Origin of the sequence: Apibacter mensalis (genome assembly GCF_001418685.1) — a bacterium.
In the GTDB taxonomy this organism is placed as follows: domain Bacteria; phylum Bacteroidota; class Bacteroidia; order Flavobacteriales; family Weeksellaceae; genus Apibacter; species Apibacter mensalis.
Genome location: NZ_LIVM01000015.1, coordinates 1 through 57671, shown reverse-complemented (window position 1 = coordinate 57671; position 57671 = coordinate 1). Strand labels below are relative to the sequence as shown.

Sequence of the window (57671 nt, the reverse complement as noted above, 5' to 3'; positions counted from 1 at the left end):
TCAATGGTTTGCATAAATATACTAACCTTTTTAATCGTCTTATCCACTTGGGAGTGATTGTATCCCACATTTACCAAATCTGTAAAAAGCACCTCAAAATCGCCTTGCGATAAACCACACCATTCGGCTAGGTAATTCAATAGTTCTTCTTTTCCTGCACCTGATTTAGCATCTACGAAGTTTTTCATAATTCTAGCAAGTCTTACGATTTTATCCAACATGTAGGCCGGTGTAGTATACAACCCAATCCATCTCAAGGAATTAATTTCATTACCCAAATAAGTAATAACAAGCTCTGAAAGTTTTAATACCATCATAGCCAATTCATTAGTTTGATTTTTTCGATTTATTTTTTGGGCTATTTGTACAGCATACAATTCTAATTGACCCATAAATTTATCGATCTTAGTATGTATATCTACCAGATCTTTATGACTGTTTGGTGAGGTACATGGCGGAATATAACCGGGCTGTAAGTAAGTCTCTTCTTTACTGACAACTATTTTTCCGACCGTAAGTTGGTAGCCTATATTGGATGTTTGTTCTGAAATTTGCCCTTCTGGTACTAAATGTAATTTGTAGGTGGGTGTTAAAAACGGATATCGGGGCGGATTTTCCTCCGGATCTAATATGCCAAAAGGTGATTTTTTAAAGGGATTAACTATTATATTAGCCAGTAAAACGATTTCCTGGTTCTCTTTTAAATCATAAACAGCTTCAGGATAAGGCATCTGTATGTCCATTGAATTATTTAACGGTGTAATTTCTATTCGCGCACCGTTAGGTGTTACGGCATGACATTCGTCAATTTTTACCCGTAATAACTTATGATTATCAATAACAAGTGATATTTTTATTGATTCCATGGTGTTATAGACAGGCAGAAGACCGTAACTTACAGGGGTAACATGACTTCCTATAGCATCGCGCATCGTATCAACAAAATGGTCTTGCATGGCTATGAAATGGGATTTATTTACCTTCATCCCATCAACCCAATTGACCGGAAAATAAGTTAACTTTTCTAACATAGTAAAGGGTTTATTTTAAAAATTATCATTATTTATTCTTTTATATTTTCAAATTCATTATTTGGTGATTTTTCTAACTCGTATTTTAATTCTTCTTCTGAATTTAGTAAGGACGGGGTTCGTTGACATATAATGACACTATTTTCTTCTATTGAATTTACATACAGCGGATAATCCGGTTTTATAAATTTGGGTAATCCTAAATACTTAGATTTTAAGTAAAATACCCAATGTTGTTTTTCTCCATTTTCATCGAACAAGTTAATGGTTGAATCGGGATTCCTTAAGTTATAATCATTTACGAAGTGATAGAATAATCTTCCAAAATCCATACGTATAGGAGCTTTTGCTCTAAATTCAGTTCGTATATCGGAATTGGGCTCTCTATGAAAAATAAAAGTAATTACAACCATATCTCTATATTCACTTTCCGGTGGATCGGGGTAAGCATGCTCTTCAGGAAATTGCCAAGTTTTATATATTTTCGGCGGTATAGATATGGACGCATTATAGGTTATATATATTAGTGTCGGTATTATGAATACCAATGAGGATAACATCATGTTATACACATATGTATTACCTTTTATAAGAGTATAAATACATATAAAAGGCATAAGAATGTATATAATCATTATGAGACTAAAAAGGACTTCTATCCAAGGGGAATGATTATCAAATTTATCAAAATAGCTTCTGTATATGTAGCAATGTATTGTACCCAGTATAAAAAAAACTATTTGGTAAAAAATAAATATAACAAATAGTTGATTATTAAAAACTTCTGAGGATCCTATAAAAATCACTAGTGCGGTTACCAACACTAATATTATAGTGTAAGCAATAAATTTATTTTTATACGTTGATTTAAAACTTTCTATTTTAGAGCTAAAAAAAATAAAGGCAATTATAGATATTGCCAGAATAATTAATACTCCGGCAATAATTGAAGGATCTAATAAATCCTTAAAATACGTTTTGAATTTCATATTCGTGTTGTTATTCCTAAAATTGTATTCTGAATTAAATTAAAAACTTCTGTTTCTTTTTCTAATAATATGGTTGTTTTTACATCCACTTCCATTGGGAGAAAATATTCGTAGAAAAGTTCTACAAATTTTTTCAACTTCCCTTGATGAATATAATCTAAAAATGATGTTTTTTTTAACGGACCAATTTTAAATTCCAGATACAGTGAATAATCCATATAGGCGCTTCCTGAAATCATATCCAATCCCAGTCTGCAATTTCCAAGACTTATTTCATCCTCAGTATTGGATTGTTCTTTATACCCTTGCTCTGCAATTTCTACTTCTTCTTCTAATAAATAGCTTAAGCAATATACCGTCATTTCTAAGTTTCCAACAATTTTATGCAGGTAGGGTAAGATTCTGATTAATTTCGAAACCAGTATGGTGGGTAAGCTTCGGTCAATATGCCAAAAATCGTAAAAGAAATCCAATGGTTTAGAACCATTAAGTTTCAATAAAATTTCTTTTTCTATATTTTCTCTTTCTACAGCTTTAAGGAAAAATTCATTTTCAAAGGGAAAGAAAAATTTTCTTGCGTGTTCTTCTTCTTTTTTATGAATTTTATATTCTTCAGTCATATCAAAGACCAATTTTTTAGATTTATCCGTTTTGAATTCGTGAATCAAACCTTCCGGGAGGGTGTCATAAATTCCATCTCTAGATAAATTAACTTTTACATATTCTGTTGCATCATAGTTAAAACTTACAATCTCTGCTCCTAAAACATCTTTTCTAAAAGGTCTTCTAAATTGTCCTTGATGATCAACTAAAATATTTTGATCTTTTACATCTACTTGATTTAGTATTTCCGAAATAATAACTTCAGCTCTTAAATCATATTTTATAGTATTAATTCGTTTCTTTATTTCTTCCGATACGATATTTATTTCTTCAAATGTATCCATCGCTTATTCTGTTTCTTGATCTATAATTAGCCTTCCGGCACTGACATACCTGAGTTGGAAGTAATCCAGATTAAAATCACTTATCATTAACCCTTTACTTTTGGTGCTAACTAAAATCCTATTATTTCTTAAATATATACCTATATCTCCGACAGGCATATCTTTATGATATCTAAAAAAAAGTATATCTCCTTCTTTAAGAAAAGTGCGTCCCGTAAAGAGATTTATTTGTGGTGAGTTAAAAATTCCTAGTGGTGTGGCGGGTAATTTTTTTTTGTATGCAAATTGATATAAAGCGCTGGTAAAAGGACCTATATTTAAACTATCCATAGTAAATCCTTTAGAGGCATATGGAGTTCCAATCCATCTATCAATGAAATCGTAAAATTTATAATTAGTTAAATCTTCAGGTTTAATACCTAAGGTTATTGCATATTTTTCTTTAAGATAAAGTTGTCTGTCTGTTAAGTTTTTCTCGTATTCTTGATTTAAGGTATCTAATATGGGAATATAATTGATCATTCCCAATTTCGTTTTAATTTCATCCTCATTAAATTTAAATTTATAAGGAATCTCATTGTAATACTTATTTTGACATGCAAACAGCAAAAAAAGGGTTAACACGGATAATGCAAGAATATTTTTTTTCATTTTATTACTAGTCTATAGGGATAAATATTAGAGGAAGCTTTATCTAATTTATATAGCATATTGTCACATAAATATTGCCATTCAAAGTCTGAAATTTGGTATTCCGGACTTGAATTTCTTTCTAATATTATATCTATCGTACGTACAAAACCTTTATTAGTAGAAGAATCTATTTTAGTACCTTTCCTTATTTCTACTCCTGAAATGGTAAACTTAAAATGATTCTGACAAAAGGTTTTTATATCAGCAAACGTTACTATCCGCCCACGGGTTAACAAAGCTTCTCGGTAGGAATCAATTTTACCCTTGGTATCCATTCTTGATTTTCCTCCTACCGAAGTAGTAATAAGCATAATGGAATCTTGCTTAAAATCGCTGGTACCTATCCCATCCAAATGGGTTCCTACTTTCACATCATTTGCTTCTTCTCCGTTGGTTACCCAATAGCTGATGGTAAAGAAATCATTGTCGTTTTTCACAGCTGCTGATTTCGGACGTATAATGGCATAAGGAAAATTGGACTTGGTAAATTTTTTTTCTTTAATATGTTGCTCTAACGTTGCTATCGATTTATTGATTTCTTTAATCGTTCCGTTAATAAAATCGCCACCTATCACCGTAAAAGAGGCACTTTCATCTTTTAACAGCTCTATCAAATATTGTATTAATTCGGAAGCATTTCTTTCATCAAAACGTGTTACTCCTGTATGCCTTAGGGTAGCATCTCCAATATCTAAATTTCCCTCTGAAAATTCTTTAATATGATATTGATACCCTCGGGAATCATTTATACTATCAAGATCTAAAAAAATATCTTCTGAAGATAATGGAATGTAATTGATGAATGAACCTATGGTCTGAGTCTGTGATAAAAGCCTTTTATTGATAACCGGTATGGCATTTACGTAAAACATTACATTTTCTAAGGTATCATTGATAATGACTTCCGGAAACTGAACTTGAATCCAAATAACATTTTCAGTTTCTTTGATTTTGGTTATCTTATCTCCAAATATACCCGTTAACTCATCCGAGACTTGAAAAACTTCATCCTTAATAATAATGTCTTGAGTAAAATGCAAAAATTTATCAGCATAAAAATTATTAACATCTGTATACAAGTGATTTATTTTGTTATAGTTCTTATTAATAACCGCATCTATATCAATCGTATAATTTTCAACATTGAATCCTTCCTTATAAGAAATCTCCTGATTGTTAATATAAAACTTTGCTTGTTTAAGATAATTATAAAAAATATCTCTTTGAGATAAGTTTCTTACATCTGTAAAAAACATGAGCTTTTCAATTTTATCAATCCCTTCCGGACAGGTAATTCCCAGCCACAAGGATCCCGGCTTCATATATCGAGTTTCTTTTGCTATAGGATCTTTATGTATGGTTCTTTTTAAGGAATACAAAGTATTCCCGAATGCTATATATTCTAATTTTGCTTTTGTTAAAATAAAGGGTAAAGTAGTTCCAAAATAAATATCTTTAACTATGGGCTGCAAAGGATCATAAATATTTTGTATTATTTTTTTACATCTGAATTGGTGTTCCAGTGATATGGTAAAATTATTCTCCACCGGTTCTACATGGATGATAGACCTGGCGGGTATGACCCCCGCATTAACTTCAGGAGACATAATTTCTAATAACCTTTCAATAATTCGAGATCTTGAATTGTTTAGTTCCGCCGATATCTTTTCCAGTTCCGATGCACATGCCTCTAACAAGAGCGAGACTATAGGGTCAAATGATGTCTCCAACTCGCTGTCTGTGTACCCCCAAGTTTGAGCTGCTCTTCTTAGAATTCTATCTTTTATTTTTTCTTGAGTATCCATTTTAAATTTGTGAAAGAGGACCTATAAAAAAATACCCATAAAAATTAAACGGTCGATTCGTTTTTTTTATAAGTCCATTGATTTTCATCATCACTTTTTTCTTAAACCTTATTGAATTCCTATAAGAAGGGATTTGGCTTACACCAATGCTAACTTCTACCTCTAATAGATTTAATCTACTTTCATTCATCATAATAGTTTCTTTTATATCATTTTTGAATTTATCTCTAAGGCTATTAGTATCGGATAATAAATCAAAATCCATTTCCCATATGTTACAACCAAGCATATCATTGAATTTACATTCTCCGAAAGAAGAGGTTACCAGTATATTAATATATTTCGCTATAGATTGATCCAAATTGGTTTTTTCAACATCTTTTTTTTCTATAAGTTGTTTAAAATTTATTGGAGTATTATAATAAATTCCGTACATACTCTAATCTATTATTTTATAAATAAATTATCTTATTTACTTTTCCTAATTTGTTTAATTCGTATTCTTTAATCGTATTTTGACGTTTGATAAGGTGTATTTCAACTTTGGGAATAGTTTTTATAAATTTTTCTCTATAAGAAATATCCCCCAAAAATTTTTGTCCTTGATAGCGATCTTCTACATAAAAAAATTTTTCACAATTTGTTGTTTTTATAAAATTTTCTGGTAGTAATCCTGATACTAAAAATGCCTTTTCTGCGTTCCTATGAAGGGTATAAGATAAATAATTTTCTTTTTTTATACGATATTTAGTTACTTCAAATATCTCTTTTACTGATTTTAAGGGCTCAAAAGTAATTACAGGTAACATATATACAGTTTTTTTAAATAATTTCATACCTAAAAAATCAAATCTTCCTGTTTTATTAATTTTTAATTCATTTAGTAACAACGAATCACGTGTTACTTCGTAATAAGTCCTTTCTTTTGTTTTATCATCGGTTACCATCATTTTATATGTTGGTAACATCACTTTATGTAAGTTTTTGTCATTTATATTCAGTTCAATTTCATTTACTTTTTCATCTGAAATAATAATTGTAATAGTGTGCTGTTGTGTCGCAGAATCATAATCGGAAATTTTCTCTCTTTCTCCCTTTCCTGAATATATGGGAGATCCCGGATTATCTGTTATAGATAATGATAAACCTAGTTGGGGTAATGGCATTTATTTGAATTTAAAACGTTTATTTTTTAGACATTGAAGCTCATCTTTTATTCGTTCTGCTTCGCTTGTTTTCAAATGGAATTCGTAGTCTTTATCGAAAGTTAATATTTTTATACTGCTAATATCTCCTTGCGTTAGATTTTTATTTTCCCTCCTTCTAATTTTTCCCATTAAATATCCATCACAGTTTGGTTTATAATTATTTTTTAATCTATATCTATATCCCTCAGCTGTAATAAACTCCATAACCTCATCCTTTTTAATACAGGTATTAAATCTGAAAATCTTTACAAAAAGTAAAGGAGAAACGCCTTTTCTCTTTATTAGTTGAAATACTGCAAAATCTTTTTTACTATTATAAACTTTTTCATAGTAAGGCTCAGCATAGATATACGGTTTTTTATCTAAATAATCCACTTTCCTGTTGTTTAGGGTAAACAAAGCATTGCAATCGACTATTCTTGTCAGCAAAGTGTCTTCTGTTATTTTTTTCATGGGTAAACCCGGCTGTCCATATACATTAGTATTTACTAAGAGTATATACCCACTTATAAAAAATAACTTTAAGATTTTGCTTATATTTTTCATATGAGATTTTTTATAAAAGAGAGGAGAATAAATTTTCCTCTCTTGTTACTTAACAATTATTTTTGTTCGTATTCGGTATCCCATTCATTACCATCATCCCCTTTATGTCCATCCATTTTAATTAGAAAATTTTTAGCCGGAAAATACGGTTTTAAATGAATATCCAAATATATACGATCTTTCTGAACCGCATCTTGTTCAAATCTTCTTACTTCAAAGTTTTCAATTAATTTATCCGGTCCGGTAATACTATCTAAAAAGCGTACAATTTGATTCATAATTTCTTTTCGTGTTTTTGCTGTAAAATTCTCGAAAGCTCTTCGATTTAAAAAATCCATTAATACTTTGGTTACATAATCGAATACTCTAACCACCGAATAAGTTTGAAGTCCTAAATTATCTCCGTTAAATAGAGTTTTTCCTGAAAAAGCCATAACTTTTCCATATTCATTAACCATAGGTATTAATCCCATATTCTCAAGATTAGCTATTTCACTTTTTTTAAGATCGAATTTAACACCGTCTATCTCATTAATACTCCCGAATTTTTTACCTGCGGTAACTTGTGACATTAATGTACCATAAATTTTACCGGCTAAGGCTGCGGATGGAGGAACATATAAATCATTTTCTTCATCAATTTCATTAAACTTACCTCTCCCAACTAACCAATTACAAGTCATTAATACATTAGAACGATAAATTTCTCCACCGGTAAGGTACGCTTCGTCAAACATTTCCATAACATCATCCGGTTCATCTAAGTGTGCAAAATCCGTTACCAACATGACTTTATTTTCATGTGCTATTTTTGCCCATTTTTCAACAACTTTGTTGCTTCCCAAATACCCCGGAATAACTAATAATCCGTAGTTATTTTTTAAATCCAATCGATCGTAATTATCCACTAATTCCGAATGGATCGCATCTATAAAACGGGTATTATCCAAATCGGTTAATTGTTCTAATTCCGCATTAACTATGGATACATTTTTTATCTTATCTTGTTCGGTATTTTTATAAAATAAGGAAATGGTTCTATAGGCTTTTTCCAGTTCTTCGGTTTCTCTAACTGCAGAAGCTAAATTTTTTTGTAAAGTTTTATCGGCAAGTTTACTTTTATCTTCACTTTGTGCCACCATATCGGTCAGGCTGGTGTTGTTTTTCAATACATTAAGCCAAAGCTCAAGGGTTTTCTTGAGAGCATTACGCTCGTTCTTTTTGCTGGAATCTCCTAGGAAAATTTGACGTCTTGCCTTACGCTCAGGGTTCATATTTTGAACATTTTCTATAGATGATTCCAATAAATCAAATCCACCAAACTTAGCTAATTTATCCAAAGAACTTTGAACATCATATTGATTATTAGCTTGTTCTTTTACTGCATTTTCTATAGGTTGGATTTGTGGTTTTATGTTTTCTTTAGCCATGATTATTTTTGATTTAATTCAGTAATAAGCCCTTCGATACTTTCCATTAAGGCAGCTTTAGCTTCTGGATCCTCGAGTGCTGCTTTTAAAATTTTATTGGTTTTCAGCTGTTTTATAATTTTCTGATATTGGTCTTTTTCAACTTGTAAATCTGTTAAAAACTTACTTTGAGCTGTAATACCTTTAATTCCAAAATCTCCAAGATTTTTAAATTTCAGCTCTTCGAACTTTGTATTTCCATCTGCATCTTTAAAATTTACTTTTACTTCCGGGTTAAAGTGTTCGAAAACTTGCTCAACGGTAGACAACCCTTCTACTATTTCAGGTCTTATTGGGGTTTCGCCTGTTAGTTTTTGAGCTATTAAGGTGCGATTCTGTGCAATTTCCAATATTGCTTCATTTGCATCCAAAGGAACTTCGTTTCCTCCGATACCGAAATTTGATAACATATTATTTCAATTTTAATTAATACTTTATTTTAATTTATAATCCATTGTAAGTTATTATTCAATACATCCACAGTAACATTATCTCCTTCTTTGATTTCTCCTGAAATTATTTTTTTTGCCATGGGCCTTCGTAAGGTAGAGCGAATAATTCCTTTTAAAGGTCTTGCCCCGTACGTTGCATTAAACCCGCTATCTACTAAAAAGGATTTTGCATTTTGCGTCAAGATTAAATGAATATTTAAGTTTTTTACCAAGTCTACTAATTCTTTTTTCAAATGAATTTCAAATATTCCCTCCGCATTATCTTTGCTGATTGGACTGAAAGGAATAATTTCCGTAAGACGTCCTAAAAATTCCGGCCTAAAATTGCCGGACATGATTTCCATTAGTTGGTTGGAAGAGGGTAATCCTTTTCCATTATTAACAGAATCTACTATAAAATGAGAACCTATATTGGAAGTAAATAAAATCAAGGCGTTGGAAAAATCTCCCTCTTTACCCAGACGGTCATGAAGTTTACCTTCATCCATTATTTGGAGGAAAACGTCAAATACGGAAGAATGCGCTTTTTCAATCTCATCAAAAAGAACTATGGAATAGGGCTTTTGTCTGATCTTATTAACCAACAATCCTCCTTCTTCATAACCTACATATCCCGGAGGTGCCCCGTATAACAGAGCTGCTGAATGTTCTTCTTTAAATTCCGACATGTCAAAACGAATAATCGCTTGTTCATTTTGGAAAAGAAAATCTGCTAATGATTTAGCTAATTCCGTTTTCCCTGTACCAGTAGGACCTAAAAAAAAGAATGATCCGATCGGCTGACCTGCTTTACTTAATCCTGAGCGTGATTCTAAAACCGCCTCAGTTATTATTTCTATTGCATGATTTTGACCAACCACCCTCTTTTTCAGTATTTCTTCCATATTCTGTAATCGGTCTTTTTCATCGGAATGTAGTTTTCCTAATGGAATACCTGTTTTTTGAGCTACAACTACTGCTAAATCTATAGGACTAATATGCCCTTTTTTGGATTGCGCTACTTGCATGAGCTTATCCAACAAAGATTCTAAATATTCATATAAAGATTCTTCTGATAATAATTCTATATCATCCTTAATTATATTTTCTTGTACTAACAAATATTGAGCTTTCTTTTTTAAATCTTCATAAAACCACTTTAATTCTAATTTTCTATTACCGTTACCTTCTTTTATTTCTTTTAATTTTTCCTGTAGGGTATCTTTCTCTTTTAGAAAGCAGATACCCGCAGTTTTAATAACAGACATAGTTCTATCCAATAAATTCAGCGCCGATTCAGGCAAACTTTTTTCCTTTAAATATCGTTGAGACAACCTTATTGATTCGGTAACCGCTTCATCAGTTACTTGAATATGGTGGTGTGATAAATAAGAAGGTAATGCCGATTTTATTATTCTAAATGCTTGTTCTTCATTAGGCTCCTCCACTTTTATAATTTCAAACATTCCAGATAGTCCTTCATCTTTTTCAATTTTTTTTGTATACTCATCAACTGTCGTGGTTACAATAAGGGTCAGACCGTTATTATTGGATAATTCACTTTTTAATATGCTGGAAATTCCTGAATTATCACTATTTTTATCTAAGAGAACATGGATTCCATCTATAATTAGTATTGATTGGGAATATGATTTTAATTCTTGTAATATCTTCTTTAAGCGATCTTCTATTTCCCCTTTATAGGAAGCCCCTGCTATTAAGGTTCCTAAATCCAATTCATAAATCTTTGTCTTCTGAATCTTATCCGGTACTTGTTTTTGAACAACTAAATTGACAAACCCTTCTATCAATACAGATTTACCTACTCCCGGATAACCTTGTAACAGCACATTGGGTTTTGAAAAACGACATATAATTTCTACTATTTCCTTAATTTCTTTTTCTCTGGATACTATACACTTGGGATTTTTTTGGGATTTAGCTAACAGGTCTTTAGTATACTTGTATAAATACTTGATGGGAGTTTTTATGGTATTATTTTTTTCCGAAATTCCTATCTCCCTTTCATGGTCAATGTTAACTAATAATTCTTCTCTAATGATGGGAAAACTTTTCATTTGATCAAAACTGAAACCTACTCCCGGTGTTGCCAATGCCGCCATTATACAATAAAGGTCAATTTCTTCTCTGCCTAATATATCTCTTATTTCATCGGCTTCTTTTATTATTCTATCAATACTGTCGTCGGCTTCGGGCTGTATATTTTTACTGGCTCGTGGAAAATCATCAATCCTTACTTCAGCCCATTCCTCAATAAAAAATACATCTTTTTTCATAGCTTCCAATTCTTTCAGTAGAGATAGATCTCTATGAAGGATTGCTTTTAAAAAATGAGGGGCTCCATATTGTACATTCTTCTTTTCTATGGCGTATTTTTTAGCTATTTCTAATGCCGAATATATTTCCTCGGTAAATATTGCTTCCATTCTATTGATTATATAAATAGGTATTTTATTTTAGTTAATCATAAACCCATATAAAAGGACCTTTTTTAATTTTGTATTTAATGATTATACTTTCTATACAATTTTTATTATTTTTGGTAATTCGTAATGATTTGATTTTAATACTTTTATTTTGAATGGTTTCACAGAATTCAGAAAATGGTATAATAACGTTGTCATTTTTAACTACCGGGAAATCATACTTATTACAAGTATATTTACCAAAATCTTCTTTTGCTTTATTCTGTTTCGCTACTTCTAGTAATAATAATTTGAATTGGTTTTCAGATATAGAGGGTGCCAGATTTTCTACAACTTTGTTTATTTTTTCTTCTACGGGGGTTTCTATGGGTACAGCCGGAATATGTCGTAAAAATTCTTCCATAGGGTCTTTCTGAGGATTACCGGGCGGTAAAAGGTATTCCACCGGATCTTTAGCCATAATGTAGGCTTTCATGGAATCTAAAACAGATGTGGTCAGTTTTCTGGGTTTTACATAAATATCTTTACTGGCTATATGAGTGACATCCCCATTGATCACTAAGGTTATTCTCCTCTTTCCCGGTGTACTGTAACTATAAACCGGATATTCGGAAGTATTGTCCATTTGTCCCGATTCTCCAAAGCTCCATTCCCATGAAAAAGGCACACCAAGATATTTATAATAGACTTCCACGGGTTGACCAACAGTTACTACCATAGGGGCAATTATTTTTGGAATTTTCATGGAATCTATTATTTTACCCATATTCCTTATTTCCAACGTTTTTTTTAATGTACACGAACCGTTAACTTGTAAAGTCACTACATACATTCCCGATTTGGTATATTTATGGAAAGGTGAGCGATCAAATTTTTTTTCAGAATTATCTCCAAAATCCCATGCCCAATTTTTGGCACCGGGTGTTAAGTCTTTAAATCCGATTATTTCGCCAACCTGCTTTTTTTCAGCTTCTATAGCAAAATCTATTTGCCCACAGTCTATATATCTTGAATATTTATAGAGTAAAATAAATAATCCAAACAAAATAAACAGTATGAATACCAAAAATATTCTTATATCTACCTTGCTAAAAAAATGATCAATTATTCCTTTTAATTTATAAAACATAGTGCCGAATAATTTCATTAAGCCACTGCTAACTTAGGTAAAATATTTATATATACGAAATATATAAGGAAATTTTTTATGAAATAAAAGTATATAAACTACTTATTTTATGACAAAAAAATTAATAAAACGTTTATAAATATATTCATATAATTCGCATATTTTATTTTATCTAATTTATTTTATATCATTTAGCTTTTTTTTTTGCGTTTTATATAAAAAAATTGTTAATTTATTTTTTTAGTACGAAATTATATTTCTTAAGTTATAAGATGATTAAAATCATTCCTTTTAAATCAAATAATGAGAAGCTATAAAAGGTTAAAAATTATATTTAACTTAAAAGAGTTAAAATTTTTTAATTACTAAAAACTAAAAAATCATTTGATATATTTATGTATAATTCAATAGAAAGTTAAAAACCTTTATCCTTGGTAGTTTTATCTAGAAAGTTATAAAAATTCTATATCAAAGGTAAAAGGTTTATTCAAATGTTAACTATCACGCTTAGCAATTTGTTTATCAATTCATTCGTCAATTTCACTTTCTACCCAACCAACTGCCTAAGATGTTAACTTAATATCTTTAGAAAATCTTTTTTCAGCCATTTCTTTGTAAATTGATGCTCGGCAGATTCCTGTTTTATGAATTACTTCTGCTAATCTAATTAATCTTCTGTTCATATTTTTTACCATAATTATAGTTTTTTAATTTGCTATGTATTATGTGAAAGAAAATGTATAAATAAGTTCAAAAATTTAGTGAATAAGAAAAATTACTAATGTTATTAAACGGCGAATTGAACATTGAAGGTGTAATTTTTATTGCTTTTTCTTTATGAAATTGTAGAATTTTACTCTTTAGCATAACGTATAAATTCCGACCAAAAATTTAACATTTCTGTTCGCTATTCTAAGTACAACGCTCTATTATACGTCTTATGAACAGAATTTTTATCAACGTGTGAAAGAGACATTTCAATAACATCTCTGTCAAAATTATCTTCATTAAAAAAAGGTTGAAACGATTGGTCTTAATTCGTGTGGAACTAATTTTCCCTTAAATCCCATTCGTTTTATGACTACATTAGCAGTTTGAGAATTCATATGTTTTTCCAAATGATTTTTGGCTCTTGATACAAAAACGTATTTTCCTGTACCGTTAATTTTTTCATTTCCAAAAGTATATCAATTGCTCTTTGAGTTAATGGTACAAGGTATTCATGATTTTTTTTATCTTTTCCGCCGGAACCTTCCAAATTCTTTTAATAATATCGATGTCAGACCCATTCAATTTGAAGCACCTATATTGGGCGAGTTAACATTAATAATTGAAATTCAATTAATAAATTAATTTCAGTACGAATTTTAGCCTTAGAAAGAGCTTCCATAAATTATGGTAATTCTTCTGGACGAATAATTAGCGTATGTTCCACAGTTGGTTTTTCAAAAACTTAATGAAATTTAGTTAAGATATTTGTATTTATATATCCCAAATTTAATCCATAATCTCATTTAGACGTGTATAATGCTCGATAGGGTTTCAAGTTTATTAACAGTCTCAAGGAGTTTTAATAACTCAATGAGTATGCGAGGTGTAGTTTCTGAAATAGGTACATTACCAACATATGGTACGATGTGTTTTTCCAATGAATTACTTATTCTTCAACAACGTTTTAATTTCAATTTTTGGCAACAACTACTGTTATACCACTCATTCATTACACTTTTAAAAGTTATACCTTACTCTTCTAGTTTTATGTATTATTATACTTATTCTATAATCCTATTTGTGTATTGTTGTACCATTAATTCTGTTCTGCTGTTTATTCCCATTTAGTAAAATAAATGCAAAAATCGGATAAGTCACTTAACGATTTATTTAAACAAAAAATTAATCTACGTTTTCGTCTTCGTTATTAAAGTAATTTTCATCTACGATATAATATCGAAAAGTCTTCCTTTTAATTCCTATTTCGTACTGTAGAAGTAAATCTATTAATTTTTCTCCATTTATGAGTGTTATGGGAGCTGCTCCTTTTTCAAAAGCTGCTTCTTTTGCCCCCTTTGCAAAATCAGAAAGAGTAATTATAGTTCCCTGAAAAGCGTCAAACCGATGTAAAGAACCTCGTAAACTATCTAACACCGTACGATTAACATTGGAAGTAAGCATCCTTTTAACTTGAATAACTTCTTTTACTGTTGTTATCCCATTTTGACTGATACCTGTCACATCTACTCCTTTATCATTAGTAGAAGAAGTAACTTCCACTTCATCATATCCCATAGAAGTCAATAAATCTCTAATAATGTGTTCAAACTGATACGGAGTAGTTTCTTTTAAATAATTTTTAAGGATTTGCCTTTGCTCAACAGTAAATTGATCAATTAATTTGTTAAGCTCAGTTTCCTTATTTAATATAGGTTTAGGGTTATTTTTATTTACTTTTTCTAAATATGAGATCCCCTTATCAGTAATAGAATATATATTTCCTTCTCTTTTTACATATTTTCGGTCTATTAAATTAACTAATCTTCGTCGTAAGTAATCTTTAATTACGGAATCTTGTTTTAAGTTGGAATTATTTCGGGTATATTCCTCCCAATCTTCTAATAAATCTGATCGTTTTCCTTTATTTAATAAAGACAATTGAACCAATATTTGTATAAGTCCTTCTTCTAAATCAATTTGTTTTATTACCTCATTTTGAATACTACTAACAAAAATTTTTCCGATTTCTGTGAGCAAATATACTCCTTTAACTTCTTCTATTAATTTATATCCTGACATTAAAAACTGATCCCCCCTTGTCCAACGCGGATTTACCTTTTTATTGCTTTCCAACCATATTTTAAGGGCAATTTCTTTATCTTTACCATCTAACCGTTCGTAAATCCAGCTATCAGGATCTTTCCAATCCACCGTATTTTGTGGCGTTCCTCTCAACCCCCAAACTGTATTCCACATATTTTTAAAATCTTGCGTATTGATTCCTTCAATTATTTTTAATAATTCAATAGTTCGACTGTATTCCGGATATAAGGGAATTTTTATCATAATAGTTATGGTTTTAATTATTTATTATCATAAAAATATTTTTTATCTTTTTTTGCTTTTTAGCATCTTCGAAAGGCTTTATGAAAAACTGTTTCTTTTGGGAACTTAATTCTTTTTTTAATGCAAATAAATTATTGCGTTATCTTTTTCGCTCACTTGGGTGAAATCTTTAACAATTCATTATTGAATTACAAATCTATATCAATAAATCTTGTAATCAAATGGAATTCAAATTTTAGCTAAAAAAAACAATTACAAATTAAAATATTATTTAATATTCTAACTAAAAAACTTTATAAAAATTACCATTCTCATTCATACAATATAATACTTTTTTTATAAAATTTTTATCCTGTTTACTTCGGGTTTATTATGGTATTAACAAAAATCATTTTGCTGTTTTGGGTATAATAATGCCTCTAACCAATCAAAAATACAGTACCAATAATAGAAAAAAAAAGACACAAATGATAAGTATTATCAGTAACATTTATTATTTTTATTGTTTTTTTTAAATAATTTTAAAAAAATTATATGTATTATTAGGTAAAATGATTGATATGAATGCTTATAACCTAAAAAAAAGAATATTCATAAATTAAAATGAGAGGATCAAATATTTAGTTTCTTTAAATTTTATAGATAGAAAAATTACGAGTGTTAATGTTTAATTAATATTAAATTTCACTAATTAGTCATTGTGTTTATTTTTATCTAATAAACTAAAATTTTATCCCTAAATTTTTATATATTATTTAAAATATTAATATTATTTTTGTAGGTAATACAAAAACAATAACACAACACTAAAAAGTTTTATTATGTTTGAAAAGATTCTTATTGCAGAGAATTTCTCTAACGATAATTTTGCTGTTAAAAAAATAGTTGAAGAATTAAATGTATCTCATATTGACCAAGCAAATTATTGCGATGATGCCATTTCTAAAATTCGAAAGTCCTTTTCCGATAACTTACCTTATGAACTATTAATTACAGATTTATCATTTGACAGTATTCAAGAACATATTATTACATCCGGGGAAGAACTTATTAAAGTTGTTAAAGAAGAATTTCCTGATCTTAAAATTATTGTTTTTTCCATTGAGAATAGACAACCTGTTATTAATTCTTTCTTTGAAAAATATAATATAGATGCTTTTATAACGAGAGGTGCGGACTGTTCACAAGAATTAAAGAAAGCAATAGAAAATGTCTATGAAAATAAAATATACCTATATACAAATAAATCTCAAAAAGGCGGATTATTTGAGTTCACAAATAACGACCTGGAATTAGTGCGCCTATTATCTGTAGGTATGAATGTCCCGGAAATATCAGTCAAATTTAAGACCGATAAAGTATACCCAAACAGTGAAAGTTATTTAAATAAAAGATTAGTATCTATTCGGCAACATGCCGGAGCAGCAACTACTTTACATTTACTTACTTTATTTTCAGACTGGAATTTAATATAAATTTTATAAATAAAATTCATTAAAAATATTTTAAACTATAATTGACTGATTTAAAATAAAATATAAAAGCATCATGCATTTATTACGAAATCCATCAATTAAACAGTAAACATCCGATCCCTATATTCTTTCGGTATATAAATGATTACTTAAATAGTGAACACCTCATAAATATTCCTCTATTTTATTATGGAAATATCATTTATATTATCTAAATATCAATCAAATTACTATTTTATCGCTTCTTTTTAAACATAATTCATAATAAATTTGCATTTATGAAGCGAAAAGATAATTTATCTTTATGGTTTGCAGGAGACATCAAAGCCGGATTTCCTTCGGCAGCAGATGATTTCTATTTGGAACGAATTAACTTAAACGATGAATTAATAAGGGATCCCGAAACCACTTTTCTAGCACGGGTAAATGGAGATTCTATGAAAGATATGAGAATATATAACGGAGACCTTATTATCGTTGATAAAGCATTGGAGCCTAAAAACGGCCATATTGCCGTGTGCTATATAGATGGGGAATTTACATTAAAAAGACTAAAGGTAGTAAAGGAAAAAGGCATAGTAAAAGAAATTATTCTCCTTCCTGAAAATAAGGAATACGAATCTATACGGGTTACTCCTGACCAAGATTTTATTATTTGGGGAATACTTACCCATACTATTATAAAATTTTCATAGCATGTACGCTTTATTAGATTGTAATAATTTTTATGCTTCTTGTGAAAGAGTCAGTAATCCCTCTTTAACGGGTAAGCCTGTTTGTGTACTTTCGAATAATGACGGATGTGTAATTGCTCGTTCCAATGAGGCAAAATCCCTTGGAATCCCTATGGGGGCTCCTGCATTTAAATATGAAAAAATATTTGAAGAAAATAAAATATTCCTCTATTCCGCCAATTTTCCTCTATATGGAGATTTAAGCAACAGAGTGATGAATATTATTGGGCGTTATTGCAAGGAAGTTGAAATATATTCTATTGATGAAGCATTTATGAACTTTAACGGCTATATGAATTTGAATTTGCGGGAATATTGTCTAGACCTAAGAAAATATATACTCAAGGGAGTAGGCATTCCTACCAGCATAGGAATTGCCCCTACCAAAACACTTGCCAAAGCAGCTAATAGGATAGCTAAAAAATATCCTGAGAAAACTGATAATGTATATGTAATAGATTCTCCCGAAAAAATTGAAAAAGCACTTAATTGGTTGCATATTGAAGATATTTGGGGAATCGGAAAAAGATTAAACAAACGATTACGGACAAAAGGTATTCGTAAAGCTTATGAATTGGTAAACCTTCCGGAAACATTTATACGTCAGGAAATGGGAATTGTAGGAATCCGCATAATCAATGAATTAAAAGGAATTCCCCAGTTCGATATAGATTTACCTGCTCGTAAAAAGTCCATTGCTACTACCCGCACCTTCGATTACATGACTGACAAAATAGAAGATCTAAAAGAAAGAGTGGCTACCTTTGCGATCAAATGCTCGGAAAAATTACGCGCACAACAAAGTTGCTGTAACTACGTGACCGTTTTCCTGCATACAAACTTCTTTAGGGGCGATTTAATTCAATATCATCCCACTGTTACTTTAACGCTTTCCAATCCCCACAACTCAGCTATTGAGTTAAGTAAATGTGCTCAAAAAGCACTGGAAGCAATATATAAAAAAGGCTATCAATATAAAAAAGCAGGAGTTATTGTCTCAGGCTTAATCCCTGAATCGGAAAGACAAATTTCTTTGTTTGACGAGGATTATTACCTGAAGCATCAGCCTATTATGAAGATTATAGATAAGTTGAATCATAAATACCACGAAGATAAACTTAAACTGGGATGTCAAGATATAAAAAGTACGTGGAAGATGAAGCAGACCCGACTTTCAAAACGTTTTTCTACCGATATACGGGAAATTATACAAGTAAAAGTATAAGAAGGATTTAGCCAAGTATAATCCTATAATAATTTTATAAAAATAGAATGAATATGCGTGAGGATTTAAAAAATATTGTTACCGATTTACCTACCATCCCGGGAGTATATTATATTTATACTGATGAGGAACGGTTGATTTATATAGGAAAAAGCAATAATATCAAAAAAAGACTGAGCCAACACTTTACCTGTACTGACCGTAAATCAGTAAAAATTCAAAACTTTGCTTCTAAAGTGAGGTATGAGCCTACAGGAAGTGAATTAATTGCGCTTCTTATGGAATCTGAGGAAATAAAATACCATAAACCCATTTATAACAGAGCGCAAAGACATAGTATTTTTTATTATGGTTTATATCCCGAAATTACTGAAGAGGGATATATATCTTTACAATTGAAAAAAATAGATAATCGATCACAGGAAATTAATTCTTATTTAAGTTTAAAGCAAGGAAAAGAAGATTTATTCCGAATTACGGAAACTTATAAACTTTGTCAGAAAATAAACGGATTGTATAAAACGAAGGCTCAATGTTTCCAGTATACTATACACGAATGTTTAGGTGCTTGTATCAATAAGGAGCCCATACAAGATTATAACAAACGTGTACAACAATATTTAAAGAAAAATTCTTTTCCACAAGAAACCTTATTATTAAAACTTCCGGGACGAACTAAGGATGAAAAAGGATTAGTTTTAATAGAAAATGGAATTTATAAAGGTTTTGGATTCTGTCCAAAAAGATCCCGAAAAGATCCTCTGACGTTTATTACGCCTAAATCAGATAATAAAGATGCAAGACGAATTTTAAGAAGTTATTTAAAAAACAATAAAATAGTTTCCTTAAAAATTCAATAATTTTATTTTGAATTTATTCTTACTTATATAATATTTAATGTACTATATTTTTAACTTATATAAGTAATTATTTAATACTTATTTTTTTGCATCATTTTATCTAATATCAATTTTATGTAAAAATTTTTGTATGAATTTTTTATAAATTTTTTATAAATTTTCACATAAAAAATTAATAAAAAAATTAAACTCATACTAGATAAAAAAACAATCCATAAAGGAGAAAAAATTATAACCCAAGCCCACTTTATAATTTTTAAAACTTTCAAAATAATAAAAGTAATAGTGAGTAATCCTGGTATAGAGGAAATAAAAATCAGTAATTTCATTTATGTAGAAGTTAGTTTGTTTGTTTGTTTGTTAGTTCATCTTTTCCATTTATATTGTGAAAAAATTAATTTAGTGTACCACAAAGGTACTAATTTCTAAAAAAAAACCCTAATTGTATTAAAATATTAAAAAAAATAAAATATAATTTTAATAATTCTTAATTGATCGAATTTGATCATATCCCAATTGTAAAACACATTGTCCCATTTTGTTAACTTCATCTTGATCATGAGAAACTAATAATGTAGTAGAACCAAAATCAGCATGTGTCTTTAGAATTTCGTTTTGAAGTTTTATCCTCATAGTCGAATCTACAGAAGACAAAGGTTCATCTAAGAGTAATATGTCTGCTTTCTTGGCTAAGGTCCTCGCAAGAGCAGTCCTTTGTTTTTGTCCTCCTGAAAGTTTATTAGGTTTCTGTTTTCGTAAAGCTTCTAAACCATAAGATTTAATAAGAGTATCAACCCATGCTTTATCTTTAACTTTATTCTGTGCAAAAGATATATTTTCTTCCACAGTCATATGGGGAAATAAAGCATAATCCTGAAACATAAAACCTATATTTCTTTTTTGCGGACTTATATTGATGTTATTCAAGGAATCGAAAAAAATACAATCTCCCATTTGAATTATTCCCCAATCGGGTTTTATTAAACCGGCGATCATTTTAAGGAGTGTTGTTTTTCCTATACCTGATGGCCCAGAAATGCATATAAATTTGTTGTCCGGCAGTTCTGTTTTGACAGATAAAATACGACTTCCTTCAGAAGTCAAAATTTTATGTTCAATATCAATATATATCATTAAAAAAATTATATAGTTTTAATTTTAAAACTTTTATTAATGCTATAAATAAGAGTTAGCAATATAAATGAAGTTAAAAATAAAATAAATGAATATTGATTCGCGGTTTTATAGTCTAATGCCTGTACCTGATCGTAAATTGCAATAGAAGCAATACGAGTTTCTCCCGGGATATTTCCTCCAACCATCAACACAATTCCGAATTCTCCTATACAATGAGCAAATGTTAATGCTATACCGGTTATAAGAGAAGGCTTTATATTGGGTAATAAAACTTTGAAAAAGGTAGTGGTTTTGGATTTTCCTAAAGTATAGGAAACTTCTCTGTAGCTTGCCGGAAGAGACGAAAATCCAGTTTGAAGAGATTGTATCATAAAGGGTAAACCTGCAATAATACTTGCTATAATAATTCCTTCAAAAGTAAATGCCAATCTAATATTAAAATGTTTTTCTAAAAAAGAACCCCATATATTTTGCGGACTAAAAGCTATTAACAAATAGTATCCTAATACCGTAGGAGGAAGGACTAAAGGCATACATATCAAAGCTTCAACCAGAGGTTTAATTTTAAAATGTGTATAAGCCAACAGGTAGGATACCGGCAACCCTATAACCAATAAGATGCAAGTTGATAAAGTTGCCAGCTTACCTGTAAGCCAAAGGGTGTTTATAAAATCTTCGCTCAATTATTTAATCTTTTTTTGCTAGACCGTATCCGTACTTTTTCCAAATATGGTCACATTGGGAGCTGATGATATAATCTAAGAAACGAGAGGCTTCTCCGTTTTTTTCCCATCCGTTAATAAGAACAGCTGCCTGTGCTATGGGCGGACATATATTTTCCGGTAAGACATAATAGTGACCTTTATTTTTCATTTCCGGAGCCAATGCCAGTGATAAAGCAATAAATCCTATTTCTGCATTACCTGAAAATGTATATTGTGCCGTCTGATTGATATTTTCCCCCCAAACTATACGTTTACTTACTTTATCGTATAAATTCAGTCTTTTAAGTGTATTAATTGAATTTAAACCATAGGGAGCATTATCCGGATTAGCAATAGCTATTTTTTTAACCTCCGGTAAAAGTATGGCTGATAAACCTTGCGATAGATCGAGTGTTGAGCTCCACATGGCCACTCTTCCATAACAATAGTTAATTGCTGATGCGGAAGTCATTCCCCTATCTTCTAGTTTGCTGGGAAATTTGGTATCTGCAGACATAAACAGATCAAAAGGAGCTCCATTGATGATTTGTTGCGTCAGAGTTCCCGAAGATCCGTAAATTATTTGAAGATCAGCGCCCGGATAATCTTTAAGATATTGTTCTTTTATCTCTTCCAACACATATCTTAAATTAGCGGCAGCGGCGATGGTAGCTTTTCGTTCTTTTGTACAGGATATTATGACGAATAAAAATAATAATATCGGTATAAAAACTAGCTTACGTTTCATGATTATATAAAATTTTTAGTGTTGTGCTCCTTCAATTATTTTAAAAATATGCAGAATCGAAGGGAAAACTGCATCCATAGATTCTTCTGCTCCTTGGGTTGAACCCGGCATAGTAATTACTAAAGTATTTCCGATTAAACCGGCTATACTTCTGGATAACATAGCTAAAGGTGTTCTATTTTGCCCATAGCTTCTTATAGCTTCCGCTATTCCCGGAATTTCTCTTTCCAGTAAGGGGTGGATCGCCTCAGGGGTAATATCCCTCTTAGATAATCCGGTTCCCCCGGTTACCAAAATTAAATTTACTCCCTTTTGCAGGTATTCTTTAACTTTAGCTTGTATATCCTCTTTCTCATCCGGAATAATTTCATAATCAGAAACCTTGATCCCTTCATTTTGAATTTTTTCCATAATTACTTTACCTGCTCGGTCCTTTTTTTCCCCCTTAGAAATGCTGTCAGAACAAACCAACACGGATGCAGTCAATGGTAAATCAAATGAATCTTTTTTGTCTGATTTACCTCCTCTTTTTTCTAATAATTTAATATTTTGAATTTCGATATTCTTATCGATAGGTTTAAGCATATCATACATCGTTAAGGCAACTACCGATGCAGCATGCATAGCTTCCACTTCAACTCCTGTCTTATAAATGGTATGTATTTCAGCATAAATATAAATCTGTAACTCTCTAATTTCATAGGTTATGGAAGTATATTCTATGGGAAGCGGATGACAATCCGGAATCATATCGCTAGTTTTTTTTACAGCAAATAAACCGGCAACCTTTGCCATTTCAAAAATATTTCCTTTGGGAACTTTGTTGTCCTTGATTATTTGTATAGTTTGTTGAGATCCAACCTGAACCACCGCTTGGGCAATGGCTTTTCGTAAAGAATTACTTTTATGCGTTATATTTACCACTTTTTTATTTTTATAAATTAATTTTCTGCTTTGGTTGAAAAGAATACCGGTTTAAAAGTAATCATTATATATGCCCATTGCGGGAATTTGGTATCTATACCAATTTGATCTTTTAATATTCTTGTTCCTTTGTTTTTCATATAAGTACTCCAACCTGCTTGTAAAGATAACGATTGAGAAAATTTATAATCTGCCAATAAATCTATTTCGGATCCTATACCCTTGTTATTTCTGTTTTCCATTTTTTCAGCAGTTGAAAAAGTATGAAACCCACCATCAAAGCTTAATTTAGAATTAGCTTTGACGGATACACCGCCGTATAAGTCAAGTAACCCTTGCTTAGGTAAGGTAGCCCAATACTCCATAGAACCATTAAAAAAATGGTTAGCTCCATAAAGTTTATTAAAAGTGTGATCTTTAGTTTTTGATAACGTTGATTTGGATCCTGAGAAATAATCAACGCCTACATTTGCAGAAATAAAATCTGAAAATCTATAGTTAGTTTTTAACGCTAATAAGCAAGCATCTAATTTACTGTCTGATCTATCATATCCAAACTGGTAGTACCCGGTTGCATAAAATGAAAAAGGGATGCTACGATCATCTAAACCGAAGTTTGCTCCTACAGTATTTCTAAAGATGGATGTTTTTACTTCTTCAGGAGCTTCACCTTTTTGGAAACCTTCATTTACCCATATGGCAGAAGCTGTAAATTTTCCTATAGGTTTATATATCCAGGTATAAAATAATGACTTATAACTTTTGTCATATACAGACTCATAAAGGACATCTGCTGCATTATTCCATCCTCCTCCTACATGTGCTTTAAATTTAGCTGTTTCGTATTTTAATTTTAAAAGATCATGCGCATTAGGGGTATTGCTCCAATTACCGGAAGAAAATAAACGCTTGTCGTCATATTCCAATATCTGACGTCCTAAAACTCCTGAAAATTCAGGTGTAAAAAAATACTCCGCCCAAGCTTCGTATACTCCCAAATTATTTCCGGTTTTATTAATTCCGTTTGATCCATACGTTTCCGTATCTTGTAAAGTAATTTTAACCTTATAATCTTTTTCAGAATAAGTAGCACCTAAACGTACTCTTAAATTATTCACATAAGCAGCATCTAAAGAATCTGCCAAAGGTTTACGAAAACCACTTCTTAATTCTCCTCTGGTTCTCAGTTCTCCGTCAATTTTAATTTTCTGTGCAGTTAAGAGACTTAAACTCCCTAAACTAAAAAACAACAAATACCAAATTTTTTTGTGTTTCATAAATTTAATTTTAAATTAATAATTAATTTTCTCTATTTAAATAATCGTTTATCCCAATTTTCAATTTTTCCATTTTCCAAACGATTACTAAATATTTTTTTCCAACTTAGTGCTAATGATTTTATCTTTATTAAATTGCTTAAAATTTCATTATCTAAACAATTTTCTTTTTCATATAAAATTTTTAATAAATATGTTAAACTGTACTCGGGATGCGGTCGATCGATTAATTCAATGGTATCTCCTTGTTGTATACTTCCTTCCTCCAAAACTCGATAATACCATCCTGTTCGTAAACTTTCTTGGACCCGAAGCGACATGTTACTGCATTGAAAATAATAATTTAATTTCCAACACGGTTGTCTGGCTTGGCTGACTTCTAAAATGCAACTACCAACTTGGTAAATATCTCCGATCATAACTGTATCCTCCTTCATTCCGAGTGAGCAAATATTTTCACCAAAGGCTCCTGAATAACATAATTTAGAAATACCGGGTAAAGACGTTTTCCAATATTCATAATTCTCAAAGGCATATTGATGTATAGCTTTTTCTTCTCCTCCGTGGTTTATCTTATCACTCTGCTCATCATTTATCAGTCCTAGTTTGGACACCTTTTGCGGATCGGTAACTCTTTGCTTATTAATAGCGCTTAAATACTCTGTATTGGCCAACCGTTGAATTTTACCAACATGTAAAGAGCTGATTAAAGGTCTTTTCATGATTTTACTGTTTATTTTCTTTCCATTGATAGCTGCTATCACTAAATATTTCCTTACCCCATATAGGAAGTTCTTTTTTTATTCTCTCAACCAGCTCATCACAAGCAAGTATGGCAGGTTTTCTATGTTTTGAAGAAGTAAAAACAAATAAACAAACTCCACCTTTTTTTACCAAGCCTAAGCTATGGTGTACATGCATACATAATAAATCGTATTTAGTAAATATTTCTTTCCTTATCTGAATTAGTTTTTCAATAGCCATTTCTTGATAGGAGGTAAATTCAATCCCTTCTACTTCCTTTTCTTCTATTATATCTGCTCTAACCTGACCTAAAAAAATGCTATGTCCTCCAATATTATTGTCATGGGTATGGCTTTGAATAATTTCGGAAATAAATTCAATGGGAATAGCTCCCTCTAAAAATGGATATTTTTTTTTCATATAATTCTATTAAAAAATCGTTTCAATTCCGTTTCGAATATGCCATATTTCTTTTTCTGGAAATTTTCCTTCGGCTATCTCGACAGCGCGGCTACTGCGTAATCCTGTTTTACAAACAAATACAATTGAGTCATACTCCTCAAGAATATGTATATTTTCTTTAAACACAGACAACGGAATCTGTTTATAATCGAAACCTGAAATTTTGGGTAGCTCATTTTCATTTCTTACATCTACCAGTATCGATTTTTTTTGAGATAGAACTTCTTTCAACCGGGAAAGATTTTCAATTTCATTTACGGATGTAAAGACTCCGCAAATGTGTTCATAATCGATAGCTTTAATTTCATCTTCATTCTTCGGAGTGAAGTTTTTTTCCGACTTGGTAAAATTAATAATTCGTGTAGTATAATCCAAGATGTTAAATATCATTAATTTATGTACCAATGGTTCCCCAATACCTGTAATTATTTTTATAACTTCTTGGGCTTGAATGGTACCGATAATACCGGTTAGCGTACCTAGAACCCCTGTTTGATTGCAGGTGGGAACTTCTGAAGGTGAAGGGGGATTAGGAAACAAATCTCTGTAATTGGTCCTCATTTCCTCTTTCTCAACATTAAATACAGAAATCTGTCCTTCGTATTGATAAATGGCTCCATAGATCAAGGGTAAATTTTTTATAGTACATATATCATTGAGAAGATACCTTATTTGAAAATTATCTGTACAATCAACTATAATTTCATACGAATCTATAATTTTAGATACATTATCTGCAGTAATCTTTTCCGTAAAGGAGACTATTTTAACTTCTGAGTTCATTTCTTCAAGCCTTTCTTTTGCAGCTATGGACTTAAACTTACCCACATCTCCTTCTTTGAATAAAATTTGTCTATGCAAATTGGTCACTTCAACTTGGTCAAAATCTACAATTCCCACTTGTCCAATCCCGGCAGAAGTTAAATATTGAAGTACAGGACAGCCCAATCCCCCTGCTCCTACCACTAAAACGCGAGAATTAAAAAGCTTATCCTGGGCTTCAACGCCAAATCCGGATAAAATTATTTGTCTACTATATCTTTTAACATCCATCGATTAACTAAATTTTATTTTTTATCCTCCCGAGTAGGGCGGTAATAAGGCTATTTCTGCTTCTTCCGGTATAGGATCTGATTCTTTTGCGTTTTGGTTATTAATGATGATCAAATAATTTAAGGATTTTAAATCCGGAAAATAATTTTCCAAGGTTTCCTTTAAATCCAAAACAGTACTTACTTTTTTATTTAACTGATATTTTTCATTTAGAAAAATATCAGTTAACTTTCCAAAAATTTTAATATTCATATGGTTTTTAGATTTTTTCGATTTTCTTAAATTCTTCTTGAGTATTTATATTAGAAAATATTTCTGTGTCTATAATTTCCGACATTTCAATAATTTTTGATGGGGTCTTGAGAATAAAATCCATCATTTTTAATTGATTACCTGCCATTTTTTCTTCTATAAGTTGTAGCGCATCATAGGTATAAATCCCAAATAAGGGTTGAATCCTTCCTTTACAACTTGCCACCGTTGCCAAACTATTATCATGTTTATCAAGCAAATAATTAACTGCTTCTACTGTAATAAAGGGCATATCACAACTTACTATAAATACATCTTTTTTAGAGTGATCTAATGCGGCGTGAATTCCTCCTAATGGACCTTTGTTTTTGATCTTATCCGGAACTAATTCCCAACCAAACTGTTTATATTCCTCTTTATCCGTATTTATTTTAATAATTGGAAAACAATAAGATAAAGTGTCAATACTGTATTGAATTATAGGAATGTCGTTTAGTTTTTTTAACCCTTTATCCTCTCCCATGCGTATACTTTTTCCTCCGGCAAGGATATAAGCTTCCATTATCATAAAGTATTGCTTTTGAACAAAATAAACTGTCCGTTAATTTTTTTATATTTTTCGACGATTTTTTTTCCTTCTTTAGTCAAGAAAGCACCTCCTCCATTTTTACCTCCTAAATTTTTAAAAACCAGAGCAGTATTGGAAAATTCGTTCATTTCTTTTACCATTCCCCATGCTTTTCTATAAGGTATACCAATTTCTCTGGCTGCAGCAGCTATAGAACCGGTTTTATCAATACAATTTAAAAGTTTGGCCCGTCCTCTGCCTATTTTTAAGCCGTTAGTTGTTTCCAACCAAATGTACCCTTCAATTTTTAAATTCTCCATACCGTAACTTTTTCACCTTGATGGATCATTCTTTCCTCTCCCGATATTTCCACTATACAGTTAGCTGTACTGAAAGAATTCATCTTATAGGATTCTTGAGACGATAATAGGATAACCTCACCATTTTTTAAATAACCTTTTAAAAAATGGGTGAGTTTGTTTTTTTTATTAAAGTTGGTTAACAACCTAGCTTCTTCATAGAAATCAAAAATATTGTTTTCTCCTTTCAACCCTCTTATAAAAGGGTGTACATATTGATAAAAACATGTTAAGGCAGATGCCGGGTTACCGGGTAAGGCAAATACATAATGTTGTTTTTTTTTACCAAAATATAAAGGTTTACCGGGTTTTTGCTGTATTTTATAAAAAAGTTGATTTACTTCAGCTTTTTCTAAACTTTCTTTAACATAGTCATAATCTCCCACAGAAATGCCCCCCGTTAGTAATAATATATCTACTTCCGGTATTCTTGTTTGGATTTCTTGAAAAGTTTTTTCTTTATCATCAGAAACTTTCAACATAAATTCAACTTGTATATCCATTTCTTTCAAAGCTGATTGTAGTGTAATTGAATTACTCTCATATATTTGTCCTTTTTTTAAAGGAATACCGGCCGTAACCAATTCATTTCCTGTAACGATAATACCAATTTTAGGGGAGGAAAAAACGTTAACCTTTTCAATTCCATACCCTGCTAACATACCAATTATGCTCGGTGTAATCAAAGTATTTTCAGCAGCCAATAAATCTCCTATTTTTGATTGCGAACCTTGTTGACGTATATTATCACCTTTATTATACTTTTCTTCTTGAAAACTTAAAATGTTTTTTTCGACTTTTACTTTTTCCTGTACAACCACCATATCTGCTCCGGTTGGTATCATAGCTCCGGTAAATATCCGAGCTGCTTCACCTCTATTTAATGTTGGCAATTCTGTTTGCCCGGCTTGAATGACATACTTAACAGTAAGCTCATTTTTGTCAACCATATCTTGATAACTAAATGCATATCCATCCATAGCTGAATTAGTAAAATTCGGTACATCTATAGGGGCATAAACTGGCTTTGCTAAATAAGAATGAAGAGAATCACTCAAATAAATTTCATGGATAGGACACTTCTTATTTATTTCTTTAGAAATAATAGTTCTTGATTCATTAACTGTTATAAATTCATTCATGACTCAATAGGTTTTTTTTAGCATATCGCAAAGAAAAAGTTAACCGCCAATTTTAATCATACTCCTATTTTTAAGATATTCGGGATTTAATTTTATAAAATTTTCAAACTGACCTCCCATCTTTTTATGTTTGTTTTTTAAAAAGGATTGTATGATGGGCTCAATGTCTTCTCCTTTTCGTAAGGTTGTTAAAATATCAAACTCATCTTTTCCAAAGAGACAGTTTTTCATTTTCCCATCAGCGGTAATTCTCATTCTATTACATCCCTGACAAAAAGGTTGACTCATAGTTGTTATGAAAGCAAATGTTCCTTCATACCCTTTAACTTTAAACTTTTTAGTAGTATCGTGGTTATTATCTTGGATTTTCTCATAAATAAAATGAGAATCTATAATATTCAACATTTCGCTCATAGTTATAACCTTATTTTTTTCCCATTGGTTTCCACTAAAGGGCATAAATTCTATAAAACGAACTTGTATTGGATAATTCTCAGTTAATGAGATGAAATCGTTAATTTCATCATCATTTATATTTTTCATGATTACCGTATTAATTTTTACATGAAAACCTCGGTTAATATAAAGTAAAATATTATCCCAAACTTGAGCCAATACATTACGTTTAGTAAGAAATTTAAATTTTTCTTCTTGTAAACTGTCAATGCTGATATTGATCGTATGTAATCCTGTATCTTTTAATAAATCCACATACTTATGTAAAAGTACTCCGTTGGTTGTTAAATTCAGTTCTACCGGTAAATTAGACAACTTCTTAACTATTTCAGCAAAATCGCGTCTTACCAGAGGTTCTCCTCCGGTAAGACGTATTTTATCTATTTGATATTTTGTAAAAATTTCAGATATGCTGAAAATTTCTTCCGGATTCATTAATTCACCGTATGGCAAACACTGCATTTTTTCATTGGGCATGCAGTAAATGCAACGAAAATTACAACTGTCTGTAAGAGAAATTCTCAAATAATTATGAACTCTATTATAACTATCAATGAGATTATTCATATTGATTATTCGGATCTTTTTTTAGATTTTTTGGGCGTTCCGGTAAATATTTTAATAAAAATACTGCTGAAAAGAAAAGAAAAACCGAACCTCCAAATGTTGCCCATGCAAACGCCTGGTTATCTTCTAATGCGTTGTTCAATGCTCCATACATCATCCATACCTGCAAAGTTAAAATCAATATTAATATAACAATTATTGCAGACATTAATGTATTAATTTTATTAGAATTAACTGAATTTTGAACTTCTCTGAAATTATTCATACACTTAAGCTTTATCTTTATCTGTTACGTAAACTTTTCCATCTCTTATTACCACAGACAGTTGTGGTAAGGGCCTGGGTGGCGGACCTTGTAACACATCTCCGGTTTCGGGATTAAAAAAACCTTTATGACATGGACAAATGATCTTATTTTGTTCATGATCATATAACACCGCACAAGATAAATGAGTACATTTTTGCTCAAAACATCTCCATTTATCTTCGCCTAAATGAATAAGTATATAGGGCACTTTATGATTATCATTGATCACGAAGGCTTTCATTTTCCCTATGGGAACCTCTGTAGAATCACAAACAAAATATTCTTCATTTAGCCTTTTTTTAGGAAATAATAAAGATTTAGCAGCTATAGCACCGTTTCCTACAGCTAATCCTCCGGATAATAGGCACAAAAACTTTGCAAAGTCTCTTCTAGAAACATACGTTGCCTCATCCTGCTTTATAGGAAAATCTGATTTCCAAATGGGTTTATCTTTATCTTTTTTTGACATTTTTCTTGTATATTATTAGTGAACTTTTAATTCGGTACTTCCTTTTGGCATCATAATATTGACTTTAGTAACCACTTCTTGCTTTCCAAAAATAAATTTATTTACCGGTGTACTATTCGGACGTTTCGCTTCTATTTCTTCTAATGTTCCATAGAATAGTGCTCCACTAGGACAAACGGTTGCACACATAGGTTTAAGCCCTGCACTTGTTCGGTCGTAACACATATTACATTTCATCATGAGCTCTGCATCTTCCATTTTTTTAGGAACTCCGAACGGACAAGCCATAACACAGTTGGAACAACCGATACATCGGGAAGTATTCGCTGAATGCACCACACCAAAACTATCTTTAGTTATGGCATCAGCCGGACAAACATTTGCGCAAACCGGATCATCGCAATGCATACAAACCTGTACTGTGGTCTGTACTGTGTGCTTACGGTCTACATAATGGATATTGATCATACTATCTTGCCCGTTAGTTTCACATTCAGCACAAGCCATTTCACATGCATGACATCCTATACATCTTTGCATGTCTACAAAAAAGCCTACATTTTTATTATATTCTATACTTACCATATTTTCTAATTTAACCAATTGAGCTTTGGTATGCTCTGGATTCTTCCTCTTTTGATAATTTTTTACCTGTATTAATTAATTTACATGCACACACTTTAAATTCGGGCATTTTAGAAACAGCGTCTAACGTTGATATGGTTAATTGATTTACCGAATGTTTTCCCCCCCAGTGATACGGTATAAATACAGTATCTTCTCTGATGGTTTCAACAACATTGGCAGGTACTACCATTTCTCCACGACGGGTCACCACACGAATTAAATCTCCCTCTTGTATACCGTATTTTTGCGCGAGTTTAGGGTGTATTTCTAATAAAGGTTCAGGATATTGGTCAACCAATTTACCAATCCTCCTTGTTTGCGTACCGCTTAAATATTGAGAAACTACACGACCTGTAGTCAAAATAATCGGATATTCTTCATCAGTCATTTCTGATGATAAGCGATATGGAGCTGGATTAAAGTGTGCTTTCTTATCAGGAGTCATAAATTTATAATCTTCCCAAAGTCTAGGAGTACCCGGGTGACCAATTTCAGGACAAGGCCAAAAAACTCCCATTTCTTTTTCAATCCGATCGTAAGTTATTCCATAGTAATCTGCCCTACTGTTTCTCGATGCCTTTCTTAATTCATTAAAAATTTCTTCACTGTTTTTATAAGGAAAATAAGATTCTACACCTAATCTTCTTGCCAATTCCAAGATAATACTCGTATCGGTTCTGGCATTTCCCGGAGGCGTTACACATTGACGCACTCGTACTACTCTTCCTTCAGCCGTGGTAACCGTACCTTCTTCTTCTTCTTGTAATGATCCTGCTAAAACTAAATCAGCATAACGTGCTGTTTCACTTAAAAAGAAGTCTATAGCTACATAGAATTCCAATTTTTCCAATGCTGAACGTACATAATTATTATTAGGTAAAGAAACTAAGGGATTAAAACAAATGGAAATAAGACCTTTAATTTCTCCTCTGTGTATAGCCTCTATAATTTCCCAAGCGCTATAACCTTTACGAGGTAAATCTTTTTCGTCTATTCCCCATATTTCTGAAACTGCTTTTCTATCTTCCGGATTTTCTATATCTCTGTTTCCCGGAAGTTGATCGCATTTATGCCCGTGTTCCCTTCCTCCTTGTCCATTACCTTGTCCTGTTATAGTACCATAACCACAATAAGGCTTGCCAATTCTTCCTGTTGCTAAAACCAAATTGATGCAACCGACTACATTATCAACTCCTTTGGAATGCTGTTCTATTCCTCTGGCATGTAATAAGAAGCTGGTCTTTGCTCTACCCCATATTTCAGCTGCCATACGAATTTTTTCTGCAGAAACACCGGTTACCTCCTCAGCCCATTCTAATGTATGATCTTGAATAGCACTTAAGGTTTCTTCTATTCCTGAGGTGTATTTTTCAATAAACTCATGGTCTACCCAATCATTATCAAACAAAATTTTAAGAATTGCTCCATATAAAGCAGAATCCGTACCCGGTCGTAAATCTAAATGTAAGTCTGCAGTTCTGGCAAATGGAGTCACTCTTGGATCAATTACAACTAATTTAGCTCCATGGTCTCTGGCTTCCCAAAGTCGATAGGTTAGTGTCGGGAATGTTTCACTAACATTAGCACCCGCTACCATGATAACTTCTGCATGTTTTAAATCTGCCCAACTATTGGAAGATCTGTCCATGCCGAATGCTTTTTTATTACCTGCACCCGCACTAACCATACAAAGCCTTCCATTGTAATCCAAATTAGCAGTTTTTAAAGCTACACGAGCAAATTTACCGATCATGTAACTTTTTTCATTGGTAAGGGAAACTCCTGAAAGCATTGCAAAAGCATTATTTCCATATTGCCCTTGTATTCTATGAATCTCTGAAATTATTTTATCAAACGCACCCTCCCAATCTATAGGCTTAAAACCTTCATTTTCAATTCTTTGCATTGGATGAAGTAACCTATCCGGATGGTTATCTTGTAAATAACGCTGAACCCCCTTGGGACAAAGTCTTCCTTCATTAAAAGGAAATTCTTTCCATGGTTCGAATCCGATTACTTTATTATCTTTAACTTTTAGCTGAATACCACATTGCATTCCGCAAAAACAACAATGTGTTTTTACAAGTTTATCTGGATCTGAATTTCCTTTGAAACCTTCTTTAGGTGTATAATTTTTATGAGGTCCAAATTGCTCTATAATTTTATCTCCATCTACCGGTAATTTAGCCATATAATTAATTTTATTTTATCTTTATAATTAATAAAGTTTGTATTTATTTTTTATCCGAAGAAACTTCCGGATTGTTCTCTAGCTTTAAAGTGGGCGATTGCAAGTGCAGATCGCTTTCCTTCTGGACTATAGTCTAAATGACTGCTACCGTCTTCTAAGGTAAAGTCAAATCCCAATTCATGGGTAATGGTCTTAAGATCATTAACATGCATTTGGGTAGCAAATTCTTCTTTGGTATGAGGACAAACCGCCATACCTCGTCTTATTCCTTCTGTTTTATATATATTGGCTCCTAATTGTGCAGGACGTTGAAATATGTGAAAAAATTTTCCGAACGGCATCCATACTAAAAACAATATAACTGTAACAGCATGAGAAACCGACATAAATTGATTGGTCTTTCCATCCAAATAGGTATAGTCGAAAACTATACCGATTCCTGTTAAAGATATCGCTATCAATAAAAGTAAAGGCAACCAATCTCCATTAAAGGTTTGTGTAGCAATTAATCCTCCATTGGTAAGTCTTCTTTTCATCATCATGATTGAACCAATAATTACTAAAATAGAACACCAAACCAATGCATGAAAAATAATAAATGCCAGGAAGGAACCTAATTGAAAATCCATTATTTTAAAACCAAACATATGGGCTTCATAAGTAGTCATTGAGCCTGATTCTAAGGTAAAATGTATCCAACCGAAGGTAAGAGGAAAGGTTATACAAAATGCTATCATACAACCGGTAGCCAACATAAAGTGTCCTATCCATCTAGTTCGGCCTCTCGGGTATATAAATTTTTGAAAAAGTATATTTTGACAAAATAATTTTAGTCCTCTTATCGCATAAGCAATAAAATGCTTACTGAAAAAAAACTGCCAAGATCGTTTCCAATACATTTTTGTGGGTGGACGTTGTAGCCAAATGGAATAACGATAAGTGACTCCAAATACACAAAATACCGCTCCAAATAAATAGGCGATTAATGCTGCATCAAAATTCTGAAGATTGCGCGAGCCTACAAAAACCAATGCAATAATTAAAAGTGTGGTAATAATTGCTTTTAATAATGCTGGTTTATTAAGAGTATTAAATAATTTAAACATAATTTTTATGATTTATTTAGCTTGGTCTTTCAGCTCCTTTCCTTTGATAATAATACCAATTGATAACAGTTGCTAAAAGTGAAAATAATAATATTCCCCAGAAAAAAGTGTTTACACTTTTCATTCCTGAAGCCTTAGTTGATTCTAGCTCCGCTCCTATAATCATTGAAAAAATAAATGGTCCATATGCCGCAATAGCTGCTGTCCAACCTATTACTCCGGCAGAATGTACTGAGTTATCTTTAAAAATTATAGGAAATTGTCTGAATGTACCTGCATTTCCCATTCCTGAGAAAAAGAATATAGTTAACATCATTGCCAAAAAGAAAGGAAATTGATCTATAGATGTAGGTGAAACTAGTCCCATAGTAATCATAACCGCAATACAACCTGCAAATCCTAATCCAGTTATCGTTGTTAAAACTGCTCCTCCTACTTTATCAGCTACAAATCCAAAGGCAACCCTGCTTGCAGAACCGATCAGCGGCCCATAAAAGGCATATTTTAGCGGATCCGGAGCTCCAGGAAAGTCTCCGTATAATGATTTAATCATTAATGGAAATGCTGCAGCAAGTCCTGAAAATGTACCGAATGTCATAAAATAAGTAATAGTACAAAACCAAGTATGTTTAATTTTGAAAATTTCTAATTGTTCTTTAAACGATGTTTTCAGAGGTATGCTTCGTAAACCGAACCAGCAAACTAAAGTCATTATAACAAGTATAGGTGCATAAATTAAAGCCGGGCTTTGTAAATAAATTGGTTTTGTAGTTACTTCATGAGTTATCGAATCAGTAGTTTTTAAAATTTCCGGAGCACCAATAATTGCTACTCCTAATAAAGCCGGAGTTAAAAATTGTACGATACTTACTCCAAAATTACCGATTCCAGCTTGAATTCCTAAAGCTGTACCTTTCAAGCGAGCCGGAAAAAACATATTAGTTGAAGGCATAAAAGATGAAAAGTCTCCACCTCCGAATCCCATGGTAAATGCTAATACCGCAAATACCCAAAATGGAGTCTGCGGATTCATTACTGCTAAAGCAATGCCTATTACAGGTATTAATTTTATTAAGGTAGAGAATGTAATTGTATGTCTTGTCCCGTAAATTGGAATTAAGAAAGTGTGGACTATACGTAAAGTTCCTGCAGCCAATCCTGGTAAAGAAGCTAGCCAGAATAGTTCTTTTTCTGTAAAGTTAAAACCTATACCCGTAAGTTTTGTTACTATACCGCTCATTAAATACCATACAATAAATGATAGTGTTAAGGATATTGTAGTTATTATTAGTGTTCTCCAAGCAACTTTCTTACCTGTAGATTCCCAAAAATTATTATCTTCAGGCTTCCATTCTTTTAGCCATGTATTCATGTTTTATTTATTTTAAGTTATAATTTTAATTTTTTATTTTTTTTCTATATCATTATAAATTTCAGGCATTTTTTCACGGTTCATCTTTAAAATGACTCTATGCATACAAATTAGACATGTTACTGAAATGATAAATATTAATATCCAAGAACTGGTCCATAATCCTGTATAATTAAGAAAATATCCAAAAATGATTGGACCAATGAAACCTCCTAATCCTCCTATTAGACCAACCATACCGCCTACAACTCCAACTTCATTAGGAAAATATTCGGGTATATGTTTATAAACGGCAGCTTTTCCTATCCCCCAAGAAATTCCTATGCAAATTACTAATACTAAATAAACCGACATATTTGCATCAAAACTGATCTTAGTAATTCCTTTTGCTAACAAATCCTTTTTATTAACATGCTGATTTTCCTTCACTACAATTTCCTGCCAAGTTTCTTTAGTTGGAAATATTCCTTTTTTCTTATCTACTCTATTTTCTTTTTCTTTAATTACATAGTCTTTATTGTCTACGGTTACGCTATTAGATGTTACTTTAGAAACAATCCCTTTTTTGTTTGATGAAATTCCTTGTCCGTCGGTATAAATATCCATTTTGGGAAACATTAATAAGAAGCTTAAGGCTACAGAGGAACCTAACACCCAATACATAACTTTTCTTGCTCCAAATTTATCCGAAAGGTATCCTCCAAATGCTCGAATTACACCTGAAGGAAGACTAAAATAAGAAGCAAACATTCCTGCCACTACTAAAGTAGTACCATATACATTCATGAAATTGGGAACTAACCATTGTGAGTAGGCTACAAAAAAACCAAAAACCAGCAAATAATATAAACCAAATCGCCAAACTCTTCCTTTTTTTAAAGGAGATAACATTTGCTTCATATTCTTGGCACTTCCTTGCGGTTTTTTATTTTTCGCAAATAATAAAAATAATATTCCTATAACCACCAAAACAGTAGCGTAGGTTATTGGAAGCATTTTCCATCCGTTATCCGGATCATTTTTAGAAAAATAATTTAAAAGAGTCGGTGCAAAAAATGTAGTTAAAGCAGCACCGGCATTTCCCATTCCAAAAATCCCCAAAGCTCTGCCTTGCCATTCTTTTGGGTACCAAACTGATGTATACCCAACCCCTATAGAAAAGCTTGTTCCCACAAATCCAAATAGGAAGCTTAGTAAGGCAAACACCCAGAATGATTTTGCCATAGGCAACAAGAATAATGGTATGGAACAAAATAAGAGTAAACCAGCAAAAACATATTTACCTCCAAATTTATCGGTCAAAATTCCAATAGGAAGCCGTAATAGTGAACCCGTTAAAACTGGAATTCCTAATAGCCAACCGCTTTCTACCACAGAAAAATTAAATATACCTTTATCGACTAAGTAAGTAACCAACACACCGTTGAGTGTCCAACAGGCAAAGCAAACAGTAAATGCTAACGTATTTAAAAAAAGTATTTTGTGAGATTGAAGTAATTTAGCGCTCATCTAATTAAGTAGTTTAATAATAGTTAATTGTTATATAAAATAGTTAATTGTTAGACTTCTAAAGTTGAATCCAAAACATATTTTTTAAAATCGTCTTTAATCCTATAAAATTTATGATGTAATGGACAAGGGTTTTCTGAAGAACAATCTTTTAAACCTAATAAGCAACGATTTATTGATTTTTCTCCATCAACTGCTATTACTATGTCTGAAATCTTTATATCTCTCAACTCCCTACTTAAAGTAAATCCACCATATTTCCCTTTCATTGATAATAATAAACCTGCTTTTACTAATTGCTGTAAAATTTTGGCTGTAAATGGGCCGGGAGTATTTAATGCTTCACTAACCTCTTTAACTTGACGTAAATTATCCACAGTACTGTTTGCACTCAGATAAATCATAATTTTAATAGCGTATTCACTTGTTTTTGAAAACATTATTTATAAACAGCAGAAATTAAACATAGTTTTATTTCTACAAATATACAATTTTAAAATTATTAAAAGACTTTTGTATCTTATTATCTTCAATATTTAAAAAGAGTATAAATAAGTAACTCATTTACAATTTTTTAACTTAATTGATTTTTTTGATTTTATTATATTTTTTTTAATATGTATATTAATTTATTTATATTTATTTTTAATTTAAAACAAAATATTTACTTTAATTTAATTTATAATTCAATAAATAACTTATTTTTATCCCATTAATATATTGACAATTTTCTATATTGTAATAAAAGATAATTTTGTCCTTTATTAAAAATTTCATACTTTTGACAATAAGTAAAAATCAAAAAATTGTTTTCAAAAAGCTGCGAATATGCTATTAGAGCTACCATATTTATTGGTTCTCAATCTTTCAAGGGTAATAAGCCGGGATTAAAAGATATATCCGGAGAAATTAATTCTCCGGAGGCATTTACCGCTAAAATATTACAATTACTGGTTAAACACCGTATAATTAATTCGCATAAAGGACCTACTGGAGGTTTCAGTATACATACTGACACTTTTTCAAAGATAAAATTATACGATATAGTGTTGGCTATTGATGGTGATTCTATTTTTAAGGGATGTGCATTGGGATTACCTGAATGCTCGGAAAATCATCCTTGCCCTGCACATTATAAATTTAGGGCTATTCGAAATCAATTTCAGGATACGCTTAGATCTATTAGTATTGAAGATATGATTAAGGATGTGATTTCCGGATTAACTTTTTTAAAAATATAAATTAATATAGATATGAATAATAATTGGAATGTAACTATCGGCGAGATTGTAGCTGATAATTATAGAACTGCTTCAGTTTTTTCTAAATATGGTATCGATTTTTGTTGTAAGGGGGATAGAACTCTAGAACAAGCTTGTGATAAAAAATCAATTAATATACAGGAATTGACCAATAAATTAAATGAAGCTGTTACTGTTCAAGATGAAAACATAAATTTTAAATCTTGGCCGCTTGATTTATTGGCTGATTATATTGAAAAAATTCATCACAGCTATATCCGTGAAAAAAGTCCTTCTCTTTTAAAATTTTTAAATAAAGTGCAAAAAGTACATGGATTTAGACATCCCGAATTAGTAGAGGTTTATAATTTATTTTCTGAGTCTGTTACCATGTTGGAAGCTCATCTACTAAAGGAAGAAAGGATTTTATTTCCATTTATTCGTCAAATGAACGCAGCAAAAAATAATAATTTACCCTTTGAAACCTCACATTTTGGCACCGTCGAAAATCCCATTGAGATGATGAAACACGATCATGATATTGAAGGAGAAAGATTTAAAAGAATATCCGAATTAACACAAAACTATACTCCTCCGATGGAAGCTTGTAATACTTATCGTGTATCATTTGCTATGTTGGATGAATTTGAGCAAAATTTACATAAACATATTCATTTGGAAAATAATATTTTATTTCCGAGAGCTATAAAAATGGAATCCTCCATGAAATAAGGCAATAGAATGATTAAAAAGTGGACAGCTGTAAGCTTTTTAAATTTATTTATTGCAGGAACTCTGGGATTTATACTTAGGATATTTCAATATTATTCTATAAGTTTTCCGTATGGCAATTTTTTGCATACTCATTCTCATATTGCCATACTAGGATGGTTATATCAAATATTTTATATCTTAATTTATCTGTATTTTATTCCTAAAAATAAAAAAAATAAATCCTCTTATTCTATCTTATTTTGGATTACTCAATTGACTATTGTAGGCATGTTTTTAAGTTTTCCAGTTCAGGGTTATGGTTTATTTTCAATTTTATTTTCAAGCTTACATATTCTTTGTTCCTATTACTTTTGTTATATAACTTTCAAAAATTTAGTTAATCTTAAAGATATAAGCAACATTTTTCTTAAATCCGCTTTAATTTGTATGCTTATATCTTCCTTGGGGATTTGGGGATTAGGCATAATTATGGGAACATTAGGTAAAAGTTCTGTATTATATTCAATATGCATACAATTCTATCTTCACTTCCAAATCAACGGTTGGTTTTTATTGGGATCTTTGGCTTTATTACTACGATTAATTTATTTAAATTCATACCTTATTCCGCCCAAAATTGCTAACTGTTTTTATGTTTCGGTGTTAGCAGGGATACTATTACTATTCGGTTTACCTCTTAGCTGGTTTATTCATTCCTTTTATATCTATTTTTCTTATTGTATAGGAATTCTCTGTAATATAACAGCATTAATTGTATTTTTAAAATTTATTCAACCCTATTTACTAAAAAGTATAAAATCAAATTATTTTATCTTATATATTTTATACATTTGTTTTATTCTATCCTTTATATTAAAAAATTTTTTTCAATTATTTCTTTTCGATCCGAAAATAGCTCAATTATCTCACGAGATAAAAAACTTACGTTTAGGATTTATTCATTTAGAAGTTTTAGGCATGTATACTACTTTATCATTTGCTTTGCTTATGTTACAAAATCAATGGATCGATAGCAAAAATAAACTAATAGAGATAGGAACTCTTCTTTTTTTAATTTTCTATTTTATTTCAGAAACTTTATTATTTTTACAAGGCTTTTTCATTTATTTAGGAAAAGAATTAATCCCTAATTATTTCTGTATTTTATCTTGGAGTAGTCTGTTGTTTCCTCTGAGTTCTTCCATGTATTTGCTTTATCTATACCAACGCTTACTATGTAAAAAATAAAAAGAGCCTTAAGTTAATTTTAAATCTCACAAAGGGATAAAAAAGAATGGAGAAAATACAAAAAGTATGTTTAGCTTAAAATGGTAGCTACCATTTTTCTATTTCCTCCCCTATTTCTAAATTCACATAGATATATGCCCTGCCATATTCCTAAATTAAGCTTTCCATTAGTTATAGGTATGGATAAATTCATTCCTGCAATTATGGATTTAGCATGAGACGGCATATCGTCTTCACCTTCATAAATATGAGTATAATAGGGTTCTCCTTCTTGAACTACATGATTAAAAATGTTTTCTAAATCGAATCTAACCTCCGGATCGGTATTTTCATTAATAGTTAATCCTGCCGAGGTATGCTTAATGAAAAGATGCAGTATTCCGGTTGAAGGTAAAGAGGGTAACTTACTGATAATTTCATCAGTAATTAAATGAAAACCTCTATTTCGTTCTTTAAGAACAAATTCTATCTGAGATACCATTTTTTTAATGTATTTATAAATTAACCTATTTAATGTTCAATATATTTTTCATATTTATCAAATATAATCTTAAACCATTCTGTATAATGATTAGGATATAGGTCCATATCTTTTTTTAAATCAATAAGATTTATCCATTTTATAGATTCCACTTCTAATGGATTTATAACTATTTCCCCATCGTATTGCCCTATGAAAACATGATCATATTCGTGTTCAACCAGTCCGTCCCCAACCTCTGCTTTATAAATAAAATCGAACTTTTTATACAATTCACAATCAAAACCTAATTCCTCATTAAGTCTTCGATGGGCTCCTTCTAAATAACTCTCACCAACTCTTGGATGGCTGCAACAGGCATTAGTCCATTTCAATGATGAATGATATTTTATTTTAGCCCTTTGTTGTATTAAAAGTTCCTTTTTTTTGTTAAAAATAAAAATTGAAAATGCTCGATGCAATAAACCTTTTTCATGAGCTTCTTGCTTTTCCATTTCTCCTAATACCTCATCATTCTCATTTACTAAAATTACATATTCTGTCATCTTTTTAAAAAATTCTTCTATCTATAACGAAATCCTTGTGGATTTATAAAGTTTTCTAAATTATATCCTAAACCTACTAACAATCCATCTCCTCCTTTCTTGAAAACATCTGTTATTCCAAAATTATATCCGAAAGTAAAATTTAGTCTACCCAAATCTGCTTGCAAAAAAGGAGTAACAGAAAGACCTCCGCTAACATGCGAATCTTTTGCGGTCCTATAGCTCACACCTAATGCAAAAGCATTAAGATCATCCTTATATGTTGCTTTCAAATTTAAATCTATCATCCTTTCCGAATTTGTATTTAAACTCATCATAAGTGAGGGATCTAAAAAAAAAGAATCAGCTAATTCCCAATTGTAGCCTAAATTCAGGTAATACCAAGAGGGCGATGGCTCTATTGAATTTACAACCGGTTTGTTTTCCCCCAGAGGTATATCTTGCACAGACACACCTGCAAAAAAGCCTTCATAAGCAACTGACATTCCTAAATTCAAATAGGGCAAAAATACGGATTTATCTCCATATAAAATAGGATCATTAGCATCCTCCGGTCTCAATTTGGAATATTCAAAAGATTGAGAAAAAAAACTGAATGACGTACCGAATGAAAACTGACTTTCCGATCTATTTTCTTCATCTGTTAAGGGAATATGATAAGCTCCCGATATATTTACCCCCGTAAGGGTTATAGGTCCATTTTCATCCCTGAAAAAGTAAGCTCCTAATCCTACCCTGTCAAAAGCATTAAAATGAGTGCTTATAGTTTGCGTATTTGGACTTTCATTAAAATTACTAAATTGATGATGATACGTTGCTTTTAAAACAATATCATCGGTAGATCCTGTATAGGACGGATTAATCAATACTTTATCCGATAATAGGTATTGCTGATCAAATGGAATACTTTGTTGCCCGTATAATTTTGCATGGGTCAGAAAAAAAATTAGTATTAAAAATGAAAAAAGTCGAGATGATCTCATTAGGATTTATTAAATTAGAATCTAAATACATTAATATATATGGTACAAACTTAATAAAAAGAAATATTTTAAGTATTACTAATGTTTTTAATTTTTTATTATCAATTTTTATCAATTTTTATCATTTACTTATCTAATAATATTTTTTCTAATGCTTTATTTACTTTTTTAGGTAATTCTAAAACTAAAAGATGAGATCCTTTTTCTACTATTTCAAGACCTTGATTTTTAGTATTCAAATAGCTATTATGAATCTTTTTAAATGGAAAAACAATATCTTTAGTACCATGTACTTGGTAAATTTTCTCACATTCCTTTTCAGGCAACCAATTTATGATTTGCTCAATAGACCATTTAAAGTAATCTGAATCTAAATCAACCATAAACTCATCTAATTTGATTTGATTCCTTTTTTGATTATTGGAAGGTTTTATATTGAAATAAACAGACCTTATAAATGCATAAGACAGCATTTTTTTACCGGTAAAAAATTTCATGGGAAACCATGTTGCAAATTTCATTTTCTTTAAAATTTTAAACAATCCGGGTATTTGAATACTATCTTTCATACTAGCGATAAGTATGGTTTTTTCAGGTTTCATAAATTTATTCATTTCTTGAGCTATCACACCTCCAAATGAATAGCCAACTAATATAAAAGGTTCAGATTGATCTATGTTTTCGGCCATCTTTTGTACATAAGTACATAAGGAATCATTTTTTTCAGGAAGATGCCATTCTATATAAACTTTTTCAAATCCTTTAGGGAGCACAATAAATTTGAAGCAATTACATTTTGCTCCTAATCCCGGAATAAAATATACTTTCATTGTTCTATTTATTTTGTTGTTAAGTAATTATAAATGTAAACTTTATTATTTTTAACATTTGCTTAAATATACTTACATGTTATAATTTACCTATATATTTGTAAATATTTTCATACGAATGAATTCAAAGATAAAGTTACATAGAAATTTAATTATAGGCTTACATAAAGCTTTAGAAGAAAGTTTTTTTGAACCAAATAAATATGCAGATAAAGTTCTGGAAAGAACTTTAAAATTCAATAAAAAATGGGGCAGTAAAGACCGAGGCTTTGTTTCTGAATCATTTTATGAAATTATTCGCTGGAAAAACCAGTTGGAATTTTTTGCGAATCGGAAGCTTTCTCCCGAATCAATTAATGTATTAATTGCAACTTATTTACTTCGTAATAAAATTGAGCTTCAACCTTTTCCCGAATTTGAAAAAGTATATATAAAAAAAATTAAGGATCGTTTTAAACTTCCTTTTCCTACCCTTGCCATTAAATATTCTATTCCTGAATGGATGCAAATGGTATTGGAATCTGAACTGGGCGACGAGTGGAGTCATGAAATGAAAGCTTTAAATACCCCGGCGCAGACCATTATTCGGGCTAATTCTCTTAAGATAACTGCTGAAGAACTTAAAGAAGTTTTAATGGTAGAAAATATAATCGTTAATTTTATTAAAGGCTATAAAAATGCTCTTATTATGGAAGAGAAGAAAAATATTTTCAAAACTCAAGCTTTTAAAGACGGTTTATTTGAAATACAAGATGCTTCTTCGCAAAGAGTGGGAGAATTTGCAGATGTAAAGCCGGGAATGAGAGTTATTGATTCTTGTGCCGGAGCCGGTGGAAAAACTTTACATCTTGCTGCTTTAATGGAAAACAAGGGACTAATCATTGCTATGGACATTCATGAATGGAAACTGCAGACACTTAAGCAAAGAGCTCGAAGAAATGGGGCTTATAATATACAGACTAAAGTGATTGAAGATTCTAAAACTTTAAAAAGGCTGGAAAACAGCGCAGATAGAGTATTAATAGATGCACCCTGTTCCGGTTTAGGTGTGCTAAGACGTAATCCCGATGCTAAATGGAAATTAAATGAAGAATTTATTAACCGCGTTAAGGAAGAACAAAGACAAATATTGCAAAATCACTCTAAGCTTGTAAGGAAAGATGGAATCTTAGTTTATGCTACCTGTTCTATTTTACCTTCTGAAAATACTTTACAAGTTGAAAAATTTTTGAATGAAAACTCCAATTATCAACTGATTGAGGAGAAAAAATTAATGCCTTCAGTATGTGGTTTTGATGGATTTTATATGGCTAAACTTTTACGAACGAACTAAAATATTAAATTTTAGTTTTTAAGATGTTTATGATATGAATGACTTGAATCTTTAAATTTTCATAATCAGAATCATTATTAATAAGAAATGTGGATAGTTCAACAATTTTTTTCTGAGGCCATTGATGTTGAAGTCGTTCTTTAATTTCAGATTCGGATAAATGATCTCTGGATATGATTCTTTGCATTCGTACGGAATCAGGAGAAGTAACTGCTATAGTATAATCGCAATCTTGGTAAGCCCCACTTTCAAATAAAATGGCAGCTTCTTTGATACCCAAAACAGTATTTTGTTTACTTTTCCATAATTCAAAGTCTTTTCGTAAAGCTGTATGCACTAAAAAATTTTGCTTTTTTAAAAGATCTTTATTAGAAAAGATCTTTTTTGCTACAAATTTTCTATTTAAAGTTTCTCCCTCATAGGCTTCCTTTCCTAATAGTGAAATTATCTTCATTTTGAGGTCATTATTTTCAACCATTAACTCCTTAGCTCTAGTATCGGAATTATATACCGGAAACCCGAAGTTTTCAAATAACTTCGCTACCGTTGATTTTCCTACACCCATCCCTCCTGTTAATCCAACTATTTTCATTACGTTTTCAAATAATATAATACACCATGACATAATGAGAAATGCTTCCACCTAATACAAATAAATGCCATATAAAATGAGCATAAGGTATTTTATTCTTTGCATAAAATATAGTTCCTAAAGTATAAAATATTCCTCCCAGAACTAAAAACAATAAAGATTCAGAAGTCATTGTATTAGCTATATTCTTTAGGTCGAACACCAAAAGCCAACCCATAACCAAATATAGGAGTAAAGATAATTTATCAACCTTACCGGTCAAAAAAATTTTCATAAAAATACCTAAGGCCGCTATAATCCAAACAATAGTGAAAAGAGTCCACCCCGAACTTTTTTCCAAGACAATCAGGCAAATCGGCGTATACGTACCTGCAATCAGCAAAAAAATACTCATGTGATCTAAAACACGCGCCTTTTTCTTCAAGTTTTCATCTACAAAAAAATGATAAACGGTTGAAGAGGTATATAATATAATAAGTGAAATTCCAAAAGTCCAAATACTTATGGTGCTGTATATACTACTATTCCTATTTTTGATTAATAAAAGTATAAGTCCGACGACCCCAAACACGATTCCCATTCCATGGGATATAGTATTTAGTAATTCCTGTTTGTCTCTTACTGTTTTAGCCATTCCCTATTCCTTTTAGCAAATTTACTAATTATATTTATCTGAAATTTATTTTTTTCATTTTTGAAATTTTTTTATATCTAAAAGCTTCATTTATAAATAAGATTATTAGATTTTTTATAAGTATTTTTGCAATCACTAAAAAACTATATTATAACATGTCATCAAAAGAGAAAAGAGTTTTAATTATTTATTCTTCTACCGATGGGCATACCATTAAAATTTCTAAATACATAGCAAATATTTTAAAAGCTTCGGTAGATATAGTATCAATTAATGATCCGATTCCATCTCTTTCTAACTATGATGGTGTAATTATCGGGGCCAGTATTCGTTATGGATTCCATAGAAATAAAGTAAAAAAATATATTAATACTCATTATAAAGAATTGAATTCAATCCCTAATGCTTTTTTTTCAATAAGCTTAATAGCCAGAAATGAGGAAAGAAGATATGTAGATAATAACCCCTATGCTAAAAAATTTTTAGATAAAATTCAATGGGAACCCAAAAATATAGGTCTTTTTGGGGGCTTATTAAATTATCCTGCCTATTCCATTTTTGATAAGCTCATGATTAAGCTAATTATGACGATTACCAAAGGACCTACAAACACTAAAACTATAATTGAATATACAGACTGGAAACAGGTTAAAACTTTTGCTGCTGAGTTCAATTCACAAATTGATAGTAGGGGAAGATCATAATTTATAAAATATAACTTATTTTTGTAAGTGAAAAACCTTGAAAATACAATTTTAAATAATGGCAAAAGTAAAAATCGGATTGGTACAATCCAGCTGTTCCCACCATATTGAGCATAATATAGAAAAAGCAATTGAGGGGATTAAAAAAGCAGCTTCTAATGGTGCTCAAATAGTTTGTCTACAAGAATTGTTTACATCCTTATATTTTTGTGATGTAGAAAATTACGATAATTTTAAAATAGCAGAAACCATACCTGGACCAACAACTGACAGATTAGGGAAAATAGCTGCTGAACTTAATGTAGTTATTGTCGCTTCTCTTTTTGAGAAAAGAGCAAAAGGATTATATCATAATACTACCGCTATTATTGATGCAGATGGTCAATATCTTGGAAAATACCGTAAAATGCATATTCCTGATGATCCGGCATACTATGAAAAATTTTATTTTACTCCGGGCGATTTAGGTTATAAGGTTTTTCAAACCAAGTATGCTAAAATTGGAGTTTTGATTTGTTGGGATCAATGGTATCCGGAAGCTTCTCGTATTACGGCTTTATTGGGTGCTGAAATATTATTTTATCCAACAGCTATCGGTTGGGCTTCAACTCAGGATGAAGACACTAATAGTGAGCAATACAATGCTTGGCAAACCATACAAAGAAGCCATGCCATTGCCAATGGAGTTCATACAGTAAGTGTAAATCGAGTGGGGTACGAACAGGACGGTAAGATGAAATTTTGGGGAGGTTCTTTTGTATCTAATCCGTTTGGCACTGTATTACAACAAGCCTCTCATGAAAATGAGGAAGTGCTGGTAGTGGAAATTGAAACCGATAAATCAGACAGTTACCGAGTACATTGGCCTTTTTTAAGAGATCGCCGCATAGATTCCTACTCTCCCATTACTAAACGTTTTATTGATGAAGATTAATTTATAGAATAAATAGTCTGAATTTTGGAAATAACAAAAATACCTTTAGGAGACGATCTGGTAAATTTTATACTCTTAGGAGCTTTATTATTATTGATTATTTCAAGATTTTTATTAATTCCTAAAGATGAACCCATTTTCCGTTTTAATTCCGTACCTACAGAAAATGAAAATTTTACTCTGTATGTAGCCATATGCAGTTTTGTTTACACTATTATCTTGTCATTAACGCTTCTTCCATTTTTTACGGTAATAATTCCCTTTTACAATACGGAAATATTTAAATTGATCTCGCTATTTATTATCTTAACCATATATCAAGTATCTTCATATACCTTAGGAAATGGCTTTCTTTTGATATTGGGAAAAAACAAAGAATATCAGATTAATTATAATAATCGATTTATCTTTTTGTTTATTAAATTATTTACAACAATAGCACTTTGTTTTACCATATATTATACCAATATATCGACTCAATATGCACCTTATATCGTTGTGGGAACTCTATCACTTTTGCTCATTGCAGAGTGGATTTGGCTGATGTTCTTCATTAAAAATCAAATAAAGCTTCCTGGTTATTATGAATTTTTGTACCTTTGCGCTTTCGAAATCTTACCGGCACTATATGTATTAAAATTAGTGTTTTTAGGAGATAAATTTTAATTTATTATGAAAATAAAATCCGTTTTAATCTCTCTATCTAGGCCTGCTGGCGATAGTTCACCATATTTTGACATTGAAAAGAAACATAAAATAAAAATTGACTTTTGTCCTTTTATTCATGTACAAGGCGCTGATGCAAAAGATGTAAGATTACAAAAAATTGATTTTTCTAATTTTACCGCAATCATATTTACAAGTCGTAATGCTATCGATCATTTTTTTAGATTAGCAGATGAAATGCGTTTTACCGTTCCCGATTCAATGAAATATGTTTGTCAATCAGAAGCTATTGCATTATATCTTCAAAGATATATTGTTTATAGAAAGAGAAAAATCTATTTTGGAGAGAAAGGAGCGGAAGACATGATTCCTCTTTTAAAGAAGAACCAGAATGAAAAGTACCTTTTACCTAGTTCTGATGTTCTTAACCAAGACATTCCTGATGCATTAGATAAGTCAGGTGTAGACTATACCAGAGCTATACTTTTCCGCACTGTTAGTAGTGACGTGGCTTCTCAAATTAAAGACATTAAAGAATACGATGTTTTAGTATTTTTCAGCCCTTCAGGTATCAAATCCTTATTTGATAATTATAAAGATTTTAAGCAAGATTCCATTAGTATCGGAATATTTGGTCATTCTACCAAACAAGCTGCTGAAGAAGCCGGATTAACCGTTAACTTTTTTGCACCGACTAAAGAAAGCCCATCTATGGCAAAAGCTTTAGATGATTTTTTACAATAAATTTTTTAAAAATATGTTAAGCTCAAATTTGAAATTAAATTTGAGCTTCTTTTTATAAAAAATTTATTAAACATTTGAGTTCTTCTTTATATTTAAACGTTACTTTTATTTTGCCCTCAAATTAAAATATTTCTAATACAGATTTTCTACCGTGATTTACCTAATAAAATTGATTTTCAACATTGCTTATTCTCCTACCTTTTTACCATTTGATTTTTTAAGTTGATTCTATCCTAACTTATAATTTATTATTATTATCATCACCCGTGAACAAAAGCTAGTATTTATAAATCCTCGTTAAATTAAGTAAAATAGTTCAACATTTATTCGGGTTATAATATCTTTGCAATGATTTCAATATGTCAGGACTTTATATCCATATTCCTTTTTGCGTAAAAAAATGCAATTATTGTAATTTTCATTTTTCAACTCAATTCAACTATAAACCACAGTTAGTACATGCTATAGGTAAAGAATTAATTTTGAGAAAAAATGAATTACTTACTCCAATTAAGACTATATATTTTGGAGGGGGTACACCCTCAATACTAAACTTTAAAGAATTAGAATACTTATTTCATATTATTAATGAACATTATGATACTTCTGAAACTTCAGAAGTTACCTTTGAGGCAAATCCAGACGATTTATCAATAGAGTATCTTCAATTCCTTAAAAATCAAACACCTGTTAACCGACTTAGCATAGGCGTTCAATCATTTATAGACGACGATATAAAATTTATGAACCGAAAACACAATGCTGATGAAGCAATACAATGCATTAAATCAGCTAAAGATATCGGTTTTGATAACATTACGATTGATTTGATTTATGGAGCACAAACTACGACTTATGAAAGATGGTTATACACTCTTGAAAAGGCTATATCTTTAGATATACCGCATATCTCATCGTATGCTCTAACCGTTGAACCTAAAACAGTTTTCGAAGCTCAGATAAGAAAAAAAATAATATCTCCCATCGATGAGGAAAAGCAAGCGAATCAATTTGAAATGCTTAGAAAAAAATTAATCGAGCATGACTATATCCAATATGAGTTTTCTAATTTTGGTAAAGTAAACTTTTTTTCACAACACAATACTTCTTACTGGAAAAATAAACCTTATTTGGGCATTGGCCCTTCCGCCCATTCCTATAATGGAAAAGATAAAAGAAGTTGGAATATTTCCCATAATATAAAATATTTAAAAGCATTAGAGAAGAATATGAGAAATTACGAAGAAGAAGTAATTAGTGAAAAAGATCGTTTCAATGAAAAAATCATGCTGGGACTTCGCACCATTTGGGGTATCAACATAGAAGAATTAAGGAATGAATTTTCATACTCTTTAATGAAACATTTTTATAATGAATTAAAATTGTTAGAGGAAACCAATAAGGTACGGGTATCTCATCAAATGGTAACGATTCATCCAGATTCTTTATTTTTTACAGACGGAATAATTGCTCAATTTTTTTTCATTGATTAATTATTAATAAACACTTATTTTTGCATCAATGAAAAAAGAAGATCGTCCAATTGGTATTTTTGACTCCGGAATGGGAGGGCTTACTATAGCTAAGGAAATAAAACGATTATTACCTTATGAAAGTATAATTTATTTTGGAGACTCAAAACATTTGCCTTATGGAGATAAATCTAAAGAAGTGATAACCGAATATTCGGTAAAAATTACCAATTTCTTACTTGAAAATAACTGCAAAGCTATTGTAATTGCATGCAACACTGCTACAGCCAATTCTTTAAAAGAAGTGATCGCTTTAGCCAATAAATATAATGTTCCTGTATATGATGTCATTTCACCGGTGGCAGAAAAAGTGGCTTTTACTTTCAATCAAAATGTTGGAGTTTTAGCTACTAAGTCTACCATATCTTCACATATTTACAAAAAAAGAATTCAAAAGCTAAACCCACATATAAATGTTCACGAATTAGCGACGCCCCTACTTGTTCCCGTTATTGAGGAAGGTTTTAATAATCATGAAATTTCATCCCTTGTTCTTAAAACTTACTTAACGAACAAAAAACTTCAAAATATTGATTCTTTAATCTTAGGATGTACTCATTATCCCTTAATCATCAACGAAGTAAAAAATTTCTATTTAAATAAAATACAGGTTATTGATTCTCCTCTTATAGTTGCCAATTATATAAAACAAGACTTTGAGAATAAAAAATTGAATTCATCGTCTGAAAGTCCATTTTATGAATTTTACGTATCCGATTTAACCCCTACTTTTTCCAAAATGGCAAAAAAATTTTTTGGAACTTGTATATATCTAAAAGTGGTAGATATTTTTAACACAATTTGAAATTGATGCATTTTAAAAATGAATCATTATAATCCATATATAAAATAGCTTCTTTTACTCTAAAAATAAATACATAACAGAAAAATCTAAAAAAAATTCGTAAATTGCATTATAATTTTTAAACATACTATGTTTTCATTGAGTAATATTTAATTTATGGATTTAATACGACTGCATATTAGGGGTATTTCTTATAGCCAAACTCAAACCAGTGCTTATGCTCTTATCTTAGAAGAGGACTTTGGTAAAAGGAAAATTCCTGTAATTATAGGGAGTTTTGAAGCTCAATCCATTGCTTTAGCTTTAGAAAAAGATATTACTCCTCCGAGACCTATTACTCATGATTTATTTACTACCTTTGCAAAAAGTTTTCATATTACAGTTAAAGCTGTTTTTATATATAAATTAAAAGACGGAGTTTTTTATTCCAATATTTTGTTTCAGAATAAGGATACTGATGAAGAAATAGAGATAGATTCTCGTACTTCAGACGCCATTGCTTTAGCTGTGCGTTTTGAAGCTCCTGTATATGCTACTAGAGAAATTATGGAGAAAGCCGGAATTTATATGGAAATGAAAGAAGATGAATTACCCAATGAATCAATATTCGAAAGAGCGTTGGATACCATTGAAAATCAATTGAATATTAATGATATTGAAGATTCCTTTTCCCATCTAACCGATTCAGAGATTAATGATTTAATTTCAAAAGCATTAGAAAATGAAGATTATGAAACTGCAGCGAAATTAAGAGATGAATTAGTAAAACGAAAATAAACTATCTTACTACTTTTAAAGTTATTTTTAACATTTTATATAATTTACAATCATTTAATTGATTATCATTTATAAATTTAGACTTTTTAAACTAAATTTATAATCCTCTTTAACATGTAAAGAAACATTAATTTTTTAATGTAATGAATTTTGGAACGCAAGTTTCCAATGATAGCTAATGCCTAAACTTATTTTTATTATATACTATAATGTAACTTTTTGAATAAAGAAAGCTTGCCGTCAATATACATTTATTATAGTACAACTATATTTTTAATATATGAAATTTCAAGTAGTTTCTCAATTTAAGCCTACGGGCGATCAGCCCCAAGCTATAGAATCACTTTCCGAAGGAATTTTAAAAAATGAAAAGTATCAAACCTTATTAGGTGTAACCGGTTCCGGTAAAACTTTTACTATTGCCAATGTTGTAGAAAAAATTCAACGTCCAACTATTATCCTGGCACACAATAAAACATTGGCTGCTCAACTATATATGGAGTTTAAAGAATTTTTCCCTAATAATGCGGTGGAATATTTTGTTTCTTATTATGATTACTATCAGCCCGAGGCATTTATGCCTACAACCAATACATATATAGAGAAAGATTTGTCAATTAATGAAAATCTTGAAAAATTACGTTTAAGCGCAACTTCTGCTCTGCTTTCCGGAAGAAGAGACGTGTTGGTGGTTTCATCTGTTTCTTGTTTATATGGTATTGGAAATCCGGTAGAATTTAAAAGTAACATGATATCGTTAAAAGTGGGACAGACTATTTCTAAAACCAAATTATTGCAATCTTTGGTAAATGCCTTATATTCACGCTCTGAAATCAATTTTGGTCGAGGAAATTTTAGAGTAAAAGGTGATGTGGTTGATATTTTTCCTGCTTATTCGGATACAGGAATACGGATTCAATTTTTCGGTAATGAGATTGAACGTATTGAAAATGTAGATTACGTTTCCAATAATGTTATCGATTCCATTGAAAGTATAAATATATATCCGGCCAACTTATTTGTGACTTCTCCGGATACGTTGAATAATGCTATACGCAACATTCAGATAGATTTGGGTAAGCAAGTCGATTATTACAATGAAATAGGTAAAAATCTGGAAGCCCACCGTTTAAAAGAACGAACCGAATTTGATCTTGAAATGATTAAAGAATTGGGGTATTGCTCCGGAATAGAGAATTATTCTCGATATCTCGACGGTCGTCTTCCCGGAACCAGACCTTTCTGTTTATTGGACTATTTTCCGGAAGATTACTTAATGGTAATCGATGAAAGTCACGTTACATTACCTCAGGTTCATGCCATGTACGGAGGAGATCGAAGCAGAAAGGAAACGCTAGTGGAGCACGGATTCAGACTTCCTGCCGCATTAGACAATCGTCCGCTTAAATTTGAGGAATTTGAAAAGATGCAAAACCAGGTAATTTATGTAAGTGCAACACCTGCTGATTATGAATTACAAAAAAGTGAGGGGGTATACATAGAACAAATTATTCGGCCGACCGGATTGCTGGATCCTACAATTGAAGTAAGACCTTCCTTGAATCAGATAGATGACCTGATGGCTGAAATACAAAAAAGAATTGAAGATGATGAAAGAGTGCTGGTAACTACATTAACCAAACGCATGGCCGAAGAGTTAACCAAATATCTTACCAAATTCGGAATAAGAACCCGATTTATCCATTCGGATATTGATACGCTGGAACGTGTAGAAATTATGCAGGATTTGCGAATTGGCAAATTTGATGTTTTGGTGGGGGTTAATTTATTGCGTGAAGGATTAGACCTACCTGAAGTTTCTTTAGTGGCAGTTTTAGATGCCGATAAAGAAGGCTTTTTACGTTCGCACCGCTCATTGACCCAGACAGCAGGTAGAGCAGCCCGAAATATTCATGGTAAAGTTATTATGTATGCGGATAAAATGACGGATAGTATGAAAAAAACTATTGATGAAACTGCCAGAAGAAGGGAAATTCAGAATCAATATAATTTAGAACATCATATTTCTCCTCAACCATTAAAGAAAAAAATTACTAATATTTCTATCAATAATTTGGAAACTGAAGCTAAATCTTATGTTCCCCAACATGAAATTAAAAAGGTTGCTGAAGATGATCCACAGTATAAATCTAAAGATTTAGAAAAAATCATTTCTAAAAAGCAAAAAGAAATGGAAAAAGCTGCTAAAAACTTAGATTTTCTAACGGCTGCTAAGATTCGTGACGACATACAAGCCTTAAAGGATCAAATGAAAATATCCAAATAATTATTTTACTATATAAATCACAAAAATTTAATTAGTAAAGAAACTCATCAACAATAGATTATATACTTACATTCCTATCTTTTATAAATTGAAATACTTGTAAATTACTAATGTACTTACAATAAATAAAAGCCCAAACCCCGCAAGTAGCGGGGTTTAATATCTATAATTAAACTTTATTGTAATTTATTATTTCCCCTGTAAACACTTAGCTATCTTCTCCTCACGATTTCCTTCATCATCCATTGAGCAATTATATTTATTCTTAATTGATGCCAAAGTTGTTTTCTCGTATATATTTCCATTTTTAATATAGTACACTAGTCTTTGTGGATGACTATCTCCAGGGAATTTTGGTGACATATCTATAGCTTGAATTTTAGCTGATGCGTATAATTTTTCAGGTACAATTTCCTTACATATCTGAACATCATTTTCTATTAGAACAGGTCTATAAACTACCGTTTGAATTTTTTTTGAAAACATTTTTTTTCTAATTTCAAATTCTATTTTTTCTATCTCATCTATACTTATTTTTTCACTTTTTTTTCTTTTAGAATTATTAGGCACAAACAAAATCTCCTTCATATAATTTTTATTTTTAATACCAAATCCTACCCCATTTAAGCCTAGTCTAGCCCTATCATCATTGATTGTAGCTTTACCTTCCTTAACTTCACCATTTTTTAAATACACTTTTGCCGGACTGTAAACTTTATTATATTGTCCATAAGAAAGTATACTTAACGTTACTGTTAATACTAATAAAATCTTTTTCATAATGTTTTGTTTTTTATTTATAAATTTTATATTGAAATCACCTTACAAGGATATGAATTTAAATGAATTTATATTTTACTTATCGTGAAACTATTAATGTATTTTGTTGTGTCTTGATAATATATAAGTTAGCATAGAATAAGATAAGCTACCTTAAAAAAAATTAAATCACTTTTTTTTAAATTTATCCTTTTTAATTATTTCAGATTTATCTATACTCTTTAATTTGTAAAATTGTTTAGAAAAAATTTAAATTGTTTCGGGAGTAAATGAAAGTAGAAGTATATTTAAATTTATACATTATTTTATTACATGGAGAATTATAGTTCATACAGCAAATTTTTTAAGTTAAAGTACAAATATACAATTTTCCTAGATAAAATTTATATTGATTAGAAAAAAATTAACTCATAAATTATTAATACCTTTAATAATTTAATGTTATTTATTTAATTTAAATACTAGTAATATAATTCCTCTCGCGAGACAGCCCGCCTTGTTCGATAATAAACTTCGCATGCTTTTTCTCTCGCTCCGAAATCCAATTGGTCATAATGATAAAAGTACTTTTTTTTGATATAAAATATTTTTTTATCTTTTTGTTTAAAGATTTTTTCTTTTTTTTAGGAAATTAATTTCTAGTAAAAACCCCGCTAGTTGCGGGGTTTTGTTTTATTTAGGTTTTGCCCATTCGGGGCGTTCTTTCCAACCGCCCGGGGGGGCTTGCTTTATGCTATCCGGTACAGGGATATCTTGAAATATATCTGATACATTATTATCCTCCAATGAAAATTGAACTAAATACCGATGTCCTTTTTTAGGTCTTTTGTCACTATTATAAATACTACTTTTAGAGTATTCTTTACCATTTACGGTATATTCATAGCTTACTTTTTTATGGTTTACTATAGGCCAGTAGATCCGATCTATATATCCGATCGTGTAATTGCCATATTTAAGTGGGCTAACTTTAATATGATTATATATTAAAACTCCAATAAAAGGTATTATAATAAATAAATAATTCCATTTTGATTCCTTTTCAACTAAATAATAGCGTAAAGTTTTTAAAAACTTATTCATTAGTGTATCTTTCTTAATCCAATTTATTTTGTATTACATTTACTCCATAATCTGGGGCATTCATAAGTACTGTTGCGGCTTTGCTTCCTGTTGTTTGGCCAAAGCGGACGCTGGTTTGCATATAAGTGCCGATTACGGTTCCTTTAAAAAATCGTGAACCACTGATTCCTGTAGCTGCCGCTCCCCCTATTACGCCTAAGGTTGCCTGAGTCACAAAATCTCCTTCACTCATTGTTCCATTGAATATTGTTTTAATAGGGTTTCCAACAGTTATTTGTGTTGTTGCAGATAGCAGTGCATTGCCTACATAATTCATTCCAAAGCCTGCTAATCCACTTTGGGTTAAGTTGACGTCTCCTATAGCTTTGGCTAAATCTCCGCCATTGGTAGTTAAGTTTGCCGCTGTTTGTACGGCTACATCTGTTCCCACTCTACCCAAAACGGCTGTAGTTGAACCTACTCCGGATAAACTAAAGAAGCCTGCTGCTATGCTTTCATAAGCCGCAATTGGTCCGAAAATAACTCCCATTGCTCCTAACGTCCAGTTCTTTACATCTTGAGTATGCATTAACGGTTTTCCTCCAAAGGCATCTGTATAATGTTTATAGGCTGCTCTTGATCTTCTTTCTTTTTCTATTTGTTGTAACGTAGCTACATCTTGTCTTGGGATTCGTTGGCCTGTTACTACTATCTCCGGTATTTCGGTCGGATTATTCGGATCTACTCCCTCCCCTTTCA

60 protein-coding genes (1 of these 60 running past the window's edge) are annotated in these 57671 nt (G+C 30.9%); 16 read left to right on the top strand and 44 right to left on the bottom strand.

The window, feature by feature from the left end; translation table 11 throughout:
* From ASC36_RS09505 to ASC36_RS09445, 14 genes are all read right to left on the bottom strand, one after another.
* Window positions 1–1031, bottom strand: the 5' portion of a protein-coding gene (locus tag ASC36_RS09505; RefSeq protein ID WP_055426266.1) for a hypothetical protein. 130 nt of this gene lie to the left of the window's left edge; only the first 1031 of its 1161 coding nucleotides appear in the window; it begins with the start codon at window positions 1029–1031; its stop codon lies beyond the left edge, outside the window.
* A gap of 32 nt (window positions 1032–1063) precedes the next feature.
* Window positions 1064–2020, bottom strand: a complete 957-nt coding sequence (locus tag ASC36_RS09500; RefSeq protein WP_055426265.1) for a TssN family type VI secretion system protein — start codon at window positions 2018–2020, stop codon at window positions 1064–1066.
* Entirely contained in the window at window positions 2017–2967 is a 951-nt protein-coding gene (locus ASC36_RS09495; RefSeq protein ID WP_055426264.1) for a type VI secretion system baseplate subunit TssG, read from the bottom strand. Before ASC36_RS09495 ends, ASC36_RS09500 begins: the two co-directional genes overlap by 4 nt.
* A 3-nt stretch (window positions 2968–2970) precedes the next feature.
* Window positions 2971–3618 (bottom strand): C40 family peptidase, encoded by a 648-nt coding sequence (locus ASC36_RS09490; protein ID WP_055426263.1) that lies wholly within the window; start codon window positions 3616–3618, stop codon window positions 2971–2973.
* Window positions 3615–5465, bottom strand: a complete 1851-nt coding sequence (locus ASC36_RS09485) for a type VI secretion system baseplate subunit TssF (RefSeq protein ID WP_055426262.1) — start codon at window positions 5463–5465, stop codon at window positions 3615–3617. The genes ASC36_RS09490 and ASC36_RS09485 overlap by 4 nt, the downstream gene beginning before the upstream one ends.
* Before the next feature lies 1 nt (window position 5466).
* Window positions 5467–5901, bottom strand: a complete 435-nt coding sequence (locus ASC36_RS09480) for a GPW/gp25 family protein (protein ID WP_055426261.1) — start codon at window positions 5899–5901, stop codon at window positions 5467–5469.
* A gap of 16 nt (window positions 5902–5917) precedes the next feature.
* Complete coding sequence (locus ASC36_RS09475) at window positions 5918–6631, bottom strand: hypothetical protein (RefSeq protein WP_055426260.1); 714 nt, start codon at window positions 6629–6631, stop codon at window positions 5918–5920.
* The gene (locus ASC36_RS09470; protein WP_055426259.1) at window positions 6632–7219 is read right to left on the bottom strand and encodes a hypothetical protein; all 588 of its coding nucleotides are present in this window, start codon (window positions 7217–7219) and stop codon (window positions 6632–6634) included. It abuts the gene before it with no gap.
* A gap of 56 nt (window positions 7220–7275) precedes the next feature.
* Entirely contained in the window at window positions 7276–8649 is a 1374-nt protein-coding gene (locus ASC36_RS09465; protein ID WP_141656254.1) for a DUF5458 family protein, read from the bottom strand.
* A gap of 2 nt (window positions 8650–8651) precedes the next feature.
* Window positions 8652–9098 (bottom strand): hypothetical protein, encoded by a 447-nt coding sequence (locus ASC36_RS09460; protein WP_055426258.1) that lies wholly within the window; start codon window positions 9096–9098, stop codon window positions 8652–8654.
* A 29-nt stretch (window positions 9099–9127) separates the two neighbouring features.
* A complete protein-coding gene (locus ASC36_RS09455; RefSeq protein ID WP_055426257.1) occupies window positions 9128–11566 on the bottom strand; it encodes an ATP-dependent Clp protease ATP-binding subunit in 2439 nt (812 codons plus the stop codon).
* A 34-nt stretch (window positions 11567–11600) separates the two neighbouring features.
* Window positions 11601–12713, bottom strand: coding sequence for a PKD domain-containing protein (locus ASC36_RS09450; protein ID WP_055426256.1), 1113 nt, complete (start codon window positions 12711–12713; stop codon window positions 11601–11603).
* A gap of 545 nt (window positions 12714–13258) precedes the next feature.
* Window positions 13259–13378 (bottom strand): AlpA family phage regulatory protein, encoded by a 120-nt coding sequence (locus tag ASC36_RS10555; RefSeq protein ID WP_082435438.1) that lies wholly within the window; start codon window positions 13376–13378, stop codon window positions 13259–13261.
* Between the two features lie 1210 nt (window positions 13379–14588).
* Window positions 14589–15752, bottom strand: coding sequence for a restriction endonuclease (locus tag ASC36_RS09445; protein ID WP_055426255.1), 1164 nt, complete (start codon window positions 15750–15752; stop codon window positions 14589–14591).
* 821 nt (window positions 15753–16573) lie between these two features.
* On the opposite strand from ASC36_RS09445, the gene ASC36_RS09440 reads away from it, so the two are divergent.
* From ASC36_RS09440 to ASC36_RS09425, 4 genes are all read left to right on the top strand, one after another.
* Window positions 16574–17227: a response regulator gene (locus ASC36_RS09440; protein ID WP_055426254.1), complete on the top strand. Its 654-nt coding sequence runs from the start codon at window positions 16574–16576 to the stop codon at window positions 17225–17227.
* A 278-nt stretch (window positions 17228–17505) separates the two neighbouring features.
* Window positions 17506–17922, top strand: a complete 417-nt coding sequence (locus tag ASC36_RS09435) for a LexA family protein (RefSeq protein WP_055426253.1) — start codon at window positions 17506–17508, stop codon at window positions 17920–17922.
* Between the two features lies 1 nt (window position 17923).
* On the top strand, window positions 17924–19186 hold the full coding sequence (locus tag ASC36_RS09430; RefSeq protein ID WP_055426252.1) for a Y-family DNA polymerase: 1263 nt from the start codon (window positions 17924–17926) through the stop codon (window positions 19184–19186).
* A 53-nt stretch (window positions 19187–19239) separates the two neighbouring features.
* Entirely contained in the window at window positions 19240–20046 is an 807-nt protein-coding gene (locus tag ASC36_RS09425) for a GIY-YIG nuclease family protein (protein ID WP_055426251.1), read from the top strand.
* Window positions 20047–20523: 477 nt separating this feature from the next.
* Here the strand turns inward: ASC36_RS09425 and ASC36_RS09415 are convergent, their stop codons facing one another.
* The 21 genes from ASC36_RS09415 to ASC36_RS09315 are packed head-to-tail and all read right to left on the bottom strand — an operon-like array spanning window position 20524 to window position 38460.
* Window positions 20524–21180 carry an ATP-binding cassette domain-containing protein gene (locus tag ASC36_RS09415; RefSeq protein ID WP_055426249.1) on the bottom strand — a complete coding sequence of 219 codons (657 nt, stop codon included), beginning with the start codon at window positions 21178–21180 and terminating at the stop codon, window positions 20524–20526.
* Between the two features lie 8 nt (window positions 21181–21188).
* Window positions 21189–21866: a molybdate ABC transporter permease subunit gene (gene modB / locus ASC36_RS09410; protein WP_055426248.1), complete on the bottom strand. Its 678-nt coding sequence runs from the start codon at window positions 21864–21866 to the stop codon at window positions 21189–21191.
* Between the two features lie 4 nt (window positions 21867–21870).
* Entirely contained in the window at window positions 21871–22635 is a 765-nt protein-coding gene (modA, locus tag ASC36_RS09405; protein ID WP_055426247.1) for a molybdate ABC transporter substrate-binding protein, read from the bottom strand.
* Window positions 22636–22650: 15 nt separating this feature from the next.
* Window positions 22651–23559 (bottom strand): bifunctional molybdenum cofactor biosynthesis protein MoaC/MoaB, encoded by a 909-nt coding sequence (moaCB, locus tag ASC36_RS09400; RefSeq protein ID WP_055426246.1) that lies wholly within the window; start codon window positions 23557–23559, stop codon window positions 22651–22653.
* A gap of 17 nt (window positions 23560–23576) precedes the next feature.
* Window positions 23577–24836 carry an alginate export family protein gene (locus tag ASC36_RS09395; RefSeq protein WP_055426245.1) on the bottom strand — a complete coding sequence of 420 codons (1260 nt, stop codon included), beginning with the start codon at window positions 24834–24836 and terminating at the stop codon, window positions 23577–23579.
* A gap of 32 nt (window positions 24837–24868) precedes the next feature.
* The gene (locus tag ASC36_RS09390) at window positions 24869–25558 is read right to left on the bottom strand and encodes an MOSC domain-containing protein (protein ID WP_073961266.1); all 690 of its coding nucleotides are present in this window, start codon (window positions 25556–25558) and stop codon (window positions 24869–24871) included.
* 4 nt (window positions 25559–25562) lie between these two features.
* On the bottom strand, window positions 25563–26000 hold the full coding sequence (locus tag ASC36_RS09385) for a molybdenum cofactor biosynthesis protein MoaE (protein WP_055426244.1): 438 nt from the start codon (window positions 25998–26000) through the stop codon (window positions 25563–25565).
* A 9-nt stretch (window positions 26001–26009) separates the two neighbouring features.
* Window positions 26010–27095, bottom strand: coding sequence for a HesA/MoeB/ThiF family protein (gene moeB / locus ASC36_RS09380; RefSeq protein ID WP_055426243.1), 1086 nt, complete (start codon window positions 27093–27095; stop codon window positions 26010–26012).
* Window positions 27096–27116: 21 nt separating this feature from the next.
* Window positions 27117–27347 (bottom strand): MoaD/ThiS family protein, encoded by a 231-nt coding sequence (locus ASC36_RS09375; protein WP_055426242.1) that lies wholly within the window; start codon window positions 27345–27347, stop codon window positions 27117–27119.
* A 7-nt stretch (window positions 27348–27354) separates the two neighbouring features.
* Window positions 27355–27909 (bottom strand): molybdenum cofactor guanylyltransferase, encoded by a 555-nt coding sequence (gene mobA / locus ASC36_RS09370; protein WP_167336881.1) that lies wholly within the window; start codon window positions 27907–27909, stop codon window positions 27355–27357.
* A 2-nt stretch (window positions 27910–27911) separates the two neighbouring features.
* Window positions 27912–28235, bottom strand: a complete 324-nt coding sequence (locus ASC36_RS09365) for a winged helix-turn-helix domain-containing protein (RefSeq protein ID WP_055426240.1) — start codon at window positions 28233–28235, stop codon at window positions 27912–27914.
* Complete coding sequence (locus ASC36_RS09360) at window positions 28223–29416, bottom strand: molybdopterin molybdotransferase MoeA (RefSeq protein WP_055426239.1); 1194 nt, start codon at window positions 29414–29416, stop codon at window positions 28223–28225. Before ASC36_RS09360 ends, ASC36_RS09365 begins: the two co-directional genes overlap by 13 nt.
* Before the next feature lie 39 nt (window positions 29417–29455).
* Window positions 29456–30439 (bottom strand): GTP 3',8-cyclase MoaA, encoded by a 984-nt coding sequence (gene moaA, locus ASC36_RS09355; RefSeq protein ID WP_055426238.1) that lies wholly within the window; start codon window positions 30437–30439, stop codon window positions 29456–29458.
* Window positions 30432–30704 (bottom strand): hypothetical protein, encoded by a 273-nt coding sequence (locus ASC36_RS09350; RefSeq protein ID WP_055426237.1) that lies wholly within the window; start codon window positions 30702–30704, stop codon window positions 30432–30434. Before ASC36_RS09350 ends, moaA begins: the two co-directional genes overlap by 8 nt.
* 4 nt (window positions 30705–30708) lie before the next feature.
* Window positions 30709–31215: a Rieske (2Fe-2S) protein gene (locus ASC36_RS09345; RefSeq protein WP_055426236.1), complete on the bottom strand. Its 507-nt coding sequence runs from the start codon at window positions 31213–31215 to the stop codon at window positions 30709–30711.
* 15 nt (window positions 31216–31230) lie between these two features.
* The gene (locus ASC36_RS09340) at window positions 31231–31800 is read right to left on the bottom strand and encodes a 4Fe-4S dicluster domain-containing protein (protein ID WP_055426235.1); all 570 of its coding nucleotides are present in this window, start codon (window positions 31798–31800) and stop codon (window positions 31231–31233) included.
* A 10-nt stretch (window positions 31801–31810) separates the two neighbouring features.
* On the bottom strand, window positions 31811–34033 hold the full coding sequence (locus ASC36_RS09335) for a molybdopterin oxidoreductase family protein (protein ID WP_055426234.1): 2223 nt from the start codon (window positions 34031–34033) through the stop codon (window positions 31811–31813).
* A gap of 50 nt (window positions 34034–34083) precedes the next feature.
* A complete protein-coding gene (locus tag ASC36_RS09330) occupies window positions 34084–35139 on the bottom strand; it encodes a hypothetical protein (RefSeq protein ID WP_055426233.1) in 1056 nt (351 codons plus the stop codon).
* A 16-nt stretch (window positions 35140–35155) separates the two neighbouring features.
* Window positions 35156–36511 (bottom strand): MFS transporter, encoded by a 1356-nt coding sequence (locus tag ASC36_RS09325; protein WP_055426232.1) that lies wholly within the window; start codon window positions 36509–36511, stop codon window positions 35156–35158.
* A gap of 33 nt (window positions 36512–36544) precedes the next feature.
* Window positions 36545–38020, bottom strand: a complete 1476-nt coding sequence (locus tag ASC36_RS09320) for an MFS transporter (protein ID WP_055426231.1) — start codon at window positions 38018–38020, stop codon at window positions 36545–36547.
* A gap of 50 nt (window positions 38021–38070) precedes the next feature.
* Complete coding sequence (locus ASC36_RS09315; protein WP_055426230.1) at window positions 38071–38460, bottom strand: RrF2 family transcriptional regulator; 390 nt, start codon at window positions 38458–38460, stop codon at window positions 38071–38073.
* A gap of 366 nt (window positions 38461–38826) precedes the next feature.
* Between ASC36_RS09315 and ASC36_RS09310 the strand changes: the two genes are divergently transcribed.
* From ASC36_RS09310 to ASC36_RS09300, 3 genes are read left to right on the top strand one after another with little or no spacing between them, the layout of a single operon-like run.
* Window positions 38827–39261 carry an RrF2 family transcriptional regulator gene (locus ASC36_RS09310; RefSeq protein ID WP_055426229.1) on the top strand — a complete coding sequence of 145 codons (435 nt, stop codon included), beginning with the start codon at window positions 38827–38829 and terminating at the stop codon, window positions 39259–39261.
* Between the two features lie 12 nt (window positions 39262–39273).
* Window positions 39274–39993: an iron-sulfur cluster repair di-iron protein gene (gene ric, locus ASC36_RS09305; RefSeq protein ID WP_055426228.1), complete on the top strand. Its 720-nt coding sequence runs from the start codon at window positions 39274–39276 to the stop codon at window positions 39991–39993.
* A gap of 9 nt (window positions 39994–40002) precedes the next feature.
* Window positions 40003–41223, top strand: a complete 1221-nt coding sequence (locus ASC36_RS09300) for a hypothetical protein (RefSeq protein ID WP_055426227.1) — start codon at window positions 40003–40005, stop codon at window positions 41221–41223.
* 70 nt (window positions 41224–41293) lie between these two features.
* Here the strand turns inward: ASC36_RS09300 and ASC36_RS09295 are convergent, their stop codons facing one another.
* The 4 genes from ASC36_RS09295 to ASC36_RS09275 form a co-directional block, all read right to left on the bottom strand.
* Window positions 41294–41704 (bottom strand): secondary thiamine-phosphate synthase enzyme YjbQ, encoded by a 411-nt coding sequence (locus tag ASC36_RS09295; protein WP_055426226.1) that lies wholly within the window; start codon window positions 41702–41704, stop codon window positions 41294–41296.
* Between the two features lie 29 nt (window positions 41705–41733).
* A complete protein-coding gene (idi, locus tag ASC36_RS09290) occupies window positions 41734–42249 on the bottom strand; it encodes an isopentenyl-diphosphate Delta-isomerase (RefSeq protein ID WP_055426225.1) in 516 nt (171 codons plus the stop codon).
* 17 nt (window positions 42250–42266) lie between these two features.
* Window positions 42267–43232, bottom strand: coding sequence for a PorP/SprF family type IX secretion system membrane protein (locus ASC36_RS09285; RefSeq protein WP_073961265.1), 966 nt, complete (start codon window positions 43230–43232; stop codon window positions 42267–42269).
* A 125-nt stretch (window positions 43233–43357) separates the two neighbouring features.
* Window positions 43358–44062 carry an alpha/beta hydrolase gene (locus ASC36_RS09275; protein WP_055426222.1) on the bottom strand — a complete coding sequence of 235 codons (705 nt, stop codon included), beginning with the start codon at window positions 44060–44062 and terminating at the stop codon, window positions 43358–43360.
* 118 nt (window positions 44063–44180) lie between these two features.
* Between ASC36_RS09275 and ASC36_RS09270 the strand changes: the two genes are divergently transcribed.
* Window positions 44181–45395 carry an RsmB/NOP family class I SAM-dependent RNA methyltransferase gene (locus ASC36_RS09270; protein ID WP_055426221.1) on the top strand — a complete coding sequence of 405 codons (1215 nt, stop codon included), beginning with the start codon at window positions 44181–44183 and terminating at the stop codon, window positions 45393–45395.
* A gap of 4 nt (window positions 45396–45399) precedes the next feature.
* Here ASC36_RS09270 and coaE read toward each other — a convergent pair whose 3' ends face one another.
* Window positions 45400–45987: a dephospho-CoA kinase gene (gene coaE / locus ASC36_RS09265; protein ID WP_073961267.1), complete on the bottom strand. Its 588-nt coding sequence runs from the start codon at window positions 45985–45987 to the stop codon at window positions 45400–45402.
* Between the two features lie 7 nt (window positions 45988–45994).
* Entirely contained in the window at window positions 45995–46621 is a 627-nt protein-coding gene (trhA, locus tag ASC36_RS09260; protein ID WP_055426219.1) for a PAQR family membrane homeostasis protein TrhA, read from the bottom strand.
* A 155-nt stretch (window positions 46622–46776) separates the two neighbouring features.
* Between trhA and hemG the strand changes: the two genes are divergently transcribed.
* From hemG to uvrB, 8 genes are all read left to right on the top strand, one after another.
* Window positions 46777–47325: a menaquinone-dependent protoporphyrinogen IX dehydrogenase gene (gene hemG, locus ASC36_RS09255; protein ID WP_055426218.1), complete on the top strand. Its 549-nt coding sequence runs from the start codon at window positions 46777–46779 to the stop codon at window positions 47323–47325.
* A gap of 58 nt (window positions 47326–47383) precedes the next feature.
* Window positions 47384–48259, top strand: coding sequence for a carbon-nitrogen hydrolase (locus ASC36_RS09250; protein ID WP_055426217.1), 876 nt, complete (start codon window positions 47384–47386; stop codon window positions 48257–48259).
* Between the two features lie 24 nt (window positions 48260–48283).
* Entirely contained in the window at window positions 48284–48925 is a 642-nt protein-coding gene (locus ASC36_RS09245; RefSeq protein ID WP_055426216.1) for a DUF4271 domain-containing protein, read from the top strand.
* Between the two features lie 6 nt (window positions 48926–48931).
* Window positions 48932–49669, top strand: coding sequence for a uroporphyrinogen-III synthase (locus ASC36_RS09240; RefSeq protein WP_055426215.1), 738 nt, complete (start codon window positions 48932–48934; stop codon window positions 49667–49669).
* A gap of 359 nt (window positions 49670–50028) precedes the next feature.
* Window positions 50029–51162, top strand: a complete 1134-nt coding sequence (gene hemW, locus ASC36_RS09235; RefSeq protein WP_055426214.1) for a radical SAM family heme chaperone HemW — start codon at window positions 50029–50031, stop codon at window positions 51160–51162.
* A 28-nt stretch (window positions 51163–51190) separates the two neighbouring features.
* Window positions 51191–52006 carry a glutamate racemase gene (gene murI / locus ASC36_RS09230; RefSeq protein ID WP_055426213.1) on the top strand — a complete coding sequence of 272 codons (816 nt, stop codon included), beginning with the start codon at window positions 51191–51193 and terminating at the stop codon, window positions 52004–52006.
* A 156-nt stretch (window positions 52007–52162) separates the two neighbouring features.
* Window positions 52163–52783, top strand: coding sequence for a bifunctional nuclease family protein (locus tag ASC36_RS09225; RefSeq protein WP_055426212.1), 621 nt, complete (start codon window positions 52163–52165; stop codon window positions 52781–52783).
* A gap of 280 nt (window positions 52784–53063) precedes the next feature.
* Entirely contained in the window at window positions 53064–55070 is a 2007-nt protein-coding gene (uvrB, locus tag ASC36_RS09220) for an excinuclease ABC subunit UvrB (protein ID WP_055426211.1), read from the top strand.
* A gap of 189 nt (window positions 55071–55259) precedes the next feature.
* Here the strand turns inward: uvrB and ASC36_RS09215 are convergent, their stop codons facing one another.
* The 3 genes from ASC36_RS09215 to ASC36_RS10820 form a co-directional block, all read right to left on the bottom strand.
* Window positions 55260–55850 carry a hypothetical protein gene (locus ASC36_RS09215; RefSeq protein WP_055426210.1) on the bottom strand — a complete coding sequence of 197 codons (591 nt, stop codon included), beginning with the start codon at window positions 55848–55850 and terminating at the stop codon, window positions 55260–55262.
* A gap of 672 nt (window positions 55851–56522) precedes the next feature.
* The gene (locus ASC36_RS09210; protein ID WP_055426209.1) at window positions 56523–56933 is read right to left on the bottom strand and encodes a hypothetical protein; all 411 of its coding nucleotides are present in this window, start codon (window positions 56931–56933) and stop codon (window positions 56523–56525) included.
* A 13-nt stretch (window positions 56934–56946) separates the two neighbouring features.
* A partial coding sequence (locus ASC36_RS10820) for a hypothetical protein (protein WP_167336880.1) occupies window positions 56947–57671 on the bottom strand: 725 nt, incomplete at its 5' end.

What these genes read in the sequence shown, in the direction of transcription:
- ASC36_RS09480 (WP_055426261.1), bottom strand. Translation starts at nt 5,901, where the DNA reads ATGTACGGAATTTATTATAATACTCCAATAAATTTTAAACAACTTATA.
- ASC36_RS09225 (WP_055426212.1), top strand. Translation starts at nt 52,163, where the DNA reads ATGGATTTAATACGACTGCATATTAGGGGTATTTCTTATAGCCAAACT.
- ASC36_RS09365 (WP_055426240.1), bottom strand. Translation starts at nt 28,235, where the DNA reads ATGGAGAATTTAAAAATTGAAGGGTACATTTGGTTGGAAACAACTAAC.
- ASC36_RS09330 (WP_055426233.1), bottom strand. Translation starts at nt 35,139, where the DNA reads ATGTTTAAATTATTTAATACTCTTAATAAACCAGCATTATTAAAAGCA.
- trhA (WP_055426219.1), bottom strand. Translation starts at nt 46,621, where the DNA reads ATGGCTAAAACAGTAAGAGACAAACAGGAATTACTAAATACTATATCC.
- ASC36_RS09415 (WP_055426249.1), bottom strand. Translation starts at nt 21,180, where the DNA reads ATGATATATATTGATATTGAACATAAAATTTTGACTTCTGAAGGAAGT.
- ASC36_RS09500 (WP_055426265.1), bottom strand. Translation starts at nt 2,020, where the DNA reads ATGAAATTCAAAACGTATTTTAAGGATTTATTAGATCCTTCAATTATT.
- idi (WP_055426225.1), bottom strand. Translation starts at nt 42,249, where the DNA reads ATGACAGAATATGTAATTTTAGTAAATGAGAATGATGAGGTATTAGGA.
- ASC36_RS09300 (WP_055426227.1), top strand. Translation starts at nt 40,003, where the DNA reads ATGATTAAAAAGTGGACAGCTGTAAGCTTTTTAAATTTATTTATTGCA.
- ASC36_RS09275 (WP_055426222.1), bottom strand. Translation starts at nt 44,062, where the DNA reads ATGAAAGTATATTTTATTCCGGGATTAGGAGCAAAATGTAATTGCTTC.
- ASC36_RS09210 (WP_055426209.1), bottom strand. Translation starts at nt 56,933, where the DNA reads ATGAATAAGTTTTTAAAAACTTTACGCTATTATTTAGTTGAAAAGGAA.
- moeB (WP_055426243.1), bottom strand. Translation starts at nt 27,095, where the DNA reads ATGGATGTTAAAAGATATAGTAGACAAATAATTTTATCCGGATTTGGC.
- ASC36_RS09385 (WP_055426244.1), bottom strand. Translation starts at nt 26,000, where the DNA reads ATGAAAAAAAAATATCCATTTTTAGAGGGAGCTATTCCCATTGAATTT.
- ASC36_RS09340 (WP_055426235.1), bottom strand. Translation starts at nt 31,800, where the DNA reads ATGGTAAGTATAGAATATAATAAAAATGTAGGCTTTTTTGTAGACATG.
- coaE (WP_073961267.1), bottom strand. Translation starts at nt 45,987, where the DNA reads ATGAAAATAGTTGGATTAACAGGAGGGATGGGTGTAGGAAAATCAACG.
- ASC36_RS09295 (WP_055426226.1), bottom strand. Translation starts at nt 41,704, where the DNA reads ATGGTATCTCAGATAGAATTTGTTCTTAAAGAACGAAATAGAGGTTTT.
- moaA (WP_055426238.1), bottom strand. Translation starts at nt 30,439, where the DNA reads ATGAATAATCTCATTGATAGTTATAATAGAGTTCATAATTATTTGAGA.
- ASC36_RS09390 (WP_073961266.1), bottom strand. Translation starts at nt 25,558, where the DNA reads ATGAAAAGACCTTTAATCAGCTCTTTACATGTTGGTAAAATTCAACGG.
- ASC36_RS09490 (WP_055426263.1), bottom strand. Translation starts at nt 3,618, where the DNA reads ATGAAAAAAAATATTCTTGCATTATCCGTGTTAACCCTTTTTTTGCTG.
- ASC36_RS09285 (WP_073961265.1), bottom strand. Translation starts at nt 43,232, where the DNA reads ATGAGATCATCTCGACTTTTTTCATTTTTAATACTAATTTTTTTTCTG.
- hemW (WP_055426214.1), top strand. Translation starts at nt 50,029, where the DNA reads ATGTCAGGACTTTATATCCATATTCCTTTTTGCGTAAAAAAATGCAAT.
- ASC36_RS09455 (WP_055426257.1), bottom strand. Translation starts at nt 11,566, where the DNA reads ATGGAAGCAATATTTACCGAGGAAATATATTCGGCATTAGAAATAGCT.
- ASC36_RS09425 (WP_055426251.1), top strand. Translation starts at nt 19,240, where the DNA reads ATGCGTGAGGATTTAAAAAATATTGTTACCGATTTACCTACCATCCCG.
- uvrB (WP_055426211.1), top strand. Translation starts at nt 53,064, where the DNA reads ATGAAATTTCAAGTAGTTTCTCAATTTAAGCCTACGGGCGATCAGCCC.
- ASC36_RS09335 (WP_055426234.1), bottom strand. Translation starts at nt 34,033, where the DNA reads ATGGCTAAATTACCGGTAGATGGAGATAAAATTATAGAGCAATTTGGA.
- ASC36_RS10555 (WP_082435438.1), bottom strand. Translation starts at nt 13,378, where the DNA reads ATGAACAGAAGATTAATTAGATTAGCAGAAGTAATTCATAAAACAGGA.
- ASC36_RS09445 (WP_055426255.1), bottom strand. Translation starts at nt 15,752, where the DNA reads ATGATAAAAATTCCCTTATATCCGGAATACAGTCGAACTATTGAATTA.
- ASC36_RS09460 (WP_055426258.1), bottom strand. Translation starts at nt 9,098, where the DNA reads ATGTTATCAAATTTCGGTATCGGAGGAAACGAAGTTCCTTTGGATGCA.
- hemG (WP_055426218.1), top strand. Translation starts at nt 46,777, where the DNA reads ATGTCATCAAAAGAGAAAAGAGTTTTAATTATTTATTCTTCTACCGAT.
- ASC36_RS09250 (WP_055426217.1), top strand. Translation starts at nt 47,384, where the DNA reads ATGGCAAAAGTAAAAATCGGATTGGTACAATCCAGCTGTTCCCACCAT.
- ASC36_RS09470 (WP_055426259.1), bottom strand. Translation starts at nt 7,219, where the DNA reads ATGAAAAATATAAGCAAAATCTTAAAGTTATTTTTTATAAGTGGGTAT.
- ASC36_RS09240 (WP_055426215.1), top strand. Translation starts at nt 48,932, where the DNA reads ATGAAAATAAAATCCGTTTTAATCTCTCTATCTAGGCCTGCTGGCGAT.
- ASC36_RS09315 (WP_055426230.1), bottom strand. Translation starts at nt 38,460, where the DNA reads ATGTTTTCAAAAACAAGTGAATACGCTATTAAAATTATGATTTATCTG.
- ASC36_RS09350 (WP_055426237.1), bottom strand. Translation starts at nt 30,704, where the DNA reads ATGAATAATTTCAGAGAAGTTCAAAATTCAGTTAATTCTAATAAAATT.
- ASC36_RS09215 (WP_055426210.1), bottom strand. Translation starts at nt 55,850, where the DNA reads ATGAAAAAGATTTTATTAGTATTAACAGTAACGTTAAGTATACTTTCT.
- ASC36_RS09270 (WP_055426221.1), top strand. Translation starts at nt 44,181, where the DNA reads ATGAATTCAAAGATAAAGTTACATAGAAATTTAATTATAGGCTTACAT.
- ASC36_RS09345 (WP_055426236.1), bottom strand. Translation starts at nt 31,215, where the DNA reads ATGTCAAAAAAAGATAAAGATAAACCCATTTGGAAATCAGATTTTCCT.
- murI (WP_055426213.1), top strand. Translation starts at nt 51,191, where the DNA reads ATGAAAAAAGAAGATCGTCCAATTGGTATTTTTGACTCCGGAATGGGA.
- ASC36_RS09440 (WP_055426254.1), top strand. Translation starts at nt 16,574, where the DNA reads ATGTTTGAAAAGATTCTTATTGCAGAGAATTTCTCTAACGATAATTTT.
- ASC36_RS09430 (WP_055426252.1), top strand. Translation starts at nt 17,924, where the DNA reads ATGTACGCTTTATTAGATTGTAATAATTTTTATGCTTCTTGTGAAAGA.
- ASC36_RS09375 (WP_055426242.1), bottom strand. Translation starts at nt 27,347, where the DNA reads ATGAATATTAAAATTTTTGGAAAGTTAACTGATATTTTTCTAAATGAA.
- ASC36_RS09495 (WP_055426264.1), bottom strand. Translation starts at nt 2,967, where the DNA reads ATGGATACATTTGAAGAAATAAATATCGTATCGGAAGAAATAAAGAAA.
- ASC36_RS09360 (WP_055426239.1), bottom strand. Translation starts at nt 29,416, where the DNA reads ATGAATGAATTTATAACAGTTAATGAATCAAGAACTATTATTTCTAAA.
- ASC36_RS09485 (WP_055426262.1), bottom strand. Translation starts at nt 5,465, where the DNA reads ATGGATACTCAAGAAAAAATAAAAGATAGAATTCTAAGAAGAGCAGCT.
- ASC36_RS09465 (WP_141656254.1), bottom strand. Translation starts at nt 8,649, where the DNA reads ATGGCTAAAGAAAACATAAAACCACAAATCCAACCTATAGAAAATGCA.
- ASC36_RS09320 (WP_055426231.1), bottom strand. Translation starts at nt 38,020, where the DNA reads ATGAGCGCTAAATTACTTCAATCTCACAAAATACTTTTTTTAAATACG.
- ASC36_RS09475 (WP_055426260.1), bottom strand. Translation starts at nt 6,631, where the DNA reads ATGCCATTACCCCAACTAGGTTTATCATTATCTATAACAGATAATCCG.
- ASC36_RS09395 (WP_055426245.1), bottom strand. Translation starts at nt 24,836, where the DNA reads ATGAAACACAAAAAAATTTGGTATTTGTTGTTTTTTAGTTTAGGGAGT.
- ric (WP_055426228.1), top strand. Translation starts at nt 39,274, where the DNA reads ATGAATAATAATTGGAATGTAACTATCGGCGAGATTGTAGCTGATAAT.
- modA (WP_055426247.1), bottom strand. Translation starts at nt 22,635, where the DNA reads ATGAAACGTAAGCTAGTTTTTATACCGATATTATTATTTTTATTCGTC.
- ASC36_RS09450 (WP_055426256.1), bottom strand. Translation starts at nt 12,713, where the DNA reads ATGAAATTATTCGGCACTATGTTTTATAAATTAAAAGGAATAATTGAT.
- ASC36_RS09325 (WP_055426232.1), bottom strand. Translation starts at nt 36,511, where the DNA reads ATGAATACATGGCTAAAAGAATGGAAGCCTGAAGATAATAATTTTTGG.
- ASC36_RS09435 (WP_055426253.1), top strand. Translation starts at nt 17,506, where the DNA reads ATGAAGCGAAAAGATAATTTATCTTTATGGTTTGCAGGAGACATCAAA.
- mobA (WP_167336881.1), bottom strand. Translation starts at nt 27,909, where the DNA reads ATGGAAGCTTATATCCTTGCCGGAGGAAAAAGTATACGCATGGGAGAG.